A 55420-nucleotide genomic window follows, 5' to 3' on the forward strand; every position below is an offset into this window, starting at 1 on the left:
CGACGACCGCGCAGACGGTCTGAGGATCATTCCGCGACCGCGAAACCCGTTGACAGGATGCGATCATCCGTCGCAGATGGGCGCTGCTACGGTTCCGGCGAAGGTCGGATGAAAAGGGAATGCCGGTGCGCTCCGTCAGGGGCAAATCCGCAGCTGCCCCCGCAACTGTAAGCGGCGAGCGATGGTCCATCACGCCACTGGAGCGATCCGGGAAGGCGGACCCGAGCCCTGACCCGCCAGCCAGGAGACCTGCCGCAGCGATCACCCATTTCCGGTGCGGGGCGCGCCAGGGAAGCGGTCGATCCGCAGAGGTGACAGTCACCGTTCTGCGGCCCCGCCGCAGGACATTTCTGTTTGCCGCAGGCCCCGGCCTGCCACGCGAAAGGTCCGACCGGATGCGTCGTTCACTGTCCCTGCTGGCGCTTGGCGCCGTCTTTCCCGCCTTGCCTGTCCTGGCCGAGCCTCAGCCGTTCCTCTTGGACGAGATCGTCCTGTCGGGCGGCCTGACGCCGGTTCCCGCCGACGGCTATGCCCGCGCCCATAGCGTGATTACCCGCGACGAGATCGAGGCGCGCGGCCTTGCCAGCGTCGAGGATGCCCTGCGCGCGCTGCCCGGCGTTTCGGTCAGCACCAGCGGCGGCAGCCTGTCGCAGGTCCGCATCCGGGGTGGCGAGGCCAATCACACGCTGGTCCTCATCGACGGGATCGAGGCGTCGGGCGGGACGGATTCTCATATCTTCTCGCGGCTTGGCACGGAGGACATCGAAAGGATCGAGGTTCTGCGCGGGCCGCAATCGGTGATCTACGGCTCGAACGCCTCGGGCGGAGTCATCAACATCATCACCCGCCGGGCGGAACCCGGTCGCGGTCATGGCGGCAGCGTCGAGGTCGGCAACGGTGCCGCCGGTTCGGCCTGGGTCACGCAGCGCGGTGATCGCGGCGGGCTGGCCCTGAGCCTTGCGGCGCGCAACGACCGGGGGTTCGATCAGTCGGGCGATGGCGGCGGCAAGGACGGGCTGGACACGCGCACGGCTACGATCTCGGGCGATATCGCAGCGACCGAGACGCTGCGCGTCGGCGCGATCCTGCGGCGCGAGCGGCTGCGCTATGATTACGACGCCGAGAACCCCGACTGGGCCGCGACCGATGCCGACAGCTACATCGTCGATGCGCCGCTTTTCGGCCGCCGCGACGGTCTGCGCGGCGCGCTCTGGGCCGAGCACGAGGGTTTCGACGGCCGCCTGACGCAGCGCCTGCAATGGCAGCAGAGCCGCGACCGGACCAGCGAGAATGACGGCCCGCAAAGGCGCGGCGAGACGCGGACGTTGAAATACCGCGCCTCGGTTGGGCTGGACGGGCGCGTATCGGACGCGCGCCACCTGCTGAACCTTCTGGCCGAGCGTCAGCGCGACACGAACTCCATGGCGCCCGACCAGCGGCGTCAGATGAACTCGGTCGCCTTGGAATACCGCGCCACCCTTGACGGGCTGGATGTCCAGGCCGGGCTGCGCCATGACGACAACCGCGCTTTTGGCGATTTCACCAGCTGGAGCATCGCGGCCTCGTGGCAGGTGCCGGACATGCCGCTGCGGCTGCGCGGCTCGGCGGGGACGGGTCTGGTTAACCCTTCCTTCACCGAGCTTTTCGGCGGTTTCGGCACGATCGGCAATCCCGACCTGCGACCCGAGCAGAATCGCGGCGTCGATCTGGGCGTCGAATGGCAATTGCCGCAGGGGCTGGTCGGGCTGACATGGTTCCGCGAAAGCCTCGAGGACGAGATCGAGTTCTTCCGCACCCCATCGGGCGATTTCTCGTATCGCAACCAGTCGGGCCGCAGCCCGCGCGAGGGGGTCGAAATTGCCGCGCGGCTTGACGCCACCGAAACGCTCAGCCTTGGCGCCAGCTACACCTATCTGGACGCGAAGAACCCCGATGGCAGCGTCGAGGTCCGCCGCCCCCGCCACGAGGCCGGGCTAAGCGCGACGCTGTCGGTGCTGGACGGGCGCGGGCAGGTCTCGGGCGATCTGCGCCACGTCTCGGGCCTGTCGGACACGCAGTTCTGGGGCAGTTTCGAGACGCGCGAACTGCCCGCCTATACCGTCGTGAACCTTGCGGCGGGCTATGACCTGACCCCGAATGTCCGGGCGACGGCGCGGGTCGTGAACCTGTTCGACCGCTCTTATTCCGAGGTCTGGGGCTATGCGAGCCAGGGCCGCAGCGCGCATATCGGCTTGCAGGCTCGCTGGTGAGGGGCGGACCTGCCCTGGCGCTGGCCCTGCTGGCGATGACGGGACCGGCCTTGGCCGATCCCGCGCCGCAGGCCGCGCCTTTGCGGGTCCTGTCGATGAACCTCTGCACCGATCAGCTGGCGATGCTGGTCGCGGCGCCGGGGCAGCTGGTCTCGGTCAGTCACATGGCGCGCGATCCGCTGGTCTCGGCCATGGTGGCCGAGGCCGGGGCGCTGCCCGTGAACCACGGCCAAGCCGAGGATATCCTGCGCTACCGGCCCGATCTGGTTCTGGCCAGCGTCTACAGCGCGCCGGTGACGCTGGACATGCTGCGCCGGCTGGGCATCCCGGTCGCGGTCTTTCCGCCCGAGAACGACATGGAGGGTATCCGCGACAACCTGCGCCTGATGGGCGAGGTTTTGGGCCGCGAGGCCGAGGCCGGGGCGATCATCGACCGGTTCGACGCGGATCTGGCGGCGCTGGCAGCCGTGCCGCCTTCGGGGCGGCGGGCGGCGCTATATGCGGCGAACGGCTACACCTTGGGCCGGGGCAGTCTGGCCGATGCGATCCTGTCGGCGGCGGGCCTGTCGAATGTCGCGGCGGAACTGGGCCTTGCGCAGGGGGGCGTCCTGCCGCTGGAACGGCTGGTCATGGCCCGGCCCGACCTGATCGTGACCAGCCAGCCCTATCCGGGCGGCTCGCGCGCCGAAGAGATCCTGAGCCACCCCGCCCTGCGCGCCCTGACGGCCGAGGCGGGCGCCGAGGCCGTGTCGGACAGCGACTGGGTCTGCGGGACGCCCCATGTCCTGCGCGCGGTCGCGCGGCTGGCGGGGGGCGCGTCATGAGGCTGACGCTGGCCCTTGCGGCGCTGGTTCTGGCGCTGGCACTGGCATCGTTGCTGGTCGGGGCGGTCTGGCATCCGCCGGGTGCCGCGCTGGCCGCGCTTTTCGGGCGCGGCGATCCGCTGCTGGTTCTGGTCATGCAGGAATTGCGCCTGCCGCGTGCGATCCTGGGCGCGGCCGTGGGCGCGGCGCTTGGGCTGGCGGGGGCGGCGATGCAGGGCTTTCTGCGAAACCCCTTGGCCGAGCCGGGGCTGATCGGCACATCGTCCATGGCCTCGCTTGGGGCGGTGCTGGCGATCCAGACGGGGATGGCGGCGACGCTGCCCTTGGCGCTGCCGGGCGCGGCGCTGGCGGGGGCGGGCCTGTCGGTCGCGCTGGTTCTGGCGATGGCCGGGCCGCGCGGCGGCGCGCTGGCGCTGATCCTGGCGGGGATCGCGGTCTCGGCGCTGGCCGGGGCGCTGACCTCGCTGGTGCTGAACCTGTCGCCCAACCCTTTTGCGGCGAACGAGATCGTCTTCTGGATGATGGGTTCGCTGGCCGACCGCTCGATGCTGCATGTGCAGATCGCGCTGCCGGTGATGGCGGCGGGGGCGCTGATCCTGTGGCCCCTGGGTCGGGGCCTCAGGGCCTTGTCGCTTGGCGAGGATGCGGCGGCCAGCATGGGCGTCAGCCTGCCGCGCCTGCGGCTGAGGCTGGCGCTTGGCACGGCTGCGCTGGTGGGCGGGGCCACGGCGGTGGCGGGCGCGATCGGCTTTGTCGGGCTGGTCGTGCCGCATCTCTTGCGCCGCGCGGTGGGCGGCGATCCGGGACGGCTGATGGCGGCCTCGGCGCTTGGCGGGGCGGCGATGGTGCTGGCCGCCGACATCGCGGTGCGCCTGATCCTGCCCGAACGCGACCTGAAGCTGGGTGTCCTGACCGCGCTGATCGGCGCGCCGTTCTTCCTGCACCTGATCTTGCGGCTGAGAAGGCAGATGCCATGAGCCTGATGACGCTGTCCGGCCTGTCGGTCTTTCGCGGCCTCTGCCCGGTTCTGGACGGGATCGACCTGTCGGTGGGGCCGGGCGAGTTCGTGGGCCTCTTGGGCCCGAACGGGGCGGGCAAGACGACGCTGCTGCGTGCGGCGATGGGGCTGTTGCCCGCGCGGGGCGTGGCTTCGCTGGCAGAGCTTGGGCCGGTGGCACGGGCGCGGCGCGCCGCCTACCTGCCGCAGGGGCGCGAGATCGCCTGGCCGATGCCCGTGGGCGCGGTGGTGGCGCTTGGCCGGATCGCGCATGGCGAGGGCGCATCCCCTCAGGACCGCGCCGCGACCGAGGCCGCGATGGCCGCGCTTGGCCTGACCGCCATGCGCGACCGGGACGCGACGGCCCTGTCGGGGGGCGAGCAGGCGCGTGTGCTGATCGCGCGCGCCCTGGCGCAGGAAACGCCGCTGCTGATCGCGGACGAGCCGATCGCGGGGCTTGATCCGGCGGCGGCGATCCGGGTGATGGCGCTTTTTGCCTCGCTTGCGCGGCAGGGGCGCGGGGTGGTCGCGGCCTTGCACGATCTGGGGCTGGCCGCGCGGCATTGCTCGCGGCTGGTGGTGCTGCATCAGGGCCGGATCGCCGCCGACGGCCCCCCGGCCGAGGTTCTGGCGCCCGACCTGCTGGCTCGCGTCTTCGGCATCCGCGCGCATCTGGCCGAGGGGCCGGAGGGGCCGTTCCTTCAGGTGTTGGGCTGTCTGGACGCCTAGCGCCGCCAGGGCGCCATGCGCCGCCAGACCCCGTCGCGCAGGATCAGCCCGTGATGGGCGGCCGCCCCCAGATGCAGGGCCAGCACCGCCAGCAGCATCACCCCCGAGGCCCAATGCACAAGGCTGGCCCATTCCGCCAGCGCGTCCGAACGCGGCACGATCCGCCCCGCGCCGGACAGGCCCAGGATCTCGATGGGAAAGCCGCCCGCCCGGACGCGGATCACGCCCGAAAGCGGCATCACGATCATCAGCGCATAAAGCAGCCCGTGCGAGAGGCCCGCCGCCCGGACCTGCCAGCGCGGCATCGAGGCGGGCAGGGGCGGGGCCTCGTGCCGCAGCCTGACCCAGACGCGCAGCGCGATCAGCGGGATCAGAGCCGTGCCCAGGTTCTTGTGCAGAAGGAACAGCGTGTCGCGGGTGTCGCGCGGGATGCCCTCCTGGATCATCAGGATGCCCGCCGGGATCATCACGAGGATCGGCAGCGCCACCGACCAATGCAGCCAGATGGCCGGGCGGCTGTAGCGTTCGGATGCGTCAGGGTGCGACATGATGACCTCCTGTCCGTCCAGCATAGCGCAAAAGCGTGATCCGGCGAAGCGCGCGCTTGACGCGGGCAGGCGGGCGGCGTTCGATGCCCCATGCGCGACCTGCCCCTGACCGAACCCGCCCGATTTCCCGAAGCCCGTCCGTCCCTTGGGGCCCCGGACCTGCTGCGCGCGGGGGCCGTGGGGCTGGTCGTGATGCTGGCCGCATTGCCGGTCCTGTCGGTGGGTCCGGGCGGGCTGGCGGTCGCCGTGTTGGCCTATGGCGCGGGTTTCGCGCGCATGGCGCAGGTCATGCGGCGCACCTATCCGCATGACCGGGTCGGCGCGTGCAATCTGGTCACGCTGTCGCGCGCGGCCCTTGTCGCGGCGCTGCTGGGCGCGGTGGCGGGCGGTCAGTCGGCGGGCTGGGCCGTTGCCATCGTGGCGGGCATCGGGCTGGCGCTGGACGGGATCGACGGCTGGCTGGCGCGGCGGGCGGGCCTTGTCTCGGATTTCGGGGCGCGCTTCGATCTGGAGGTCGATGCCGCGCTGGCGCTTGTCCTGGCGCTGCATGTCCTGTCGGGCACCGCCGTCGGCGCCGAGGTGCTGGTGCTGGGCTCGCTGCGTTACGTCTTTGTCGCGGCGGGCTGGGTCGCGCCATGGCTGCGGGGCGATCTGCCCTTCAGCCAGCGCAGGCGGGTAATCTGCGTGGTGCAGATCGCGGCGCTGATCCTTCTGGTGACGCCTCTGGCGGGCGACGATCTGGCGATCTGGACTGCACGTCTGGCCAGCGCCGCGCTGGTCTGGTCCTTCGCGGTCGATGTGGCCCATTTGTGGCGGGTGCGGGCATGAGGGCCGCGCATCTGGTCCGGGTCGGGCTGGCGGCCCTGCTGCTGTGGCTGCCGCTGGCCATGCCGCTGAGGCCCGGCCCGGCCTTGGGCCAATGGTTCCCGCTGGCGCCGGAATGGCCCCTGCTGCTTTTGCTGCTGGCGCTGGCCGGGCGCTGGCTGCGCCTGCCGGTCGTCGTGCTGCTGCTGGCGCTGGCCGCGCACAAGCTGGCCGATATCGCGATGCATTCGGCGCTGGCGCGGGGCTTCAACCTGCGCGCCGACCTGCCGCTGATCGAGGCGGGTCTGCGGCTGCTGGCGGGTTCGGTCGGGCTTGTGGCCAGCGTGGCGCTGGCTGTGCTGTCTGTGCTGGCGCTGGCGGGGCTTGCGGCGCTGCTGTGGTGGGCGGCGGGCCTCTGGTCGCGGATCGGCGGGGGCTGGCGGCTGCGCGGCGCGCTGGCCGCGCTGTCGCTTGCGGCGCTGGTCCCGCTCCAGACGGGCGCTGTCCGGGCGGAAAGCGCGCTCTACGCCCAAGGCCGGGTCGCGCTGTTCATCAACACGCAGCGCGAGCTGACCCGCTTTGCTGCCAAGGCCGCAAGCGATCCCTTTCAGGGCGCGACGGGCCTGCTGGAACGGATCGACCGCGACGTGCTGCTGATCTTCGTCGAAAGCTATGGCCGCACCAGTTTCGACACGCCCCTCTACGCCGAGACGCATCTGCCGCTGCTTGAGCAGGCTCAGACGCGGCTGGCCGAGGCCGGGCTCTCCATGCGGTCGGGTTTCGTCGCGGCGCCGACGCGGGGTGGGCAAAGCTGGCTGTCGCATGGCACCCTGTCCAAGGGGCTGTGGGTCGCGGACCAGACCCGCTATCGCGCCGCCATCGCCAGCGGGCGGCAGAGCCTGTTCCACCATGCCGCGCGGGCGGGGTTCCGCACCGCTGCCGTGATGCCAGCGATCACGCTGCCCTGGCCCGAATCCAGCCGCATGGGCTTCGAGACCGTGCTGGAAGCCGCAGATCTGAACTATCACGGCCTGCCCTTCAACTGGGTGACGATGCCCGACCAGTTCACCATGACCGCGCTGGACCGGATGCTGCGTGACGGCAGCGACGAGCGGCGGCTTTTCGCGCAGATCGCGCTGATCTCGTCCCATGCGCCCTGGGTGCCGGTGCCGCGGATGATTGACTGGAACAATGTGGGCGACGGAAGCGTATTCAACGATATGGCGCAAGAGGGCGACCCACCTTCGGTCGTCTGGCGTGACCGCGACCGGGTGCGTGATCAGTATCGTCAGGCCGTGTCATATTCGCTGGAGGTCGTGATGGATTATGCCCTGCGCCATGCCGAGGACCCGCCGCTGATGCTGGTGATCGGCGACCATCAGGCCGCCCCGCGCATCGCGCTGGACGAACGCCCCGATGTCGCCCTGCACGTCATCGGCCCCGAGGCGCTGGTGGCCGAGACCGCCGATTGGGGCCTGACCCCCGGCCTGATCCCGCCGCCAGAGGCAGAGGCCTTTCCGATGGACCGGCTGCGCGACATGATCCTTGGCAGCTTCGGCGGCAGGCCGCGTTCATGACCCTTTCGGCCGTCCTGCGGCTGCTGGCCAGCCTGGCCATTCTGGGGCTGGTCTGGTGGCAGATCGACGCGCCCGACGCGGCGGCGCGGCTGGCCGAGGCGCATCCGGGCTGGCTGCTGGCGGGGCTGGCGGCGCTTTGGGCGCAGACGCTGCTGTCGGCCTGGCGCTGGCGGCTGGTGGGGCGTGCGCTTGGCGTGGTGATCGCGCCGGCCCGGGCGCTGTCGGAATATTTCCTGGCGCAGTTGGTCAACCAGACGCTGCCCGGCGGCGTCCTGGGCGATCTGTCGCGCGCCTGGCGCAGCGCCGAGGGCGTGGGCATCGCGCGGGCGGGCGGCGCGGTTCTGGTGGAACGCGTGCTGGGGCAGGTCGCGCTGATGGCGCTGCTGGTGGCGGGGCTGGTCTGGGCGGCCCGCGTGCCGGGCCAGATCCGGGTCCCGGCCGAGGTGCTGATCCCGGCGGGGCTGGTTCTGGGCCTGCTGATCGCGGGTCTGGGCGTCGTGCTGCTGCTGCCGCGTCTGGCGCAGGCAAGCCGGGCGCTGCTGCCTGCGGGCGTGATGCTGCCGCAACTGGCGCTGAGCCTCGGCGCGGCGGCACTGAACCTGCTGGCCTTCGATTTCGCCGCCCGCGCGACCGGCACGACCCTGCCGCCCGCCGCCATCGCGGTTCTGGTGCCGCTGATCCTGCTGACCATGCTGGTGCCGGTGACCGTCAGCGGCTGGGGCCTGCGCGAAGGCGCGGCGGCGGCGCTGTTTCCGCTGGCGGGGGCCAGCGACGCGGCAGGGCTGGCGGCCAGCACGGCCTTTGGGCTGATCTTCCTGATCTCGACCCTGATCGGGACGGGGGCCTGTCTGGCCCACGCCGCGGTGACGGGGCGGGCGCCAACCGTCCGCCCCGCCCTGCGCCCGTCTCGCGCCCGCCCGGAACAGAGGTGATCCAATGAGCCTGACCCGCGCCGCCTTTGCCCTGCCGGGCGACATCACCACGGTGACGGGGGGCTATCTCTACGACCGCCGCCTGTTCGAGGTGCTGGAGGGGCTGGGCCATGCAATGCGGCTTGTGCCTCTGTCGCCGCAATTCCCCTTTCCCGATGAGGCGGCGATGGCGGAAAGCCTTGCCGCGCTGGCCGAACTGCCCGGCGATTGCCCGGTCATCGTGGACGGTCTGGCCTATGGCGCGATGGCGACCGAGGGGCTGGCGCGGGTCAGCGCGCCCATCGTGGCTTTGGTCCATCACCCGCTGGCGCTGGAAAGCGGGCTGCCCGCCGATCAGGCCGCGCATCTTGAGGCGACCGAGCGCGCCAATCTGGCGCTTGCCCGGCATGTGCTGGTCCCCAGCCCCCATACAAGCCGCATCCTGATCGAGCGTTACGACGTGCCGCCTGAAAAGATCAGCATTGCCCGGCCCGGGATCAACCCGGTGCGGGTCGCGCCCGCGCCGACCGATCCGCCGCTGATCCTGTCGGTGGGCATCCTGCATCCGCGCAAGGGCCACGACATCCTGATCGCGGCCTTGGGCGATCTGGGCGATCTGAACTGGCGCGCCGTGATCGCCGGAACCCCGTGGGAGGCCGGACATGCCGATGCGCTGGCCCGCCAGATCGCCGCCAGCCCGGTCGGCGCGCGGATCACGCTGGCGGGCGCCGTGTCGGATGCCCGGCTCGAGGCGCTTTACGCCGAGGCCAGCCTTTTCGCGCTGGCCACCCGATACGAGGGGCACGGGCTGGTCTTTGACGAGGCGATCTTGCGCGGCCTGCCGATCCTGTCCTGCCGGACCGGCGCGGTGCCGGATACGGTGCCGCATGATGCGGGGCTTCTGGTCGCGCCCGACGATGCTGCGGCCTTTGCCGGGGCGCTGCGGCTGATGCTGACCGACCACGCGCGGCGCGAGGGCGCGGCGCTGGCCGCGCGGCGGGCGGCGGCCTTGCTGCCCGACTGGCCCGCGACGGCGCGGGTTGCCTCGGGCGTGTTGCAGGGGCTGATCTAGCCCTCGTCCGAGGGGCGGTTGCGCAGCCTGAGCCGCGCGATGGCGTCCTGCTCGTCGGCCTTGCGCTGTGCTTCCAGTGCGTCGGCCACGCAATCCAGATGCGCTTCAAGCGTGCGGCGGGCCAGCGGGCCGTCGCGCGCCTGAAGCGCGGCGTTGATCGCTTCGTGCTGGTCAAGCATGCGGTCGCGCAGATCGCCGCGCGCAAAGATGCGGGGGCGGTTGAAAAGCATCCCCTGCCGCAGCAGGTCCTGCATGGCGCGCATCATGTGCAGAGCGATGATGTTGTGGCTGGCCTCGACGATGGCCATGTGGAAATCGGCATCCAGCGCGGCCTCGGCCTCGGGATCGGCGATGGCATGGGCGTGGCGCATGTCGGTGACGATCCGGTCCAGCAGGTCCAGATCGGCCTGCCCGGCCTCGATCGCGGCGCGTTCGGCGGCAAGTCCCTCCAGATCCTTGCGAAAGCGCAGGAAGTCGCCCGCAGCGCGGGGATGGCGGGCGATCAGCCGCACCAGCGCGGGGGAAAAGGCGCTGCCCAGAACCTCGGCCACGAAGATGCCCGCATTGGGGCGCGAGACCAAGAGCCCATCGGCCTGCATCGCCGCCAGCGCCTCGCGCAGCGAGGGGCGGCTGACGCCCATCCGCGCGGCCAGATCGCGTTCGCCCGGCAGGCGCTGGCCCGGGCGCAGCACGCCTTGCAGGATCAGCCACTCGATCTGGCGTGTCACCTCTTGCGACAGTTTCGCGGCGTCGATTTTCTCAAAGGGCATGAAGTTCGGCTTTTCGGGGGGATGCGGGCGCCCGACCAGATTAGGCGAGGGGGCGCCGGAATGCAAAAGGGGCCGGACAGGCCGGCCCCCTTTTTCGTCAAGGTGATCCGCGATCACTGGGTCGGGCGGATCAGGATCTCGACGCGGCGGTTCTGCGCGCGCCCGGCCTCGGTCGCGTTCGAGGCGACGGGCTGGGTATCGGCCACGCCCACCGCGCTGAGGCGGTTCTGGGCGACGCCCGCGGCGGCCAGGATGCCCGCCACCGATTGCGCGCGGCGCTGCGACAGGTCGCGGTTGATCGCCTGCGTGCCGGTGCTGTCGGTATGGCCCACGACCTCGACCCGGCTGTTGGGATACTGGTTCAGGTTGCGCGCGACGGCATAGAGGTCCTGCTGCGCGGGGCCCGAGACGGCCGCCGAGCCGGTCGAGAACAGGATGCCGTCGGGCATCACGACCTGCAGATACGAGCCGTGGTTGACGACGCGGATGTTCGGATTGGTCAGCGATTGTTGCAGCGCCTGGGCCTGGCGGTCGAGCATGTTGCCCGCGACCGCGCCCAAGGCGGCCCCGACGATGGCGCCGCGCGCCGCGTCGCGGCTGCGGCCGCTGCCGTCATCGTCACGGGTGCCGGCAAGCACCGCACCGACGGCGGCGCCGGCCAGCGCGCCCTGCTGGGTGCGGCTCATGCCGCCGCCGTTCATGGCCGGGTCGGCGCAGGCGGTCAGGACCAGAAGCCCCGAGGCGGCGAGAATGGTTGTGGCGCGGAGTTTCATGCGGCTCCCTCTCCTTGTGATGGGCTGTGCCGGATCGGCATGGCCGTCAGATCCTGTGCTGGCGGTCCGATTCCGGTCCACGGCAGCAACGCGCGTCACGCTGTCGCAGTTCCCGCCGGAAGGGAAGCGCAAGTTTCGGTGAAGGCGCTGGAATGACGTCACAAACAGGCGATGAGCGCGGGCGCTTGCATCGCGCCGCCCATGAGGCCAGAAGGGGGTGGTCATGGCCCGTTTGTCCCGCATCCCCCCGGCGCTGCCCTTTGCCGCCCAGGTCGCGATCTTTTCGCGGCTGCAGGCGGCCAACCCCGCGCCCGAGACCGAACTGGAATTCGTGAACCCCTTCACGCTGGTCGTGGCGGTGGCCCTGTCCGCGCAGGCGACCGATGTGGGCGTGAACCGCGCCACGCGGGGCCTGTTCGCGGTGGCCGACACGCCCGAGAAGATGCTGGCTTTGGGCGTCGAGGGCGTGACCGAGCACATCAAGACGATCGGTCTCTATCGCCAGAAGGCGAAGAACGTCATCGCGCTGTCGCGCATCCTGGTCGAGGATTATGGCGGCGAGGTTCCCGACAGCCGCGCCGCCCTGACCAGTCTGCCGGGCGTCGGGCGCAAGACCGCCAATGTGGTCCTGTCCTGCGCCTTTGGCCATCCGGCGCAGGCGGTGGACACGCATATCTTCCGCGTCGGCAACCGCACCCGCATCGCACCGGGCCGCGACGTGGACGAGGTCGAGCGCGCCATCGAGGACCATGTTCCCGCCCGTTTCCAGACCCATGCCCATCACTGGCTGATCCTGCATGGCCGCTATGTCTGCCAGGCGCGCAGGCCGCGCTGCGGCATCTGCCCGATCGCCGATCTCTGCCCCTATGAGGAAAAGACCTAATGACCCGCCCCTCTGACAAGACCCCCTATGTGATCGGGATCGGCAATGCCGTGATGGACATCATCGCCCCCACCGAAGAGGCGCGGCTGGCGGATCTGGGCATCACCAAGGGCATCATGCAGCTGGTCGAGCGCGAGCGGTCGGAATTCCTGATGGCGGCGCAGGCCGATGACCGGTCCGCCCGGCGCGCGGATGCGCGGATGGTGGCGGGCGGCAGCGTGGCGAACACGCTGGCCGGGATCGGGGGCCTCGGTCTGCGGACCGCCTTTATCGGGCTGGTCGCGGATGACGAGATCGGGCGGCTTTACGCCAGCCAGACCGAGGCGGCGGGAACGCGCTTCGTCAACCCGCCTGTCGCGGGGTCGGATCTGCCCAGCTCGCGCACGATCATCTTTGTCACGCCCGATGGCGAGCGGTCGATGAACACCTATCTGGGCATCTCGGCCGAACTTGGCCCCGAGGATGTGGACCCTGCGGTCTTCGACGGCGCGGGCTGGCTGTTTCTCGAAGGCTATCTGTTCGACAAGGACAAGGGCAAGGCCGCGTTCATGAAGGCCGCCGAATGCTGTCATGCGGCGGGCGGTCAGGCCGGGATCGCGCTGTCGGACCCGTTCTGCGTGGACCGCCACCGCGACGATTTCCGCAAGCTGGTCGCGGGGCCGATGGATTACGTGATCGGCAATGTCCATGAATGGCAGTCGCTGTATCAGGTCGAGGATCTGGACGAGGCGCTGCGGCTGGCCGTGGCCGATTGCCGGACTGTGATCTGCACGCGCTCGGGCGACGACGCGATCCTGATTCGCGAGGGCGAGCGCGTGAACGTGCCGGTCCAGCGCGTGGTGCCGGTGGATGCGACCGGGGCGGGCGACCAGTTCGCGGCGGGTCTGATCTATGGGCTGGCCAGCGGGCGTCCTCTGGCTGCGGCGGGTCGGATGGGCTGCATCGCGGCATCCGAGGTGATCGGCCATGTCGGGCCGCGGCCCGAAGCCGACATCATGGCGCGGTTCCGGGCCGAAGGGCTGGTCTGAGGTCATCGGGCGGGGGATTGCGTCCCGCGACGGCGGGGGGCCAGCCCCCCGCACCCCCCGGGATATTTCGGTGAAGAAGAAGGGGCGGCGGGAAGGCGCCGTTTCGCGCGGGCCTGCGGCGTTGCGCGGCGCGGGGGCGGCGTGTATCAGGGCGGAAATTGCGAGCAGTTGAAGGACATGCGGATGCGCAGGGTTGTTGTCACGGGATTGGGGATGGTCACGCCTCTGGCCTCTGGGGTCGAGGCAAGCTGGGAGCGCCTGCTGGCCTGCCAATCGGGCGCCGGGCCGATCACGCGGTTCGACCCCAAGGACGTGGCGACGAAATATGCCTGCGAGATCCCCCTGGGCGACGGGACGGACGGCACCTTCAATCCCGATGACTGGATGGAGCCGAAGGACCGGCGCAAGGTCGATGATTTCATCCTCTATGGCATGGCGGCGGCGCAGCAGGCGGTCGAGGATGCCGGCTGGATGCCCGAGGACGAAGAGGGCCGGCTGCGGACCGGCGTGATGATCGGTTCCGGGATCGGGGGCTTGTCGTCCATCGCCGAGACCGCCGTTCTGATCAAGGAGCGTGGGCCGAAGCGCGTGTCGCCCTTCTTCATTCCGGGGGCGCTGATCAACCTGATCTCGGGTCAGGTCTCGATCCGCTACGGGTTCAAGGGGCCGAACCATGCGGTCGTCACCGCCTGTTCGACAGGCGCCCATGCCATCGGGGACGCGTCGCGGATGATCCGCTATGGCGATGCCGACGTGATGATCGCGGGCGGCGCGGAAAGCCCGATCAGCGAGATCGGCATCGCGGGCTTCAACGCCTGCAAGGCGCTGTCCGCCAAGCGCGCCGATGACCCGCAGGCCGCGAGCCGCCCGTATGACGCCGATCGCGACGGGTTCGTGATGGGCGAGGGTGCGGGCGTCGTCGTGCTGGAGGAATACGAACACGCCCGCGCGCGCGGCGCGAAGATCTATGCCGAGGTGTTGGGCTATGGCCTGTCGGGCGACGCCTATCACATCACCGCGCCCTCCGAGGATGGCGATGGCGGCTATCGCGCGATGGAGGCGGCGCTGCGTAGCGCGGGCCTGACGCCGGACCGGATCGACTATATCAACGCGCATGGCACCAGCACCATGGCGGACACGATCGAACTGGGCGCGGTCGAGCGGCTGATGGGCGATGCGGCTTCGGGGGCGGTGATGTCGTCCACCAAGTCGAGCATCGGGCATCTTCTGGGCGCCGCAGGCGCGGTCGAGGCGATCTTTTGCGTGCTGGCGATCCGCGACCAGATCTGTCCGCCGACGATCAACCTGGAAAACCCGGCCGTCACGCCGAAGCTGGACCTGGCCGCCAATGCCGCCGTGCGCCGCAAGGTTGACGTGGCCCTTTCCAACAGCTTCGGCTTCGGCGGCACGAATGCCAGCCTGATCCTGGGGCGCGTGGCCGAATGATCTGGCGCAACCTTGCCTCGAACATGCTGACGCTGCTGCTGGTTGTGCTGGTGGCGGCGGCGGCGGCGGTGGCCTGGGCCAAGCGCGAGTTCAGCGGGCCGGGCGTCAGCGAGGTCGCGCAATGCGTCGAGATCGCTCCGGGCGCCAGTCTGGGCGCGGTCAGTGAGCGGCTGGCGGCGCAGGGGGCGATCTCGAACGCTTATGTGTTCCGGGCGGGGGCGGATTACCTGGGCAAGGCCGGGGACCTGAAATTCGGCAGCTTTCTGGTGCCACCGCGCGCCAGCATGGAGGAGATCGTCGGTGTGATCACCGCTGGCGGGCCTTCGACCTGCGGGACCGAGATTTTGCTGCGCGTGGGTGTGCGCGAGACCGTGATGCTGTTGCGCGAGACCAATCCCGAGACCGGTGCCTATGAAGAGGTCGCGCGTTTCAACCCGGCTGCGGGCGAGCGTCCCGAGGCGATCGCCGAGGCCGAACAGCGCGGCGATATCCGCCTGTCGCTGGTCGTGGTCGAGGGGGTCACGAGCTGGCAGGTGGTCGAGGGTCTGCGCGCCGCGAGTTTCCTGACCGGCGAAGTGGCGGATGTTCCCGCCGAAGGATCTCTGGCGCCTGACACCTATCTGCTGTCGCAGGGGGGTGATCGCGGCACGATCCTGGCCGAGATGGCCCGGCGGCAGGAGGCGATCCTGGCCGCCGAATGGGAGAACCGGGCCGAGGGCCTGCCCTATGCCAATCCGCAGGAGGCGCTGATCATGGCCTCGATCGTGGAAAAGGAGACCTCGGTCGCGGCCGAGCGGCCTCAGGTGGCCAGCGTCTTCGTGAACCGGCTTCGGCAGGGGATGCGGTTGCAGACCGATCCCACGGTGATCTACGGCGTGACCGAGGGGCGCGGTATTCTGGATCGCGGCATCCGCCGGTCGGAGCTGGATGCGCGCACGCCCTGGAACACCTATCAGATCGACGGGCTGCCGCCGACGCCGATTGCCAACCCGGGCCGCGCCGCGATCCGGGCGACGCTGAACCCCGACACGACGGAATATCTGTTCTTCGTGGCCGACGGGACCGGCGGGCACGCCTTCAGCCGGACCTTGGCCGAGCACAACGCCGCCGTCGCCCGCTGGCGCGAGATCGAGCGACAGCGCGGCCTGCCCGCCGACAGTCCGGTCCAGACCAGCAATTAGCACGCGCGGGATTTGACATTGAGAGGCCCCCGGACCAGTCTTCTGGTGCGGGGGCCTTTTCATTGCGGCGCGGCACGGGGCCGCGACGGGCCTTGCCGGAGGATGCTGCCATGAAGATGTCGGATATGTTTGCGATGCTGGCCGAGAATGCCCGGACCTTCGAGGAGCGGATGAACGCCCTGCAGGACGAGATGTCGAAGAACAGCGAGAACGCGATGGACCATGCCCGTCAGTGGCAGGCCAGCGCGATGCAGCGTCAGGAAGAGGTCAACCGTCAGATCCGCGAGCATATGGAGAATGCCAACGAGCAAGTGCGCGAGCAGTGGCAGAAGATGCAATCCGGCTGGGAGGCGCAATACGAGAAGATGCGCGCCCAGGGCGAAGAGATGCGCGCCGCCGCGATGAAGATGGCGGGCGGCAAGGACGGGCAGGGCATGGCCGACTGGGCCGAGGCCTATGCCGCGCAGATGGTGGGCTTTGCCCAGAAGGTGCAGGCCGAGGCCGCCGAAGCGATCGCCAAGGCCACAGAAGCGCGCAGCAAGAAGGGCTGACCGCGGCGGTGCAAGGGCGATTCCGCGCTCGTGTTGCGCGGTTTCGCCCTGCGTGCGCTGGGGGTGTTGCGCCGGTCAAACCGTTGTTATCATGGGTTAAACAGGTCTGAACGTCTCGCCCTAAGGTTTAACGATTGACTCACCGAACGGCCTGAAGTAGAACTTACACATGCTGGGAGAAATGGGCAGGCGGCCGGGGGGCGACCCCTTGGGCCGCTTTTTCATTTCGAGGCTCGTGCGGACAGGACACGAGGCGGGACAGTTGCATGAACGATATGGAATGGGGCGGCGCGGGGGAACCCGTGGGACCTTTCATGGCTGCAGGGCAGTCCGAGGCCGGGCCGGCCGACGATCTGCGCGCAGCAGGGGCGCCAGTGGACGAGGACGAGATCGCCGTCGCCCAGTGGTTGTTCTGGGATTACGTCAAGGATCTGCGCCAGCATCAGGCCGAGCTTGTCTCGGCCAAGGCAGGCGAGATCGATCCGGCCCGGCTGAAAAAGGCGGTGGATGCGGCGCGCACGGTTCGTGACGCGATCCAGCTTCTGATGGTGGAAAGGAACAAGGTTGACAAACTTCGCAAGGAGATCGCGGGCGGGGTCGCAGGAGGCTGCCTTGACCTTGACGCCGCACGAGACGAGATCGGGCGCCGCCTGGCTTGCCTCCGCCGAGCCGGAGCAGGTTGAGGAATTTCTGGGCGGGCTGTCGGACAATGCGCTGATGGCGCTGCCCTGGCTGTTCGAGTTCTGGGCCCTGCCGCACCAGTTGCCCCCAGAGGGTGACTGGAAGTCATGGGTCATCATGGGCGGGCGCGGCGCGGGCAAGACCCGCGCCGGTTCGGAATGGGTGCGGCGGATGGTCGAGGGGCCGTCCGCCGCGGCGCCGGGGCAATGCCACCGCGTCGCGCTGGTGGGCGAGACATTCGATCAGGTGCGCGAGGTGATGATTTTTGGCGAGTCGGGCATCCTGGCCTGTTCGCCCCCCGACCGCCGCCCCGTCTGGGAGGCCGGGCGCAAGCGTCTGGTCTGGGCCAATGGCGCGACGGCGACCTGCTATTCGGCGCATGAGCCCGAGGCGCTGCGGGGGCCTCAGTTCGATGCTGCCTGGGTGGACGAGCTGGCCAAGTGGAAGAAGGCCGAGGATGTCTGGGACATGCTGCAATTCGCGCTGCGTCTGGGCGAGCATCCGCAGCAGGTCATCACCACCACGCCGCGCAATGTGGGCGTGCTGAAGCGGATCCTGGGCAATGCCTCGACCGTGGTGACGCATGCGCCGACCGACGCCAACCGCGCCTATCTGGCCGAGAGTTTCCTGGCCGAGGTCGAGGCGCGCTATGGCGGCACCCGGCTGGGCCGGCAGGAGCTGGAGGGCGTTCTGCTGGATGATGTCGAGGGCGCGCTGTGGACGACCGCCATGCTGGAAGCCGCCCGTCAGGACGAGGCGCCGCAACTGGACCGGATCGTCGTGGCCGTCGATCCGGCCGTGACCGGGGGCGCGAACAGCGACGAATGCGGGATCGTGGTGGCGGGCGTCGAGATGCGCGGCGAGCCGCGTGACTGGCGGGCCTGGGTGCTGGAGGATGCGAGCGTCCGCGGCGGCCCGACCGACTGGGCACGCGCCGCCATCGCCGCGATGGAGCGTCACGGCGCCGAGCGTCTGGTGGCCGAGGTCAATCAGGGTGGCGATTTGGTCGAAAGCGTGATCCGGCAGATCGATCCTCTGGTACCGTTCCGGGCACTGCGCGCCTCGCGCGGGAAGGGCCTGCGGGCCGAGCCGGTGGCGGCGCTGTACGAGCAGGGTCGTATCCGCCATCTGCGCGCGGGCAATCTGGGCGCGCTGGAGGACCAGATGTGCCAGATGACGGTGCGCGGTTACGAGGGCCGGGGCAGTCCCGACCGGCTGGATGCGCTGGTCTGGGCGGTGCATGAGCTGATGATCGAGCCTGCCGCCAGTTGGCGCAGGCCGCAGATGCGCCGGCTGTAGCGTCGCGCCCGGTGGAGGGCGCCGGGGGCTCTGCCCCCGGACCCCCGGGATATTTGGATGAAGAAGAAGGGCCGGGCCGTTTTGGGCGCCGGCCCTTTCCTTTGGCCGCATGAAGGAGGCGAGGATGGCGTTTCGATTGTTTTCCCGGGAGGCCAGGGGCGCGCCCGTTCCCGAGAGGAAGGCCAGCGCGACGGGCCGGGTCGTGGCTTTGGCCAGCGGTTCAGGGCGTGCGGTCTGGTCGGCGCGCGACACGGGCAGTTTGACGCGCGGCGGCTTCGTCGGCAATCCGATCGGCTTTCGCAGCGTCAAGCTGATCGCGGAGGCTGCGGCGGCGGTGCCTTTGGTCTGCGAGGATCACGAGCGGCGCTATGATGCGCATCCAGTGCTGGACCTGTTGCGGCGTCCCAATCCTGGGCAGGGCCGTGCCGAGCTGTTCGAGGCGCTGTTCGGGCAGATGCTGCTGTCGGGCAACGGCTATCTGGAGGCGGTGGGGCTGGGCGCTGAGGGCTTGCCCGAGGAGCTGCATGTGCTGCGCGCGGACCGGATGAGCGTGGTGCCTGGCGAGGATGGCTGGCCGGTCGCCTATGAATATGCCGTGGGCGGGCGCAAGCACCGGTTCGACATGGCGGGCAGCCCCGATCCGATCTGTCACATCAAGAGCTTTCATCCGCAGGACGACCATTACGGGTTGTCGCCCCTTCAGGCGGCGGCGGTGGCGCTGGATGTGCATAACAGCGCCAGCGCCTGGTCGAAGGCGCTTCTGGACAATGCCGCCCGGCCCAGTGGCGCGATCGTCTACAAGGGGCTGGACGGGCAGGGGACGCTGAGCCCCGAGCAATATGACCGGCTGGTGGGCGAGATCGAGATGAACCATCAGGGCGCGCGCAATGCGGGCCGTCCGATGCTGCTGGAGGGGGGGCTGGACTGGAAGCCGATGGGGTTCAGCCCCTCGGACATGGAGTTCCACGAGACCAAGCTGTCGGCGGCGCGCGAGATCGCGTTGGCCTTTGGCGTGCCGCCGATGCTGTTGGGCATTCCGGGGGATGCGACCTATGCCAATTACGCCGAGGCGAACCGCGCATTCTACCGGCTGACGGTGCTGCCCTTGGCGACGCGGGTCGCGGCCTCGGTCGCGTGGTGGCTGTCCGAGCATCTGGGCGCCGAGATCGAGCTGCGTCCGGACCCCGATCAGGTCCCCGCCTTGGCCGAGGACCGCAACCAGCAATGGGCGCGCGTGGCTGCCGCGACTTTCCTGACCGATGCCGAGAAGCGCGCGCTGCTGGGTCTGCCGCCGCTGGAGGGGGCGTGAGGGATGGAGGGGTCTCGGTTCGTCAGGGACGGGGCTTGGCATGACCAGCGCTTCGAGGCGCAGGAGCGGATCATGGCGCTGCAATTCGGTGCCGTCGAGAAGCGCCTGGAGCGGATCGAGGCGCTGATCGAGGGTTTGGAGCGGCGGCTGTGGATGACGGTTTACGGCGTCGTCGCCGTGATCCTGACACAGGCCGTCCAGGGGATACTGGATTATGTGCCGAAAGGAGGCTGAGGAATGGTTCCGGGGCTTGAGGTGAAATTCGCGGGCGGGGCGCCGGTCCTGTCCGAGGGTCACGTGATCGAGGGCTATGGCAGCCTGTTCGGGCTGACCGATCAGGGGGGTGACGCGGTGATGCCGGGCGCCTTTACGGCCTCGTTGAAGCGGCTGGCCGGTCGGGGCGACAAGGTGCGGATGCTGTGGCAGCACGATCCGTCCAAGCCCATCGGCGTTTGGGACGAGATCCGCGAGGATGCCAAGGGCCTGTGGGTGCGGGGCCGTCTGCTGCCCGAGGTCGCGCAGGCCCGCGAGGCGGTCGCGCTGATCGAGGCGGGCGCGATCGAGGGCCTGTCCATCGGTTATCGCACGCTGCGCGCCACCCGCGACGAAAAGGGCCGCCGGATGCTGGCCGAGGTCGAGTTGTGGGAGGTGTCGCTGGTGACCTTCCCGATGCTGCCCGAGGCGAAGCTGGGCCGCAAGGAGGCCGACGAGGTTTCCGAATTCGCCGCCATGCTGACCGAGGCCGCCCGCGCGCTGCGCGGGGCCTGAGGATTTCGGGGTCGCGCGTCATGCGCGGCCCTTGCAGGTTCGGGCCGTCCCCAGAGGCGGCCCGTCAACAGGGGCGCCCCGTGCGGGGCCGGTCCCGATCATCCGCGATGAGGAGAAGACCATGACCGAGACAAAGGCCGCGGGCGGCACCGACATGCCCGCCGACCTGAAGGGGGCCATGACCGGGTTCGTCAGCGAACTCAGGGCTTTCCGTGACGATATCCAATCCCAGCTCAAAGCACAGGACGAGCGCATGACCATGATCGACCGCAAGACCGCCCTTCGCAGCCGCGCCCCTCTTTCGACCTCGGCCGTGACCGAGGCGCCGCATCAGAAGGCGTTCAACGCCTATCTGCGCAGCGGCGATGATGACGGCCTGCGCGGTCTGGTCATCGAGGAGAAGAACCTGACCGTCGCCAGTGATGGCGGTTTCCTGGCGGCGCCTCAGGTCGCCGAGACGGTGCAGGCGGTGCTGCGCTCCAGCAGCTCGCTGCGGCAGATGGCCAATGTCGTCACCATCGAGAGCGCCGTCTACGAGGCGCTGGTCGAGAAGGGCGAGATGGGCGCGGGCTGGGCCACCGAGACGGCGGCGCCCGGCACGGCCTCGGCCAGCATCGAGCGCATCTCGATCCCGCTGCACGAATTGTCGGCGGTGCCGCGTGCCAGCCAGCGCCTGCTGGATGACGCGGCCTTTGATGTCGAGGGCTGGCTAGCCGAGCGCATCGCCGACCGTTTCGCCCGCGCCGAGGCCGCGGCCTTCGTGAACGGCGACGGGGTGGACAAGCCGCGCGGCATCCTGCGCTACACGACCGCGCCCGTCGCCACCGCGACCGACATGCAGGTGGGCTTTGTCAATTCGGGCGCGCTGGGCGGCTTTGCGGCGACGAACCCCGCCGATTGCCTGATCGACCTGGTCTATGCGCTGGGTGCGGCCTATCGCGCCAATGCGGCCTTCATGATGAATTCGAAGACCGCCGCCGCCATCCGCAAGATGAAGGATGCCGATGGCCGCTTCCTGTGGACCGACGCGCTGTCGGTCGGGCAGGTGCCGCAGCTGCTGGGCTATCCGGTGCTGATCAGCGAGGACATGCCCGACATGGCGCCGAACGCCTTTGCCATCGCCTTCGGCGATTTCCGCGCTGCCTACACCATCGTCGAGCGCCCCGACCTGCGCGTGCTGCGCGATCCGTTCAGCGCCAAGCCGCATGTGCTGTTCTATGCCACCAAGCGCGTCGGCGGCGGCGTGACCGATTTCCGCGCCCTGCGTCTGCTGCGGTTCGCCTGATCCTTCCGGGGATCGGGTGACGGGCGGGGGGCGCGCTTGGGGCTGGCCGTTCCGGCTTTGCAACTGTCCGCGCGCGCTGATGGCTGGCGTGCGGGCGCGCCCTCTGCCCGAGAGAACCGAGGCGGGGCCCCTGGGTGGGGCCTCGTCCTGAGCAACGATGCGGACGGCAGGACGGGAGGTTCGCGATATGATGCTGATAGAGGAAACCGGGGTGCCGGCCGGGGCCTTGCCCGTCGCGGTGCTTCGGTCCCATTTGCGGCTTGGGACGGGTTTCGACATGCCCGAGGACGCCGCCGAGACCGCCGCCTTGCAGGGCTTCCTGCGCGCGGCCATCGCCACGATCGAGGCGCGGACGGGCAAGGTGCTGCTGCGGCGGCGCTTTGTGATGCGGCTGGATGATTGGCGCGACAGGCTGGGGCAGTCGCTGCCCCTGGCGCCGGTTCTGGCGGTCGAGCGGATTACCATCGAGGATGGCGCGGGGACCGAGACCGAGCTGCCCCCTGAAAGCTGGCGTCTGGTGCCGGACAGCCAGCGGCCGATGATCCTGCCCGCAGGCGTGGTTCTGCCTCATGTGCCGCGTCGGGGCAGCCTGTCTGTCACCTTCGAGGCCGGTTTCGGTGAAGCCTGGGACGAGGTGCCTTCGGATCTGGCCCATGCGGTGATCATGCTGGCCGCCCGCTATTACGAGGTGCGCCATGACGAGGCCGCCCGGCAGGCGTTGCCCTTTGGGGTCAGCGCGCTGATCGAGAAATGGCGCGCGGTCCGCACGCTGGCCGGGCGCGGCAGCCGGGAGTGGCGCTGATGAATGTGCCGCGGCTGAATGTGGAACTGGCGCTGGAGGACGGCGCGCGCGTCCCCGACGGGATGGGCGGGCATCGGCTGGTCTGGCGCGAGCTCGGGCGGCTCTGGGCTGCGCTCGAGGCGCGGTCTGGGCGCGAGAAGGGCACCGGCGCGGGTCTGGTCAGCGTGGTGCAGTGGCGCATCACGGTGCGGGGTGCGCCGGGCGGTGATCCGCGCAGGCCGCGGCCCGGCCAGCGGTTCCGGCTGGGTGCGCGGCTGTTCCGCATCGAGGCGGTGGCCGAGGCCGATGGCATGGGCCGTCATCTGGACTGCTTTGCCCGAGAGGAGGACAGCCAATGAGCTATGGCGCAAGCGCGGCCCTTCAGGCTGCGGTCTATCAGCATCTGCGCGCCGATGCGGCGCTGGCCGATCTGGTGGGCGATGCGATCTTTGACGCGATGCCGGTCGCGTCGCCCGCCGGGGTCTATGTGACGCTTGGTCCCGAGGATGTGCGCGAGGCGGGTGACGCCACCGCGCCTGGCGCGCGGCACGATTTCGTCGTTTCGGTCCTGTCGGGACAGGAGGGCGGGGCGGGGTTTGCCGCGCTGAAGGCGGCGGCGGCGCGGGTTTCGGACCTGCTGGATCAGGCGCAATTGGCGCTGGACCGGGGCCAGTTGGCCGGAATGTGGTTCCTGCGCGCCGTTGCGCGCCGGGTGGATAATGGCGCGGCGCGGCAGGTCGATCTGACCTTTCGCGCGCGCGTCGATTTGGGCTGAGGAGCAAGACCATGTCAGTGAAGAACGGGCGCGACCTGCTGATCAAGATGGACATGACGGGCGACGGCGCCTTCGAGACGGTGGCGGGTCTGCGCGCCACGCGGCTGTCCTTCAACGCCGAGACGGTGGATGTCACCAGCCTGGAAAGCGAGGGCGGCTGGCGCGAGTTGCTGGCGGGGGCAGGCGTGCGCAGCGCCTCGATCTCGGGGTCGGGGGTGTTTCGCGACGCGGCCACCGACGGCCGCGCGCGGCAGGCCTTTTTCGACGGCGAGGCGCCGCGCTGCCAGGTGGTGATCCCCGATTTCGGCCGCATCGAGGGGCGGTTCCAGATCACCTCTCTGGAATATGCGGGCCGCCATAACGGCGAGGCGACCTATGAGGTTGCGCTGGCCTCGGCGGGTGCGCTGACCTTCGTGGCGATCTGATGGCGAACCCTCTGCGCGGTGAGGTCGATCTGATGATCGACGGCCAGCCCCGGCTGGCGCGCCTGACCCTGGGCGCGCTGGCCGAGCTGGAGGGCGCCCTGGCCGCGGGCAGCCTGCTGGAACTGGCCGAGCGGTTCGAGACCGGGCGCGTCTCGGGGCGGGACGTGATGGCGGTGTTGGTCGCGGGCCTGCGCGGCGCGGGCTGGACGGGCCGGGCCGAGGATCTGATGGCCGCCGATATTCAGGGCGGCCCTCTGGCTGCGGCGCGGGCTGCGGCGCAACTGCTGGCGCTGGCCTTTCGGGGGCCGGAATGAATGACGGCGCGGGGCGGATGGATTGGGCGGGGATGATGCGGGCGGGTCTGCGCGATCTGCGGCTGCATCCCGATGCCTTTTGGGCGCTGACCCCGGCGGAGCTTGCGCTGATGCTGGGGCTCGAGGCCGCCGCCCCGCCCATGTCGCGCGACCGCCTGGCCGAGCTTGCGCGGCTTTATCCCGACGATCCGGCCCCGGCGCCGGGCGTCCCTGACACCAATTCCCAGGAGGACAGCGATGCCGATGGATGAGGCACAAGGCGCCGGGATCGGCGGCCTGAACGAAGATCTGGCGCAGAGCGCCCGGATGGCTGCGGCCTTCGAGGGGGAATTGTCGCGTCTGCGGCAGTCGATGCTGTTCACCTCGCGCGAGATGGGCAGCCTGACCTCGGGGTTGGAGGGCGGGCTCAGGCGCGCCTTCGACGGGCTGGTCTTTGACGGCGCGCGCCTGTCGGACGCGCTGAAGGGCGTCGGCCGCGCGCTGGCCGACAGCGTCTATTCGATCGCCATGAAGCCAGTGCAGCAGGCCTTGGCCGGGGGCATGGCCAATATGCTGGGCGCGGCCCTGCCGGGCGCGATCACGCCCTTTGCCAATGGCGGCGTGTTCCAGCAGGGCCGCGTCTCGGGCGGGGGCGAGGTGATCGGCGGGCCGGTGACATTTCCGATGCGCGGTGGCCTTGGCCTGATGGGTGAGGCCGGACCCGAGGCGATCATGCCGCTGCGGCGGGGCGCCGACGGGCGGCTTGGGGTCGCCGCCGATGGCGGGGGTGCACAGCCGGTTCATGTGACCTTCAACATCCAGACGCCCGATGTCGCGGGCTTCCAACGCAGCCAGTCGCAGATCGCGGCGCAGATGTCGCGGCTTATGGCCCAGGGCCAACGCAACAGTTGAGGGAGCGAAGCATGGCTTTCCATGAGGTGAGATTTCCCGCCAACCTGTCTTTTGGCGCGGTGGGTGGCCCCGAGCGGCGGACCGAGATCGTGTCTCTGGCCAGCGGCTATGAAGAGCGCAACACGCCTTGGGCGCATGCGCGGCGTCGTTATGATGCCGGGATGGGCCTGCGGTCGCTGGATGATCTGGCGGAGGTCGTGGCCTTCTTCGAGGCGCGGTCCGGGCAGTTGCACGGCTTTCGCTGGAAGGACTGGTCGGATTACAAAAGCTGCCTGCCCTCGGCCGCGCCCGCCTTTGGCGATCAGGTGATCGCCAAGGGTGACGGCCAGACGCGCAGCTTTCCACTGGTCAAGGCCTATGTCTCGGGCGCCGAGCGCTATCTGCGGCCGATCACCAAGCCCGTCGCAGGCAGCGTGCGTGCGGGCATCGCGGGCGACGAGATGTTTCCCGGCACGAATTACACGGTCGATCACCTGCGCGGCATCATCACCTTCAACGAGCCGCCCGAGGTCGGCGCCGATGTCACGGCGGGCTATGAATTCGACGTGCCCGTGCGCTTTGACACGGACCGGATCGCGGTCTCGGTCTCGTCCTTCCAAGCGGGGCAGGTTCCCGACATTCCGGTGATCGAGGTGCGGGTATGAGTGCGCAGACCCTTGCCCGCGCCTGGTCGATCCGTCGCGCTGACGGGATGGTCCTGGGCTTCACCGATCACGACCGCCGCCTGCAATTCGGCGGTGTGACCTTCCGGCCCGATCACGGGCTGACGGCACGGGCGATCAGTCAGGCGACCGGGCTTGCCGTCGATAACAGCGAGGCTGTGGGCGCCCTGAGCGACGATGCCATTACCGAGATCGATCTGCTGTCGGGCCGGTGGGACGGTGCCAGCCTGCGTATGTGGGAGGTGGATTGGCGCGATGTCAGCAAGCGGCGGCTGGTCTTTCGTGGCTCGCTTGGCGAAGTGTCGCGCGCCAATGGCGCGTTCCGGGCGGAACTGCGCGGCCTGGCCGAGCCGCTGAACCAAGCGCAGGGCCGGATCTATCATCCGCGCTGCACCGCCGAACTGGGCGACGCGGCCTGCAAGATGCGGCTGGATGCGCCCGCCTGGACGGTCGAACTGGCGGTTCAGGGGCTGGAGGATGCGCGGGTCTTCTCGATGTCCGGCTTTCCGGCCTATGACGCGAGCTGGTTCGAGGGCGGCACGCTGGAGGTGCTGGACGGGTCGGCCAAGGGTCTGCGCGGGCGGATCAAGAACGATACAGCCCGCCCGGGTCAAAGCCGCGAGATCGAGCTTTGGTCCGGGCTTGCCATTCCCCCCGCGACGGGGGATCGCATCAGGCTGGTCGCCGGTTGCGACAAGGCCGCCCGGACCTGCCGCTTGAAATTCGCCAATCTGCTGAACTTCCGCGGCTTTCCGCATCTGCCCCCCGAGGATTGGTTGCTGGCGCCTCAGGTCGGGGGCCGCAATGGATGAGCCGCGCGAGGTCGCCATCGCGCGCGAATGGCTGGGTACGCCCTATGTCCATCAGGCCAGCACGCGCGGGGCGGGCGCCGATTGCCTGGGCCTGATCCGCGGCATCTGGCGCGAGATCCAAGGGGCCGAGCCGGAAACCCCGCCCCCCTACAGCGGCGACTGGGCGGAATGCGGCGGTGCCGAGGTTCTGTGGCAGGCCGCCTTGCGGCATCTGCGGCCGGTTCCGGCCCAGGCCTGCCTTGCCGCGGGGCAGGTGCTGCTGTTCCGCATGCGCGAGGGCGCGATCGCCAAGCATCTTGGGCTCGTCTCGGATGCCGAAGGGACGCGCTTCATCCATGCCTACACGTCTCATGGTGTCATCGAAAGCCCGCTGACGCGGCCCTGGGCGGGCCGGATCGTGGCGCGGTTCCGCTTTCCCTGACACATCCTGTTTGCGAAGGAAGAAAACATGGCCACGATTGTCCTGTCTGCCGTTGGCGCATCGCTTGGGGCGGGTTTTGGCGGCACGGTGCTGGGCCTGTCGGGCGCGGTGCTGGGTCGCGCGGCGGGCGCGCTGGCGGGCCGGGTGATCGACCAGCAATTGCTGGGAGGCGGTGCCCGCGCGGTCGAAACCGGGCGCATCGACCGGCTGCGCATCCAGACGGCGGGCGAGGGCATGCCCATCCCGCGCGTCTGGGGGCAGATGCGGATGCCGGGCCATGTGATCTGGGCCTCGCCTCTGACCGAGGTCACGCGCAGCCAGTCGGTGCGCGGCGGCAAGGGCGCGCCCCGGACGCAAGTCACCGAAATCAGCTATCGCCTGTCGGTCGCGCTGGCGCTCTGCGAGGGGCGTATCCTCAGTGTCGGGCGCGTCTGGGCCGATGGCGAGGAGATCGCGCAATCTGACCTGAACATGCGCGTCTATCGCGGCGGCGAAGGCCAGATGCCCGACCCCGCCATCGCCGCGATCGAGGGCGACGCGGCACCCGCCTATCGCGGCACGGCCTATGTGGTGCTTGAGGATCTGAACCTCGAACGGTGGGGCAACCGGATGCCGCAACTGAGCTTCGAGGTGACATGCCCGGCCCGCGACGGCACCGGTGTCTCGCGCGATGTGCAGGCGGTGGCGCTGATCCCCGGCACGGGCGAGTATTCGCTGGCCACCACCCCCGTCACGACCGAGGTCGAGCCGGGCGAGGCGCGCAGCTTCAACGTCAACACCCCGATGGGCGGGACGGATTTCCGCGCCTCGCTGGATGTGCTGGGGCGGGAATTGCCCAATGTGGGGTCGGTCTCGCTGATCGTGTCGTGGTTCGGCAGCGACCTGCGGATCGGCGAATGCCGGGTCGAGCCCAAGGTCGAATTCGCCAGCGATGACGGCACCGAGATGCCCTGGCGCGCGGGCGGCATCGACCGTTCGCAGGCGCGCGAGGTCACGCGCGTCATGGACCGGCCGATTTACGGCGGCACCCCCTCGGACCAGTCGGTGATCGAGGCGATGCGCGCGCTGACCGCCTCGGGTCGCAAGGCGATCTTTTATCCGTTCATCCTGATGGAGCAGATCGCGGGCAACGGCTTGCCGGATCCTTACGGCGCCAGCGAACAGCCGGTCATGCCCTGGCGCGGGCGCATCACGACACGCGTCGCGCCCGGTCGGCCAGGCACAACCGATCTGACCGCTTCGGCCACGGCCGAAGTCGCGGCGTTCTTCGGCGCCGCACAGCCGGGCGATTTTACCCGCGAGGGCGATCTTGTCCGTTATGCCGGCCCGGACGAGTGGTCCTATCGCCGCTTCATCCTGCATTACGCGCATGTCTGCGCGGCCGCAGGCGGGGTGGATGCCTTCCTGATCGGCAGCGAGATGGTCGCGATGACCCAGATCCGGGGGCCGGGCAACAGCTATCCGGCGGTCGCCGCCCTGCGTCAGCTTGCCGCCGATGTGCGCGGCATCCTGGGGCCGGGCGTCAAGATCGGCTACGCCAGCGACTGGTCGGAATATTTCGGCCACCATCCCGGCAACGGAGAGCTGTTCTTTCACCTCGATCCTTTGTGGTCGGACCCCAATATCGACTTCATCGGCATCGACAACTACATGCCGCTGTCGGACTGGCGCGAGGGTGACACCCATCTGGACGCGCATTGGGGGCGCATCGACAATATCGACTATCTCAGGGCGAATGTCGCCGGCGGCGAGGGCTACGACTGGTTCTATGCCAGCGAGGCCGACCGCGACGCGCAGATCCGCACGCCGATCACCGACGGCTTCTATGACGAGGCCTGGGTCTGGCGTTACAAGGACCTGAAAAGCTGGTGGCAGAACCTGCATTACGACCGCCCGGGTGGCGTCCGCAACCGGCAGGCCACGGGTTGGGTGCCGGGCTCGAAACCGTTCTGGTTCACCGAATTCGGCTGCGCGGCCCTGGACAAGGCGACGAACCAGCCCAACAAGTTCCTGGATGCGATGAGTTCGGAAAGCCAGCTGCCCTGGTACTCGAACGGCACCCGAAACGACGCGATCCAGGCCGCCTATATCGAGGCGGTGATGGGCTTCTGGAACGATCCGGCGAACAACCCCCGCATGGCGGATGGCCGCTTCATGGTCGAGCCGGCCCGTGCGCATGTCTGGGCCTGGGATGCACGACCCTATCCCGCTTTTCCCGGGCGGCGCGACCTGTGGTCGGATGGTCCGGCCTGGGATCGTGGCCATTGGCTGAACGGTCGGGCAGGGGCGGTGACGCTGCGTGCGGTCGTGGGCGATCTGTGCCGGGCGGCGGGGGTGGCGGCCTGGGACGTATCCGGTCTGTCGGGCGTGGTGCGGGGCTATGCGCTCGCCGGGCAGGAAAGCGGGCGCGCGGCCTTGCAGCCTCTGATGCTGTCCCATGGTTTCGACGCGGTCGAACGTGACGGCGTCCTGACCTTCGTGATGCGCGACGGGCTGGCCAAGACGCGGCTGGGGCCTGACGACCTGGTAGTCGCTGGCGATCTTTCGGGGTTCGAGCCGACCCGCGCGCCCGAGGCCGCGATTGCAGGCCGCGTCCGGCTGAGCCATGTCGAGGCGGGCGCCGATTACGCCGTCGCCGCCGCCGAGGCCGTGGGCGTCGGCTCAGCCCGTCGCTCGGTCGCCGAAACCGAGTTCCAGATGGTTCTGACGCGCCCCGAGGGCCGCGCCATCGCGGATCGCTGGCTGGCCGAGGCCGAGGTCGCGCGCGACACGGCCCGCTTCGCGCTGCCGCCCTCGCGTGCGGATCTGGCGCCGGGCGATGTGGTGATCGTCGAGCGTCCCGGCCTGCCCGACAGCCGCTGGCGCATCGACCGGGCAGAGCGGGCGGGCGTCATCACGCTGGAGACCGTTCGCGTCGATCCGGGCCTCTACCGTCCGGCGATCAGCCATCAGGAACAGGGCGGCATCCGGCGCTATCAGCCGCCCATGCCAGTGCGCCCGGTCTTTCTGGACCTGCCGCTGCTGCGCGGAAACGAGGTGCCTCATGCGCCTTGGCTGGCCGTCTCGGCGCATCCTTGGCCGGGGACGGTCGCGGCCTGGGTCTCGGACGATCCGGATGGCGGCTTCGACAGCAGCCTGCTGCTGGATCGCCGCTCGCTGATCGGGCGCACGCTGACGCCGCTGGAGCGTGCAAGGCCGGGTGTGCTGGATCGTGGGCCGGGGCTGCGGCTGCGGCTGGCCAACGACCCAATCGCCTCGGTCACGATGCGGGCGCTGCTGTCGGGGGCGAATGCGCTGGCGATCGGCGATGGCAGCCTCGAACGGTGGGAGGTGATGCAATTCGCCCGCGCGGAACTGGTCGCCCCCCATATCTGGGAGATCAGCCTGCGCCTGCGGGGACAGGCCGGGACCGACGCGATGATGCCGGATGTCTGGCCTGTGGGCAGCACGGTGGTGGTGCTGGATGGTGGGCCGCGTCAGGTCGATCTGCCGCCCTCGGCCCGCGGGCAGGAGCGGTTCTGGAGGATCGGTCCCGCGCTCAGATCGCCCGACGATCCCAGCTATCGCAGCCGCAGCACCGTGGCGCGGGGGATCGGGCTCAGGCCCTATGCGCCCTGCCATCTGCGGCTTGAGGGGCGCAGCCTGTCCTGGGTCCGGCGCAGCCGCATCGAGGGGGATGGCTGGGACGGCCCCGACATCCCGCTTGGCGAGGAACAGGAACGCTACCTCTGCCAGGTCGTCCAGAACGGCCAGACGCGCCTCGACGTGACGGTCGGCGCCCCGCAGCATGACCTGCCGCCGGCGCTCATGACCGAATTGATGCAAGCTGGAGCCTTCACGGTGCGCGTCGCGCAATTGTCGCAGACCTTCGGGCGCGGCCTCTTTGTCAGGAGAGATTTCAATGTCCAGTGAAACCGCCCGCCTTCAGATGCCCCTGCTGCAACCCGCGCAGGCGCAGAAGCATGTCACCGTGAACGAGGCGCTGATGCGGCTGGACGCCAGCGTCAATCTCGTGATCCAGAGCGTCTCGCAGGTCATCCCGCCTCTGGCGGTGCTGGACGGGCAATGCTGGGGTGTTCCCGCCCAGGCCGAGGGCGCATGGGCCGGGCAGGGCGGCCGACTGGCCATCGGATCGAATGGCGGTTGGGTGTTCCTGCCGCCGCGCGCTGGAATGCGGGCCTTCGTGGCGGATCGCGGCCTGCCCGCAATCCACGACGGGACGGACTGGGCCATCGGTGCGCTGAGCCTCGGGGTCAGCGGCGCGGGGATGATGGCCGGCATGGTCGAGGAGGAGGTCACGATCACCGAAGGTAGCCAGATCACCACGCCGCTTTTCATCCCCTCGGGCGCAATGGTGATCGGTGCAGTGGCGCGCGTCACCGAGGTGCTGACCGGAACGCTGGCGACGTGGCGGATGGGCACGACCGGGGCCACGAACCGCTTTGGTCAGGGTCTGGGCAAGGCCGAGGGATCTTTTGCACGCGGTATCCTTGGCGCGCCGATGACCTATTACGCACCTGAACCGCTGCTGTTGACGGCCGAGGGCGGCAATTTCGCGGGCGGACGCATCCGCCTGTCGGTCCATTGGTGGGAATTGCGCCTGCCGCGATAGGCCCCGTCCTTGGCCCGCCGGCTTTTCCTGCCCTGCAAGATGCGCTAGTCAGGAAGGGAACATGATCGGGTGGGCCAAGGATGACCATGCACTCTGCCACGAAAGAGCCCCTGTCGGCCGACCGGGACGCGATCTGGTCGCAATTGCGGCAAGAGGCGCGGATGGCGGTCTCGGACGAGCCGCTTTTGGGTTCGCTGATCCATGCGGGGCTGTTGCACCATCAAAGCTTCGAGGCCGCGCTGGCCTATCGCTTTTCGCTCAAGCTCGCCTCGGGTGAGATGTCGGAACAGATCCTGCGCGAGATCGCCGATGCGGCCTATGCCAACGCGCCCGAGCTGGGCGATGCGGCGCGGGCCGACCTGATGGCGGTCTATGACCGTGACCCGGCCACGCACCGTCTGTTGCAGCCGGTTCTGTTCTTCAAGGGGTTCCAGGCGTTGCAAGCCTATCGCATGGCTCATTGGCTGTGGCTGCAGGGCCGCCGCGATCTGGCCTATTTCGTGCAGATGCGTTGTTCGGAATGCTTTGGGGTCGACATCCATCCCGCCGCCCGCATCGGGACCGGGGTGATGATCGACCATGCCCATTCCATCGTCATCGGCGAGACGGCCTGCGTGGGCAATGATGTCTCGATGCTGCATTCGGTGACGCTTGGCGGCACCGGCAAGGAGGATGGCGACCGTCATCCCAAGATCGGGGACGGCGTGCTGATCGGTGCCGGGGCCAAGGTTCTCGGCAATATCCGCGTCGGTCGCCATTCGCGCATCGCGGCCGGTTCGGTCGTGCTGCACGAGGTCCCGCCCTGCAAGACCGTCGCGGGGGTTCCCGCGCGCGTGATCGGGGATGCGGGCTGCCCCGAGCCGTCGCACAGCATGAACCAGCTTTTGGGCGCCGATGATTGCCGCTAGAGCCAGTCGGCCACGCCGCTGCCGGTGAGTTCGCTGACCGTCATGCCCTCGGCCTGTAACCGCTGGTCGAGGTCATGCGCGATGCGTGGGATCAGCGCGAGACCCTGATAGATCATCGCGGAATAGATCTGCACCGCGCTTGCGCCAGCGCGCAGCTTTTGCCACGCATCCTCGGCGCTGGAGATGCCGCCGACGCCGATGATCGGCAGGCGCCCTTGCGTATCGCGGTAAAGCTGCGCGACAACGCGGGTCGAGCGTTGGAAGAGCGGCCGCCCCGAAAGACCGCCCGCCTGCGCCACGTGAGGCCCGCTGATCCCGTCGCGCGACAACGTCGTGTTCGTCGCGATGATCCCGTCGAGGCCCAGATCGCAGGCAACGGCCGCTATCTCGGTGATCTCGGCGGGGGACAGGTCAGGGGCGATCTTGACCAGGACCGGCGGACGGCGCGACAGGCTGTTGCGCGCCTCGATCACGCCTTGCAACAGGGCGGACAGGGCCTGGGCGCCCTGAAGGTCGCGCAGTTTTTCGGTATTCGGGGACGATACGTTCACGGTCAGGAAATCGGCGTGTTCGCCCGCCATGCGGACGACCTGCGCGAAATCGGCGGCACGGTCGGCGCTGTCCTTGTTCGCGCCGATGTTCAGGCCCACGGGAATGCCAGTCGGGCGGGCTGAAAGACGGGTCGCGATCGCCTTTGCGCCTTCGTTGTTGAAGCCGAAACGGTTGATGATCGCGTGATCGCCGGACAGCCGGAACAGGCGCGGTTTTGGATTGCCGGGCTGAGGGCGGGGTGTCGCGGCACCCACTTCGACAAACCCGAAGCCTGCGCGCATCAGCGGGACGACCACACGGGCGTTCTTGTCATAGCCCGCCGCCAGACCCACCGGGTTCGGCAGGTCCAGCCCGGCCAGACGCAGCCGCAGCCGCTCGGACGTGACCGGGGCGCCGTTCAGCGGCGCCAGTCCCGAAGCCAGCGCCTTGATCGACAGGTCATGTGCCCGTTCCGGGTCCAGGCGGTGCAGAAGGGCCAGGCCAGCACGCTCGATCAGCGACATTCAGGATTCTCCGATCTTGTGCTGCCCATCGGGGCCGCGCGTCAGGGGGCGCCACGCCGCGACATCGTCCATCGTCAGCGCCCGGTAGAGGTGAGGAAACAGATCGCCCCCGCGCGAGGGCTCCCATTTCAGGGCGTCGCCGAGTGTGGCGGCGTCGCAGCTGACCAGTACAAGGTCGTCCTCGCCCGCGAAATGGCGGGACAGCGTGCCCGCCAATTGGGCAGAGGTCGAGAAATGGATGTAGCCGTCGGCCAGATCGACGGGCGCGCCCTCGGTCCGGTTCTCGGCCTGAAACTGGCGCCATTCCGTGGCGCGAAGGACCTTGTGGATCATCATGGCCGCATTTGCCTTGTGCCGGGGCCTTGGGTCAAGCCCCGGCAAGCGCGGCGGGAATTGTCTATGGAATTGACCCGGCCCCGTTGCTGGGCCAACCTTCACGGCATCGTCAATGTGCCCGAAGGGAACAGCCCATGATCCGATTGCTTGCCGCCGCCTCTGCCCTGGCCCTGATGGCCGGGACAGCACAGGCCGAGACGGTCCTGCACATCCTGCACACCAATGACCTGCACAGTCGGATCGAGCCGATCGGCGCGACCGACAGCACCTGCGGCGCCGAGGCGCGTGAGGCGGGCGAATGCTTCGGCGGTGTCGCCCGGATCGCCGCCAAGGTCGCGGCGCTCCGCGCCGAGATCGAGGCAGCGGGCGAGAAGGTCATCCTGCTGGACGCGGGCGACCAGTATCAGGGGTCGCTGTTCTACACGACCTATAAGGGCGCCGATGTGGTCGAGTTCATGAACGCCATCGGCTATGATGCGATGGCGGTCGGCAATCACGAATTCGACGACGGTCCCGAAGGTCTGGACGTGCTGCTGTCTGGCGCGGATTTCCCGGTGATCTCGGGCAATATCGACGTATCGCAATCGAACCTTCTGGCCGGGCGCGTGCCGCCGCATGCGGTGCTGGATCTGGACGGGACGCGGATCGGTCTGGTTTCGGCCCTTGCGATGGATACGCCCGAGACCTCGTCCCCTGGCCCGAACGTGATCTTCCGCGACGACATCGACAGCCTCAAGGCCGGGGTCGAGGCGCTGTCCGCCGAGGGCGTGACGAAGATCATCGCGCTGACCCATTCCGGCTATCTGCGCGATCTCGTTTATGCGGCCGAAGTGACGGGTGTGGATGCGGTGGTGGGCGGGCATTCCCATACCCTGCTGGGCGACATTGAGGGCGCAACCGCGCCCTATCCGACCATGGTCGCGGGCTCCGAAGGGGCTGAGGTCCCGGTCGTTCAGGCCTATGCTTACGGCAAGTATCTTGGCCATCTGCGCCTGACCTTCGACGATGAGGGCAATGTGACCTCGGCCGAGGGGCAGCCGATCCTGCTGGACAATTCGATCCCCGAGGACGAGACCATCGCCGCCCGCGTGGCCGAAATGAGCGCGCCCATCGACGAATTGCGCGCAACCGTCGTGGCCCGCAGTCTGGCCCCCATCGACGGCACGCGCGAGACCTGCCGCGCGAAGGAATGCGAGATGGGCAATCTGGTCGCGGATGCGATGCTTGATCGTGCCAGCGGACAGGGCGTCACCATCGCCATCCAGAACGGCGGCGGCCTGCGCGCCTCGATCGACGAGGGCGAGGTGACGATGGGCGAGATCTACACCGTCCTGCCGTTCCAGAACACGCTGGCGACCTTTGAAATGGACGGCGCCGACATCGTCGCGGCCCTAGAGAACGGCGCCAGCCGGATCGAGGAGGGCGCAGGCCGCTTCGCCCAGGTTGCCGGGTTGAAATACACCATCGACCCCGCCGCCGAACCCGGCCAGCGCGTCAGCGATGTGATGGTGCGCGGGGGCGATGACTGGGTGCCTATCGACCCGGCGGCAAGCTACGGCGTGGCCACGAACAACTACATGCGCGGCGGCGGCGACGGCTTCGACGTCTTTGCCGAGAAGGGCCGCAACGCCTATGATTTCGGCCCTGACCTGGCCGAGGTCGTGGCCGCATATCTGGCTGCCGCCGAAGACGGCTATCAGCCGGTTCTGGACGGGCGCATCACGCTGCGCTGATCCAGCTTCCGACAAGAGCGCGGGCCAGATGCCGATTGGCTTGGCCCGCCCGATGCGCTAACCGGGCGGAATGAGAAAGGGTTATCTTATCGCGCTGCCCGGCCAGCGTATTGGTCTGTTGGGCGGGTCCTTCGATCCCGCTCATGAAGGCCATCTGGGCATCAGTCGCGCGGCCCTGTCGCGCCTGTCTCTGGATCGGGTGTGGTGGCTGGTTTCGCCCGGCAACCCCTTGAAGAAGAACGGCCCCGCGCCTCTGACCGAGCGGCTGGAGGATGCGCGGCGGCTGATCCGCGATCCCCGCATCCTTGTCACCGACATCGAGGCCAGGCTGCGTGTCCGCAAGACCGCCGACACGATCGCGGCCCTGAGACGCCTTTATCCGGGCGTTCATTTCGTCTGGCTGATGGGGTCCGACAATCTGGCGCAATTCCATCTGTGGGACCGCTGGCGCGACATCGCCAGCGCCGTGCCCTTTGCGGTTCTGGCACGCCCGGGCTCGCGCCTGTCGTCCCGGAACGCCCCCGCTGCACGCGCGCTGATGGCCGCGCGCCTGCCCGAGGCACGGGCGGCCGAACTGCCGCTGCGCCGCGCCCCCGCCTGGACTCTGCTGGACCTGCCGCTGTCGCCCCTGTCCTCGACTGCCCTCAGGCACGCCCGCCATGCGGATTGATCGTCGCACCCTGCTGACGGGACTGACGGGCGCCCTCGTGACGCCCCGGATTGCCCTGGCCGATCTGACCTCGCGCCCGCCGCGGCGCCCGCTTGCCGATCCGCGCGCGCTTCTGGCCCGTGCGGGTCTGCCCGGTCTGGCGGGTTTCGGGCTGATCCGGCCGGGCCAGCCCACCCCGCCGCAGCATCTGGCGCAAGCCACGACCCCCATCGCCCCGGCCAGCACCGTCAAGGCGCTGACCGCGATGTATGCGCTGGACCGGCTGGGCGCGGCGCATCGCTTCCGCACCCGGCTGATCCTGTCGGGCGACATGCTGATTTTGGCGGGCGGAGGCGATCCGACTCTGTCCACCGACGATCTGGGGCGGCTGGCGGCCGATCTGGCCGCGCTTGGGCGCCCCATGCCCGCGCGTTTCGCGGTCTGGGACGGTGCGCTGCCCATGCTGTCCCAGATCACGCCGGAACAGGCCGTGCATCTGCCCTACAACCCCTCGATCTCGGGGATGATGCTGAACTTCAACCGCGTTCATCTGGGCTGGAGCCGCGTCGGCGTCGATTACCAGATCGGGCTCGAGGCGCGGGGCGCCGCGCTGTCGCCGCAGGCCCATACGATCAGTGCCCGACCAGCGGATCAGCGCGATCTGTTCACCTATCGCGAGGATGGCGCGCACGAGTTCTGGACCGTCTCACGCACAGCACTTGGCCGTCAGGGCAGCCGCTGGCTGCCGGTGCGGCTGCCTGCGCTTTATGCGGGCGACGTGTTCCAGACGCTGGCCCGCGCGCGGGGTCTCGCGCTGCCCGCGCCCGAGGTGATCACCCATCTGCCGCAAGGCGACACGCTGGCCCAGCATGACAGCGCCCCGCTGGAGACGCTGATCCGCGACATGCTGCGCTACTCCACCAATATCACCGCCGAGGCGCTTGGGCTTCACGCCAGCGGCGCCGCGGATCTGGCGCAATCGGGCGCGCGGATGCTGGACTGGCTCACCGTCGGGGATGAGGGGTTGGGGCAGGGGATGCAGCTTGCCGATCACTCGGGCCTGTCTGGCGCCAGCCGCGTCAGCGCGCTGTCGCTGGCACGCATCCTGGCGGGGCCGGGGGCCGAGATCGGCCTGCCCGACCTGCTGCGCCGGAACCCGCTGCAACAAGAGGCCCCCGACCTCGAGGTTGCGGCCAAGACAGGCACGCTGAACTTCGTGTCGAACCTCGCGGGCTATGTGCAGGGCCCGTCGGGCACGCGCGGCGCCTTTGCGATCCTCTGCATCGACCCGGCCCGCCGGGCCGCCGCCGTGGGCCAGGAACAGCCCGTGGGCGTGCAGGCCTGGACGCGGCAGGCGCGCGCCCTTCAGGCCGGGCTTCTGTCGGCCTTTGCCGCCGACCTGGGCTGACGCCTACAGGGTCAGGTGCCGCACCCGCGACGACAATTCGATCGCGGCTGCATGCAGGCGCGAAATCTCCAGCTGATCGCGGATCTCGGCCAGCATCGCGATCTCGTTCTCGTAAAGCCGCCCGTCCGCCGCGCCGACATCGCAGGCCAGCGCATAGGCAGTCTCGTAGAGCTTCGGCGGCAGCCCCTCGCGGATCAGGCCGAACAGCGCGTCCAGCCCGTCCTCTTCCTCGAACAGCGTCATCACCGTCTGGCTTACCGCGCGGATGCGGTCGTCGTCATATTGCGCGAAGACCGGCGCGTGATCGACCATCCGCTGGATGGCGACCAGTTCGGATGTCCGCATCCTGCTGTCCGAGGCCGAGACGGCAACCATGACCGCGACCAGCGCATCACAGGGCGACAGAGAGGGCAGGTCGGTCGTCATCATCTTCTCCTGGCGGTTCAGGCGCAGATTATTGACGATCAAGCAGGCTTTCAATAAGGCGTCGAGGGCTTGAGACAGGAGAAAAGCCCATGACCACCCTGCGCGACGCCGCGATGCAATCGAAGGCCTGGCCGTTCGAAGAGGCGCGCCGGGTGCTCAAACGCTACGAAAAGGCCCCGCCCGCCAAGGGCCATGTCCTGTTCGAGACCGGCTACGGCCCCTCGGGCCTGCCCCATATCGGCACCTTCGGAGAGGTCGCGCGCACCTCGATGATCCGCCGCGCCTTCGAGATCATCAGCGACATCCCGACGCGCCTCGTCTGCTTCTCGGACGACATGGACGGGATGCGCAAGGTGCCCGACAACGTGCCCCAGCAGGACATGCTGCGCGAACATCTGCAAAAGCCGCTGACCTCGGTGCCGGACCCGTTCGGCCAGTATGACAGCTTCGGCCACCACAACAACGCGATGCTGCGGCGCTTCCTCGACACGTTCGGCTTTGAATACGAATTCGTCAGCGCGACCGATTACTACAAGTCGGGCCAGTTCGACGCAACGCTTCTGCGCGCCGCCGAACGCTATGACGCGATCATGGAGGTGATGCTGGCCTCCCTGCGCGAGGAACGCCAGCAGACCTATTCCTGCTTCCTGCCCATCAGCCCGACCACGGGCCGCGTCCTTTATGTGCCGATCAAGCATGTGGACGCCAAGGCCGGCACGATCACCTTCGACGAGGACGGGCGCGAGCTGACGCTTCCCGTCACCGGCGGCAACGTCAAGCTGCAATGGAAGCCCGATTTCGGCGCCCGTTGGGCCGCGCTGGATGTCGATTTCGAGATGTATGGCAAGGACCACTCGACCAATACCCCGATCTATGACGCCATCTGCGAGATCCTCGGCGGCCGCAAGCCCGAGCATTTCACCTACGAGCTGTTCCTCGACCAGCACGGCCAGAAGATCAGCAAATCCAAGGGCAACGGCCTGTCGATCGACGAATGGCTGACCTATGCGGCGACTGAAAGCCTCAGCTATTTCATGTATCTGAAGCCCAAGACCGCCAAGCGGATGCATTTCGACGTGATCCCCAAGGCGGTGGACGAATACCACCAGCAATTGCGCGCCTATCCCGACCAGACGCCCGACCAGCAGGCCGCGAACCCGGTCTGGCACATCCATGGCGGCGATGTGCCGGCATCCGACATGGTCGTGTCCTTCCAGATGCTTCTGAACCTCGCCTCGGTTGCGGGTGATACGGGCAAGGACGGGCTGTGGGGCTTCATCCGCCGCTACGCCCCCGAGGCCAGTCCCGAAACCCATCCCGGCCTCGACCAGGCGGCGGGCTTCGCGCTGCGCTACTTCCAGGACTTCGTCGCCCCCACGCGCCAGTTCCGCGCCCCCACCGAGACCGAGCGCAAGGCCATCGAGGATCTCGCCGCCCGCCTCGCCGCATGGGACCAGCCCGCCGATCCCGAGGCGCTGCAATCCATGGTCTTCGCCGTGGGCAAGGATCACGGCTTCGAGCCGCTGCGCGACTGGTTCGCCGCCCTCTATCAGGTGCTGCTGGGCGCCGATCAGGGCCCGCGCTTCGGTGGCTTCGTGGCGCTCTACGGCATCGAGGAGACCCGCGCCCTGATCGCGCGCGCGCTGGCGGGCGAACTGGCGGCCTGACCGCCCCTTTGCCTTGGTGAAAATATCCTCGGGGGGAATCGCGCGCCAGCGCGATGGGGGGCGGAAAGCCCCCCTCCTCCGGTCCCGCCAAGGTGCCACCGTTGCGCAGGGTCGCGCTGCAACGCGCGCCCCCTTCAGCCCCCGTTAACCTTTCATCAACTATTTCCTTACCGGAACGCAGGCCCGCCAGATGCAGGTCCGCCGCCACCGGACAAGGGAGACAGCCGATGAACATCGCAATCACGAACGGGCTCTTGCTGATGCCGCCCGCCTTTCGCGCGGGCCTTGCCGCCTGGTCGCGCGGCAACGGGACGCCCGGCAGCCCGACCTGGGCCACCGCGGACAATGCCGCGATCGTGCCGGCTGACCAGGATTTCGGCGCCTGTCTCGAAGTGCTCAAGCAGCAGACCACGACCAGCATCCGTTTCATGGGCGAGACGCCGATGATCCCCGGCGTCTATCTGCGCATCTCGGCGCGGATCAAGGCGGTGGCGGGCGCTCTGGCCAGCGCACGCATCGGCGCCTTTGCGGGCGACGGCCAGCGCAATGCCGTGACCGGCCTCACGCTGACGGGCCCGACCGTGGCGCTGCAATCCTATGGCGAGGTGGTCGAGGTCTCGGCCATTGTCGGCGTGGGTTCACGCAGCGGCGTGGACATGAGCTGGGGCACGCGCCCCGTCTATGGTCATTTCGGCCTCGACCTTGTCGGGGCCAATGGCGGCGCCTTCCGGATCGAGAGCGTCCGGATCGAGGACATCACCTCGGCCTTCGTCCCTTCGCTGCTCGATTGGGTTGATGTCCGCGACTTCGGCGCGGTGGGCGACGGCGTGACCAATGACCGCGCGGCCTTCATCGCGGCGGATAATGCGGCGGGTGGCGGCTCGATCCTGGTCCCCGACGGCAATTTCCTCATCTCGGGCGATCTGTCGATCAACAGCCCGATCCGCTTCAAGGGGCGCCTCGTCACCCCGCCCGAAACCCGCATCGCGCTTCTGCAAAGCTTTGATTTCCCGACCTATGCCGATGCCTTCAAGGACGAGACGCTCGGCATGAAAAAGGCGCTGCAGGCGCTTCTGGGCTTCACCGACCACATCTCGCTGGACCTGCGCGGCCGCCGTGTTGATCTGGACGAGCCGCTGATCATGGCCGATATCGCGCCCGCGCTCGAGGCGTTCTCGAACCGGCGGGTGATTCAGAACGGCTCGATCCAGGCCAAGCCGGGACCGGCGTGGACGACCGGGCGCTGGACCAGTGTGGCGACCTATGCCCCCACGAACCCCTTGACGCTGACCAATGTGGCGAACGTCGCCGCCATCGAAATCGGCAGCCGCGTCATCGGCAATGGCGTCGGGCGCGAGGTCTATGTCCGCGCCAAGAACGTCTCGGCGCGCACCATCACCTTGTCGCAGCCCCTGTTCGGCGGTGCGGCGACGCGCACCTACAGCTTTGAGCGCTACCGCTACCTGTTCGACTTTTCGGGACTGCGCGAACTCAGCCGGCTGAACTTCGTCAATGTCGATTTCGGCTGCGACCGGATCTCCAGCGGCGTCCTGTTGTCTCCGGGCGGTGAGATGATCCAGTTCACGGGCTGCTACTTCACCCGCCCGCTGGACCGGGGGATCACCTCGATCGGGCGCGGCTGCCAGGATCTGCTGGTGGATAATTGCCAGTTCCTGTCGAACGACATGGACCTGCCCGCCCAGCAGCGCACCACCGTGGCGATCAACGTCAACGCCAATGACATCAAGATCCGCAACAACCGCTTCGTCCGCTTCGCGCATTTCCTGGTGGCCAATGGCGGCGGTCATATCATCAGCGGCAATCACTGGTTCCAGGGCGACGGCTCGGGCGAGGGGCTGCGCTTTGCCGGTCTGGTCCTGACCCAGCCCAACGTCCAGACCACGGTCAGCGGCAATTACATCGACAACGCCTCGATCGAGTGGACGAACGAACACAGCGCGGTGCCGAACTTCACCGGGCAGGAATTCAGCTTCGGCGGCCTCACGCTGACCGGCAACACGTTCCTCTGTTCGAACACGGTGCCATGGTTCACCTGGCTGGTCGTGAAGCCCTACGGGACAGGCCATTTCATCCAGGGGCTGAACGTGGTGGGCAACGTCTTCAAGGCGCTGTTCGGCAATATCGAGCGCATCGACCGGGTGGACACCTCAATCGCCGACCTGAACTACGGCGCGATGCGGAACGTGCAATTCGAGGCGAACACCTTCAACGGGGTGAACACCTATGTGGCCAATCCCCTGATGATTCAGTATAATCAGAACAGCGTCAGCAATAACTGGACCCTGCCGGCCATCAATGGGCTGCCCTTCCAGGGCTGGGCGCGTTCGGTTCAGTCCGTGATCAACGAGACCGCGCTGATCAACGGCACCGGTCAGAGGGTGGATGCCGCACCTCATGTCCAGGTCGAGATCGGCTCGACCCGGCGCCAGATCCGGCTGAGCTGGGCGCAGCAGGTGCGCGGGCGGGTCTGCATCTATGCACGGATGGACCGTCCGCAATAGAGCCCGCCGCATGATGCGTTGACAAGCCGCGCGCCCCTTTCGATGCTGCACGCGTCGCGCATGGGGGACAGGATGCGCTATCGGCCCGCATTTCTTGATCTTTCGCCCGGCCTGAAGGACCTTCAGGCCGGGCTGACCGTTGCCATCGTGGCGCTACCCCTGTCGCTGGCCATTGCCATCGCCAGCGGCGTGCCGCCCGACCGGGGGCTTGTCACCGCCATTGTCGGCGGCTTTCTGGTCAGCGCGCTTGGTGGCACGCGCCACCAGATCGGAGGACCGGCGGGCGCCTTCATCGTGCTGGTCTCGGCCTGCGTCTCGGCCATCGGGATCGAGGGGCTGATCCTGGCGACCTGCCTCTCGGGGATCATGCTGGCGGTGCTTGGCGCGCTGAGGCTTGGCGGCGCGATCCGCTTCGTGCCCTATCCGGTGATTCTGGGCTTCACGGCGGGGATCGCGGTCATCATCGCGGCCAGCCAGCTGGGCGATCTGCTGGGCATCCGGGGCGCGGGGCATGGCGGGCTGCCGCAGATGCTGGCGGGCCTTTGGGCCGCGCGAGCGCAGTTCCAGCCGGGCGCGCTGGCGCTGGCGGTGCTGACGGTCGGCACGATCTGGGCCGCGCAGCGTTTCGTGCCCCGGCTGCCGTCGCTGCTGATGGGCGTGGGCGCCGCGACCCTGGCCGCGCAATTCATCCCGGCCGAGACCATCCTCGACCGCTTCGGCGTTCTGCCCGCGGGCCTGCCGCTGCCGCAACTGCCGCAGATCACCCTTGATGCCGTCATGGCCGCCTTGCCCTTTGCCATCGGCTTCGCGCTGCTGGGCGCCATCGAATCGCTGCTGTCGGCGATGGTGGCCGATCAGATGTCGGGCAGTCGGATGCGGCCCAATGACGAATTGCTGGGGCAGGGGCTGGCCAATTTCGGGGCGGGGCTGTTCGGCGGCTTCTGCACGACCGGCACCATCGCCCGCACCGCGACCAATGTGAAGGCGGGCAGTCGCGGCCCCTTGTCAGGCATGATCCATGCGGGGTTGCTTCTGGTCTTTCTTATCTTCGCAGGGCCGCTGATGGGGGCGATCCCGCTGGCGGGGCTGGCGGGTTTGCTGATGGTCGTCAGCTGGAAGATGATCGAATGGCACGCGATCCGCGCCCTTCTCCGCATCGACCGGGCCGAGGCCGGCGTGGCGGGCCTGACCTTCCTGACGGTCATCCTGGGCGATCTGGTCACCGGGATCATCACGGGAACGGCGCTGTCGGGGCTGCTGTTCATCGCGCGCATGGCGCAGGACGGCGATGCCAGCCCGGTGCCGCAACCGCCCGATCAGGCCCGCGAGGGCGAGATGATCCTGCGCCTGTCGGGGCCGCTTTTCTTCGCCTCGGTCGCCCGGATCGAGCGGGTTCTGGACCGCATCCCGGAACAGCCGCGCCTGCTGATGCTGGACCTGTCCGGCGTCAGCCTGTTCGACCAGAGCGGCGCGCAGATGCTGGCCGAATTGTCGCGCAGGGTCGCCCGACGCGGGGGCCATGTGGCCGCGATCGGGGTGCTGCCGCAGCTGCGCGGCCTTCTGCCGCCCGACCTGCCCCATGCGGAGGACCTGACCGAGGCTCGACGCCTCGCGCGGTTGTGAACAATTTACCAAAGCCAGCGCTTTTCGGTCAATTTATTTACAAAAAAATCGTTAAAAGAAAAGGGCTTAACTTTAAGACCTGTTTGTGATTAACATATCCCTCGATAGCGGCTGGCGCGGCGTGCTGATCTTGGATCGCACCGCACCGGCCCGTGGCAGCGCTATGAGGAGGGGATGTCATGAGCTCTGAAATCGTGTCGAAACACGCAATTCCGCAGGGGTTCGACGATGCCCATGTCGGCCCGGCGGATTATGCCCGTCTCTATGCCGAATCGATCAACGACCCCGAGGCGTTCTGGGGCCGCGAGGGCAAGCGGCTGGACTGGATGACCCCCTATACCAAGGTGAAGAACACCGATTTCACCCTGGGTCAGGTCAGCATCAAGTGGTTCGAGGACGGCGTGCTGAACGCCAGCGTGAACTGCATCGACCGCCATCTGGCCAACCGCGCCGACCAGACCGCGATCATCTTCGAGCCCGATGATCCCAAGACGCCCGCCCAGCACATCACCTATGCCCAGCTGTCCGAAAGCGTGAACCGCTTCGCCAATGTCCTGCTGAGCCAGGGCGTGATGCGCGGCGACCGCGTGGTGATCTATCTGCCGATGATCCCCGAGGCCGCCTATGCGATGCTGGCCTGCGCGCGGATCGGCGCGATCCATTCCATCGTCTTCGCGGGCTTCTCGCCCGACGCGCTGGCCAACCGCATCAACGATTGCGGCGCCAAGGTCGTGATCACCGCCGACACCGCGCCGCGCGGTGGCCGCCGCACCGCGCTGAAGTCGAACACCGACGCGGCGCTGCTGCATTGCTCGGACAAGGTGCGCTGCCTCGTCGTCAAGCACACGGGCGACCAGACCACCTGGGTCGAGGGCCGCGACATCGACGTCAAGGAACAGATGAAGCATGTCAGCCCCGACTGCCCGCCGCGGCCGATGGGGGCCGAGGATCCGCTGTTCATCCTCTACACCTCGGGTTCGACCGGCAAGCCGAAGGGCGTCGTCCACACCACCGGCGGTTATCTCTGCTATGCCGCGATGACCCATCAGATGGTCTTCGACTACAAGGAAGGCGATGTCTTCTGGTGCACCGCCGATGTGGGCTGGGTCACGGGTCACAGCTACATCATCTACGGCCCGCTTGCGAATGGCGCGACCACGCTGATGTTCGAGGGCGTGCCCACCTGGCCTGATGCCGGCCGCTTCTGGGAGGTCTGCGCCAAGCACAAGGTCACGCAGTTCTACACCGCCCCCACCGCGATCCGTTCGCTGATGGCCAAGGGGACCGAGCCGGTCGAGGCGCATGACCTCTCCAGCCTGCGGATTCTCGGCACGGTCGGCGAGCCGATCAACCCCGAGGCCTGGAACTGGTACAACGACAATGTCGGCAAGGGCCGCTGCCCGATCGTGGACACCTGGTGGCAGACCGAGACCGGCGGCCACCTGATCACGCCCTTGCCCGGCGCGGTGGAAACCAAGCCCGGCTCGGCCACCCTGCCGTTCTTCGGCGTCAAGCCGGTCGTGCTGGACCCGTCCACCGCCGAGGTGCAGGACGGCAACGGGGTCGAGGGTGTGCTCTGCATCGGCGACAGCTGGCCCGGCCAGATGCGCACGCTCTGGGGCGATCATGCCCGCTTCGAAGAGGCTTATTTCCAGCAATATCCGGGCTATTACTTCACCGGGGACGGCTGCCGCCGCGACGAGGACGGCTATTACTGGATCACCGGCCGGGTCGATGACGTGATCAACGTCTCGGGTCACCGGATGGGCACCGCCGAGGTCGAAAGCGCCCTCGTCGCGCATGAAAAGGTCGCCGAGGCCGCCGTGGTCGGCTATCCGCATGCCGTCAAGGGGCAGGGCATCTACGCCTATGTCACCCTGATGAACGGCGTCGAGCCGACCGAGGAACTGCGCGCCGAGCTTGAGAAATGGGTCCGCACCGAAATCGGCCCCATCGCCAAGCCGGACCTGATCCAATGGGCGCCCGGCATGCCCAAGACCCGCTCGGGCAAGATCATGCGCCGCATCCTGCGCAAGATCGCCGAGAACGATTACGGCTCGCTTGGCGACATCTCGACGCTGGCCGAGCCCGAGGTCGTCGACGACCTCATCGCTAACCGCATGAATCGCGGCTGACATAAAGGGCCGGGCGCGACCAGCGCCCGGCCCGTCGCGCGACGGGCCACCGCCAGCCCATCGCGCGGGACTGCCAGAGCGGACAAGCAACATGTCTGAACAGGGGAGGGACCGAAGGACATGAGTGACAGAACATCTTCAAATGCCTATTGGCAGGCGAACCTCAGGATCATCTATATCTGCATCGCCATCTGGGCCGTCGTGTCCTATGGCTTCGCGATCCTGCTTCGCCCCCTGCTGGCCTCGATCCCGATCGGTGGCACCGATCTGGGGTTCTGGTTCGCGCAGCAGGGATCGATCCTCATCTATATCGTGCTGATCTTCTGGTACACGGCACGGATGAACAAGCTCGACGCCGAGCACGGCGTGGACGAGTGAGGGACCAAGGCACATGACTCAGTTCACTCTCAACCTCATCGTGATCGGCATGAGCTTCGCGCTCTATATCGGGATCGCGATCTGGGCCCGCGCGGGCTCCACCGCCGAGTTCTACGCCGCCAACCGCGGCGTCGGCCCCGTCACCAATGGCATGGCCACCGCGGCCGACTGGATGTCGGCGGCCTCGTTCATCTCGATGGCCGGTCTGATCGCCTTCACGGGCTATGACAACTCGACCTTCCTGATGGGCTGGACCGGCGGCTACGTTCTGCTGGCGCTGCTTCTGGCGCCCTATCTGCGGAAATTCGGCAAGTTCACCGTGCCGGAATTCATCGGCGACCGCTTCTATTCGTCCAGCGCCCGCATCATCGGCGTGATCTGTCTGCTGATCATCTCGATCACCTATGTGATCGGCCAGATGACCGGCGTGGCCGTGACCTTCGCGCGCTACCTGGAAGTGTCGAACTCGACCGGTCTGTGGATCGGCGCGGCGCTGGTCTTCATGTATGCGGTTCTCGGCGGCATGAAGGGCATCACCTACACGCAGGTGGCGCAGTACATCGTGCTGATCACCGCCTACACGATCCCCGCGATCTTCATCTCGCTGTCGCTGACCGGCAACTTCCTGCCGCCGCTTGGCCTGTTCAGCACGCATGACGCTTCGGGGATGGCCTTCCTGGCCAAGCTGGACCAGCTGGTCACCGATCTGGGCTTCCGCAGCTATACCGGGCACCACCGTTCGACCCTCGACATGGTGCTGTTCACGCTGGCGCTGATGATCGGCACCGCGGGCCTGCCGCATGTCATCATCCGCTTCTTCACCGTGCCGAAAGTGTCCGACGCCCGCAAATCCGCAGGCTGGGCGCTGGTCTTCATCGCGCTGCTCTACACCGTCGCTCCGGCGGTCGGCTCGATGGCCCGCTTCAACCTGACCTCGACCATGTGGCCGGGCGCCACCTCGGGCGAGACCTTCAGCCAGCCGGCCGTCTCGCTCGATGCGATCGCGACCTCGCCCGAACTGCAATGGATGCGGAACTGGCAGGTCACGGGTCTTCTGAACTGGGAAGACAAGAACGGCGACGGCATGATCCAGTACTACAACGAAGCCGGTGCCGCCAATGAACCCCTCGCCTCGGTCATCGCCGAGCAGGGCCTGGTCGGCAACGAACTGACCACCGTCAACAACGACATCATGGTTCTGGCCAACCCGGAAATCGCCAACCTGCCGGGCTGGGTCGTCGCCATCGTGGCGGCGGGCGGTCTGGCTGCGGCGCTGTCGACGGCGGCGGGTCTGCTGCTGGCGATCTCGGGCGCGGTGTCGCATGACCTGATCAAGGGCACGCTTGCCCCGAACATCAGCGAAAAGACCGAGCTTCTGGTGGCCCGCATCTCGATGGCCTTCTCGATCCTGGTCGCGACGCTGTTGGGTCTGAACCCGCCGGGCTTTGCGGCGCAGACGGTGGCGCTGGCCTTCGGTCTGGCGGCCAGCTCGATCTTCCCGGTCCTGATGATGGGCATCTTCGTGAAGCGCATCAACAAGCACGGCGCGATCTGGGGCATGATCGCGGGCATGGCGACGACGATCGTCTACATCTTCGTCTACAAGGGCTGGTTCTTCATCGCCGGCACCAACATGCTGCCCGACACCCCCGACGCCTGGCTGTTCGGCATCTCGCCGGCCTCCTTCGGTGTGATCGGCGCGCTGATCAACTTCATCGTCGCCTTCCTCGTCTCGAACATGACCGAGGAAACCCCGGCCGAAGTGCAGGAACTGGTCGAATCGATCCGTATCCCGCGCGGCGCCGGTGCGGCGGTCTCGCACTGATCCCGACATCGCCGCGTCCCTTCGGGGGCGCGGCATCCCGCACTCTGTCAGCAGGTGACCCGGCCGATGCCCGATATCGCAGATTTCATCGCCACGGTTCACCCCTATGACGCCCTGCCTCGGGACGAGCTGGCGCGTGTCGCCGGTTCCTTCAGCCGCAGGGATTTCACGGCCGGAACCGTGATCTACCAGCATGGCGAGCCCCTTTCGGGCCTGTATCTGATCCGGCACGGCAAGGTCTCGGTGACGGATCGCAACGGCGACAGCGTCTCGCAGCTGGGGCCGCGCAATTCCTTCGGAGAACGCGGCCTTCTGCGCGACGGCGTGGCCGTGACCAGTGCCACCGCCGAGACAGACTGCACCGTGCTGCTGCTGCCCCGGGCCGAATTGCGGCGCCTGATCGCGGAACACCGGGCGGTGGCGCGGTTCTTTGACCGCGGGCGTGGCGCGGTCGATCGCGGCGCCGAGGTGGCGACGCTGAAGGTGGGCGAGCTGATGTCCGCCCGCGCCCTGTCCTGCACCCCCGACACACCGATCATCGAGGCCGCCCGGCTGATGCGCGACGCCCATGCCTCGAGCCTCGGGATCTGCGAGGGGGGGCGTCTGGTCGGGCTGGTCACGATCCGCGACATGTCGAACCGCGTGGTCGCCGAAGGCCGCGACATGCGCCATCCTGTCCGCGAGGTGATGACCGAGGGGCCTGTGACCCTGGCGCCGACCGCGCTTGGCTATGACGTGCTGAACATCATGCTGGAGCGCCGCATCAGCCACCTGCCCGTGGTCGAGGATGGCCGCTTTCTGGGCATGATCAGCCAGACCGACCTGACGCGGGTGCAGGCGATCTCGGCGGCGGCGCTGATCCGCGAGGTGGCGGGTGCCGAGGCGGTCAGCCAGATGGCCCGCGTGACGGCCCGCATTCCCGAATTGCTGCTGCAACTGGTCAACGCCCATCAGCGCCACGAGATCATCACCCGGATGATCACCGACATCGCCGACGCGGTGACGCGCCGCCTGATCGCGCTGGCCGAGGCGCGGCTGGGGCCCGCGCCCGCCGCCTGGTGCTGGGCGGCCTGCGGCAGTCAGGGGCGGCAGGAACAGACCGGCGTCAGCGACCAGGACAATTGCCTGATTCTCGCGCCGGGCGCCGATCCCGCCCATCCGTGGTTTCGTGACATGGCCCGCATGGTCAGCGAGGGTCTGGATGCCTGCGGCTACATGTTCTGCCCCGGCGACATGATGGCGACCAATCCGCGCTGGTGTCAGCCGCTGGAGGTCTGGCAGGGCTATTTCAGCGACTGGATCGCCCATCCCTCGCCCGAGGCGCAGATGCTGTCCTCGGTCATGTTCGACCTGCGCGCGATTGCGGGCACCGAGACGCTGCTGTCTGAATTGCAGGCGGGCACGCTGGACATGGCGGCGCGCAATTCGATCTTTGTCGCGCATATGGTGTCGAACTCGCTCAAGCACCGGCCGCCGCTCGGGCTGATCGGGGGCTTTGCGACGATCCGCTCGGGCGAGCATCGCCACCATATCGACATGAAGCATAACGGCGTCGTGCCGGTCGCCGATCTGGCGCGGGTCTATGCGCTGCAGGGGCGGATCGCCGCCGTGAACACCCGCGCCCGGCTGGAGGATGCCGAAACGCGCGGCATCGTATCCGCCTCGGGGGGGCGGGATCTTGTCGCAGCCTATGACATGATCCAGACCGTCAGGCTGGAGAACCAGGCGCAATTGATCAAGGCCGGGCGCAAGCCCGACAATTACCTGTCGCCCGCGGATCTTCCGGACTTTCAGCGCAGCCATCTGCGCGACGCCTTCGTGGTGGTCCGGTCGATGCAGTCGGCGGTGGGACACGGAAAGGGAATGCTGGGATGACCGGGATCGGGGCTGATATTCTGGGCGTGATCGCCGTGGGCATCGGGATGGCGGCGGTGCTTTATGCGGGGCTTCACGCCGCCCGCAAGGCCGGGCTGAAGCCCGCGCCCTGGCTGATGCCCGCCGGGATCGGCGCTGCGATGGTGCTGTATTCGGTCTGGAACGATTACGCCTGGCTGCCGCGCGCGGTGGATCGCCTGCCCGCCGGAACGCATGTGCTGATGGTCGGCGAGGCGACCCAGATCTGGGCGCCCTGGACCTATCTGGTGCCGGTCGGCGTGCGGTTTGCCGCCCTCGACCCTTCGACCGTGACCGAGGGCGAGGATGGCCAGCGCCGCGCCCAGATCATGCTGTTCGAGCGTCGCGGCCAGACCGTGATCGTGCCGCAGGAATTCGATTGCGCGGGTGGTCTGATCCGCCCTGCGCGCGGCGACTGGGCGCCTGCGCCCGGCGACGATCCGGCATTTGCCGCGGTCTGCGGCGGTCAGGGGGGGTGATGGCCGATATTCTGGTGATCGAAGACGAGGACAACATCGCCGTGGCGCTGGACTTCCTGCTGACGCGGGACGGCCACAGCCATGCGCGGATGGCGACCGGGGCGGGCGCGGTAGCACGCATCCGCGAAACCCATCCCGACCTGGTGCTGCTGGACGTGATGCTGCCCGACGTGTCCGGCTATCAGATCGTGCAGGATGTCCGCGCCGATCCGGCGCTGGCCGATGTGCGGGTGCTGATGATGACGGCGCGCGGCTCGGTCGTCGAGCGGCGCAAGGGCATGGCGCTTGGCGCCGACGGCTTCATCGCCAAACCCTTCGAACTGGCCGAGCTGCGGTCCGAGATGGCGCGGCTGCTCGACAAGCCATGCTAGGCGGTCTGTCGCTGCGGCTGCGGGTCCTGTTGATGTTCGCGGGGCTTGCAGCGGGGGCCATGGCGCTGCTGGCGGCGGCGCTGTGGCTGGCCTATGCGCGGATGGCGGCGCAGGGCGTGGCGCAGGCGCAGATGCTGGACGGGCTGATCCAGGGGGGTCTGGTCGCGGGCTTCGGGATGCTGGGGGGCATCACCGGGCTGTGGTATCTCTTTGACCGCAACATGGCCCGCCCGATCGAGACGCTGGCAGGGGGGTTGCGGACCGGGCAGGCACCCGATCTGGCCGAGGCGCGCTATCTGGCCGATCTGGGCCCCGCCGCACGCGAGGCCGCAATGGCGCGGGCGGCCTCGGCCGAGGCACTGGCCGAGGCGATCCAGGACCACGCCGCCGATCTGGCGCGGGAAAAGGCGGCGCTGGAATCCATCCTCGCCGATTTCGGCGCGGGCGCGGTCATCACCGACCGTCAGGGGAGGGTGCTGTTCTACAACGCCTCGGCCGCGCGGCTTTTGCCGGGGCTGGCGCTGGATCGGCCGCTGGACCGCCATCTGCGCCGCGGCGCGCTGGATGCGGCCGAGGCGCGGCTGGGTTCGGGCGCGGCGGCGACCGACCTCATCTGCCTGACCGCCGAGGGGTCTCGCCTGTCGGGCCGGATGCGCCGGGTCGATGACGGCACATTGCTGATCCTGCGCGACCGCCCGGCCGAGCGCCCCGCGCCGCGCGGCACGCTGGAGACGCTGCGCCGCCATGCCGCCACGCTGGTGCCGATGCTGGACGCGCTGGACGGGCCGATCCCGCCCGAACTGGCCCGTGCAATCCGGGACGAGGGGCAGGGGCTGGCCCTTGCCACCCGCCAGCTGTCCGACATTCTGGCGGGCGATGCACCGGGCGGCGTCGCCGGGCTGGACGAGCTGGGGTCCGGCATCGCGCTCATGCCCGATCTGCCGCGCCTGCGCTTTCAGGCCGAGGCGGGGCCGGTCAACGCGCTTCTGCGTGACCTCGACGCGCGGCTGCGCGGAATGGGCCTCACGCCCAGCCTTGGCGTGCAACCCGCCGAGGCCGGAGAGGCGGGGCTGATCCTTGAATGGCAGGGCGCGCCCCTTGGCATGGACATGCTGGAAGGCTGGCTGGCCGAGGCGCCCGATCAGGGCCAGCCCGACCTGTCGGGGGCCGAGATCCTGGCCAGTCACGGCACCGGCATCTGGCCCGAAAGCGACAAGGGCTTGGCACGGCTGGTCCTGCCCTTGCGGTTGGCGGTCTGGCGTGACGAAGGTTCGGGCGTGACCTATGATTTCGCGCTGGCGACGCGTGGCGTGGCCTCCAGCAGACTTGCCGACCTGACCTGCGTGGTCTTCGACACCGAAACCACCGGGCTGACCGACAATGACCGCATCGTGCAGATCGCGGGGCTGCGGATCGCGCGCGGCCGCCTGACCGGCGAGCGGTTCGAGACGCTGGTTCATCCGGGCCGGCCGATTCCGCCCGCCTCGACCGCGATCCACGGCATCACCGACGAGATGGTCGCCGACGCCCCCGACATGAGCGCCGCGCTGACCGCGTTCCACCACTTCGCCGAAGGCGCGGTGCTGATCGCGCATAACGCGCCCTTCGACATGGGCTTCCTGCGCCGGGCCGCGCCCGAGACGGGGGCGCATTTCGACAATCGCGTGCTGGATACGGTGCTGCTGTCGGCGATGGTCTGGGGGCAATCGGCGACGCATTCGCTGGACGCGCTGACCGAACGGCTGGGCATCACCATCCCGCCCGAGGATCGCCACACCGCGATGGGCGACACGATCGCCACGGCCGAAGCCTTCCTGCGCCTGATCCCCGCGCTGGAGGCCAAGGGGATCGAGCGTTTCGAAGAGGCCGTGGCCGAGGCGCGCCGCCATCGCCGCCTGATCGGGGATGCCAACCATCCGGCATCGGTTGGGGCGACTGCCTGAAGGTCAGGCCGTCTGCTGCGGCAGCGCCTGATGCATGGCGCGGAAATTCTCCCACGCCTCGTTCAGGCGGCGGGTGCGGGCCTCGGCCAGCCGGATCGCCTCGGGCGGCAGGCCGCGCGCGATGGCGCGGTCGGGATGGGCCTCGATGATGAGCTGGCGCCAACGCTTGCGCGCCTCGGGCAGGGGTGTGTCGATGGCGATGCCCAGAACCTCGCAGGGGGGGCAACCGGCCTGCGGGTCGTGGCGGGCGCGGATCTCGGCCAGACGCTGCGCGGGAATGGCGAAGATGCGCGCGACCTCGTCCAGAAAGACGATCTCGGCCTGATGCAGCGCGCCATCGGCGACGGCGATGATGAACAGGCCTTCGATCACATCCTCAAGCACGGGATCGCCGGGTGCGAACATCGCGGCCATCTTGCGCGCCCAGGCGTCGAAGCCCGCCACATCCTGCCGCGCCAGATCAAAGACGCGGGCGGCGTTCTTTTCCTCGGAGCGCGGGATGATGAAGACGCGCCGGAAGGCCGCGACCTCGGACCGCGCGACGGTGCCGTCGGCCTTGGCCAGCTTGGCGCCAAGCGCGATCACCGCGATGGTGAACGCGACCGAGCGTTCACGCGGCGTCGCGGGACGGCTGGTCCAGAGAAACGCGACCACGCGATCCGCGATCCGCTGCCAGAAGCTGCGGGGCGCGGGAAGATCGGGGCAGGGACCATTGCAGGTCAGAGGGTTGTCGCAACATTCCATGCGTCGATGTTAGCGCCCCTTGCCGCGCAGCGATAGGGGCGCAATGTCGCCGCGCCGGCCCCTGCGTCAAGTCGCCGGGAACAGGTCCTTGCCCATCAGCACAAGGTCATGGAACTGCCCGAATTTCCAGCCCGCCGCCGGGATGCGGCCCCATTCGCGGTAGCCCGCCGCCGCGTGAAAGGCCAGCGAGCCCGCATTCGAGCCGGTGATGCCCCCGATCATCAGGCGGTGGCCCGCCGCGCGGGCGTGATCCTCGACCGCAGTCAGCAGGGTGCGGCCGAGGCCCTTGCCGCGCGCCTCGGGGGCCAGATGGATCGTGTGCTCCATGCTGCGCGCATAGCCCGCGCCGCCCCGGAACTGGCCATAGGTGGCGAAACCGATGACCCGCCCGGCATCCTCGGCCAGAAGAAAGGCGTGACCGGTGCTGGCGCGGTCGGCGATGATCGCGGCGATCTCGGCCTCGCTGCGTTCGGTCGGCCAGAAGGTGATCGCGGTGTCGCGGATGATCGGGTTCCAGATCGCCCCGACCGCGCCTGCGTCATCGGGGCGGGCGGCGCGCAGCATCATCCGCGATGGGCGCCTTCGGCCAGGGCCGCGACGAAGCCGAGGATTTCGGGCACGGGCCGCCCCTCGCCGATCTGCTTGACGATGGCGCTGCCCACGACGCAGCCATCGGCCACCGAGGCGATGGCCTGCGCCGCATCCGGCGTCGAGATGCCGAAGCCCACGACCACGGGCAGCCCGGCGGCGGCGCGGATGCGGGCGACCTCGGGGGCGACCTCGGCGGCATTGGCGGCCGGTCCGCCGGTGATGCCCGTGACGCTGACGTAATAGACGAAGCCCGATGTGTTGCGGACGACGGCAGGCAGGCGGCGGTCATCGGTCGTGGGCGTCGCCAGCCGGATGAAGTTCAGCCCCGCGCGCGATGCGGGCAGGCACAGTTCGTCATCCTCTTCGGGGGGCAGGTCCACGACGATGAGGCCGTCGATCCCGGCCTCGACCGCCTCGGCCAGAAAGCCCTCGACCCCGCCGGGGCGGGCATAGATCGGGTTGTAATAGCCCATCAGCACGATGGGCGTCGTGTCGTCGTCCTTGCGGAAGGCGCGCACCATGTCCAGCGTGCGCGAGACGCTGCCGCCCGCCGCCAGCGCCCGCTGACCCGCCGCCTGGATCGTGGGACCGTCGGCCATCGGATCGGTGAAGGGCATACCCAGTTCGATGATATCCACACCCGCGCCGGGCAGGCCGCGCATGATCTCGAGCGCCGTGTCCTGATCGGGGTCGGTCGCCATCATGTAGGCGACGAACGCTTTTTTCCCCTGCGCTTTCAACGTCTCGAAACGCGTGTCGATTCTGGTCATCACCGCCCCCGTCTGGCCTTTGCGCCAGCACTAGCCGCCTTGGCCGCGCAGCGCAATGCGCGCAGGCTGGACTTGCCTGCGCGGGCCGCGTAACAGACCCGCGGATTTCAGGCTTTGGAAAAGGGGCGCGCAGATGGGCTTTCGCATGGGGATCGTCGGGCTGCCGAATGTGGGCAAGTCCACTTTGTTCAACGCGCTGACGCGCACCGCCGCCGCGCAGGCCGCGAACTTCCCCTTTTGCACCATCGAGCCCAATGTGGGCGAGGTCGCCGTCCCCGATCCGCGTCTGGACAAGCTGGCCGCCATCGCCGCCAGCAAGCAGATCATCCCGACGCGCATCACCTTTGTCGATATCGCGGGCCTGGTGAAGGGCGCCAGCAAGGGCGAGGGGCTGGGCAACCAGTTCCTGGCCAATATCCGCGAGGTTGACGCCATCGCCCATGTGCTGCGCTGCTTCGAGGATGGCGACATCACCCATGTCGAGGGTCGCGTGGACGCGCTGGCCGATGCCGAGGTGATCGAGACCGAGCTGATGATCGCCGACATGGAATCGATCGAGCGCCGTCTGGCGAACCTCGCGCGCAAA

General features: G+C 68.6%; 55 protein-coding genes and 1 riboswitch (1 of these 56 cut by a window edge). Of the genes, 46 read left to right on the forward strand and 9 right to left on the reverse strand.

All coding sequences use genetic code 11. The features are described from left to right. The first annotated feature begins 72 nt into the window (after positions 1–72). A riboswitch (cobalamin riboswitch) is annotated at positions 73–271 on the forward strand. 124 nt (positions 272–395) lie between these two features. Genes ACTZWU_RS14135 through ACTZWU_RS14150 form a run of 4 tightly spaced genes read left to right on the forward strand, consistent with a single transcriptional unit; the run spans position 396 to position 4799 of the window. Then, a complete protein-coding gene (locus tag ACTZWU_RS14135; protein ID WP_444738003.1) occupies positions 396–2249 on the forward strand; it encodes a TonB-dependent receptor plug domain-containing protein in 1854 nt (617 codons plus the stop codon). Beyond that, on the forward strand, positions 2246–3073 hold the full coding sequence (locus ACTZWU_RS14140) for an ABC transporter substrate-binding protein (RefSeq protein WP_444738004.1): 828 nt from the start codon (positions 2246–2248) through the stop codon (positions 3071–3073). The genes ACTZWU_RS14135 and ACTZWU_RS14140 overlap by 4 nt, the downstream gene beginning before the upstream one ends. Next, entirely contained in the window at positions 3070–4050 is a 981-nt protein-coding gene (locus ACTZWU_RS14145) for a FecCD family ABC transporter permease (RefSeq protein ID WP_444738005.1), read from the forward strand. Before ACTZWU_RS14140 ends, ACTZWU_RS14145 begins: the two co-directional genes overlap by 4 nt. Further along, complete coding sequence (locus ACTZWU_RS14150) at positions 4047–4799, forward strand: ABC transporter ATP-binding protein (RefSeq protein WP_444738006.1); 753 nt, start codon at positions 4047–4049, stop codon at positions 4797–4799. The genes ACTZWU_RS14145 and ACTZWU_RS14150 overlap by 4 nt, the downstream gene beginning before the upstream one ends. Here ACTZWU_RS14150 and ACTZWU_RS14155 read toward each other — a convergent pair. Beyond that, positions 4796–5347: a cytochrome b gene (locus tag ACTZWU_RS14155; RefSeq protein WP_444738007.1), complete on the reverse strand. Its 552-nt coding sequence runs from the start codon at positions 5345–5347 to the stop codon at positions 4796–4798. The genes ACTZWU_RS14150 and ACTZWU_RS14155 overlap by 4 nt on opposite strands. A gap of 90 nt (positions 5348–5437) precedes the next feature. On the opposite strand from ACTZWU_RS14155, the gene ACTZWU_RS14160 reads away from it, so the two are divergent. The 4 genes from ACTZWU_RS14160 to ACTZWU_RS14175 are packed head-to-tail and all read left to right on the forward strand — an operon-like array spanning position 5438 to position 9711. After that, entirely contained in the window at positions 5438–6175 is a 738-nt protein-coding gene (locus ACTZWU_RS14160) for a CDP-alcohol phosphatidyltransferase family protein (RefSeq protein WP_444738008.1), read from the forward strand. Then, on the forward strand, positions 6172–7728 hold the full coding sequence (locus tag ACTZWU_RS14165) for a sulfatase-like hydrolase/transferase (RefSeq protein ID WP_444738009.1): 1557 nt from the start codon (positions 6172–6174) through the stop codon (positions 7726–7728). Before ACTZWU_RS14160 ends, ACTZWU_RS14165 begins: the two co-directional genes overlap by 4 nt. Continuing rightward, complete coding sequence (locus ACTZWU_RS14170) at positions 7725–8660, forward strand: lysylphosphatidylglycerol synthase transmembrane domain-containing protein (protein ID WP_444738010.1); 936 nt, start codon at positions 7725–7727, stop codon at positions 8658–8660. Before ACTZWU_RS14165 ends, ACTZWU_RS14170 begins: the two co-directional genes overlap by 4 nt. 4 nt (positions 8661–8664) lie before the next feature. After that, a complete protein-coding gene (locus ACTZWU_RS14175; protein ID WP_444738011.1) occupies positions 8665–9711 on the forward strand; it encodes a glycosyltransferase family 4 protein in 1047 nt (348 codons plus the stop codon). Here ACTZWU_RS14175 and ACTZWU_RS14180 read toward each other — a convergent pair. Then, positions 9708–10481: a FadR/GntR family transcriptional regulator gene (locus ACTZWU_RS14180; RefSeq protein ID WP_444738012.1), complete on the reverse strand. Its 774-nt coding sequence runs from the start codon at positions 10479–10481 to the stop codon at positions 9708–9710. The genes ACTZWU_RS14175 and ACTZWU_RS14180 overlap by 4 nt on opposite strands. A gap of 113 nt (positions 10482–10594) precedes the next feature. Continuing rightward, positions 10595–11254 carry an OmpA family protein gene (locus ACTZWU_RS14185; RefSeq protein ID WP_444738013.1) on the reverse strand — a complete coding sequence of 220 codons (660 nt, stop codon included), beginning with the start codon at positions 11252–11254 and terminating at the stop codon, positions 10595–10597. 223 nt (positions 11255–11477) lie between these two features. Between ACTZWU_RS14185 and nth the strand changes: the two genes are divergently transcribed. From nth to cysE, 24 genes are all read left to right on the forward strand, one after another. Further along, positions 11478–12137 (forward strand): endonuclease III, encoded by a 660-nt coding sequence (gene nth / locus ACTZWU_RS14190; protein WP_444738014.1) that lies wholly within the window; start codon positions 11478–11480, stop codon positions 12135–12137. Continuing rightward, positions 12137–13165: an adenosine kinase gene (locus ACTZWU_RS14195; RefSeq protein ID WP_444738015.1), complete on the forward strand. Its 1029-nt coding sequence runs from the start codon at positions 12137–12139 to the stop codon at positions 13163–13165. The genes nth and ACTZWU_RS14195 overlap by 1 nt, the downstream gene beginning before the upstream one ends. Positions 13166–13348: 183 nt before the next feature. Continuing rightward, a complete protein-coding gene (fabF, locus tag ACTZWU_RS14200) occupies positions 13349–14611 on the forward strand; it encodes a beta-ketoacyl-ACP synthase II (RefSeq protein WP_444738016.1) in 1263 nt (420 codons plus the stop codon). Next, positions 14608–15792, forward strand: a complete 1185-nt coding sequence (gene mltG, locus ACTZWU_RS14205; RefSeq protein ID WP_444738017.1) for an endolytic transglycosylase MltG — start codon at positions 14608–14610, stop codon at positions 15790–15792. Before fabF ends, mltG begins: the two co-directional genes overlap by 4 nt. Before the next feature lie 110 nt (positions 15793–15902). Beyond that, the gene (locus ACTZWU_RS14210) at positions 15903–16343 is read left to right on the forward strand and encodes a hypothetical protein (RefSeq protein ID WP_444738018.1); all 441 of its coding nucleotides are present in this window, start codon (positions 15903–15905) and stop codon (positions 16341–16343) included. A gap of 266 nt (positions 16344–16609) precedes the next feature. Then, positions 16610–17026 carry a permease gene (locus ACTZWU_RS14215; protein WP_444738019.1) on the forward strand — a complete coding sequence of 139 codons (417 nt, stop codon included), beginning with the start codon at positions 16610–16612 and terminating at the stop codon, positions 17024–17026. After that, complete coding sequence (locus ACTZWU_RS14220) at positions 16956–18323, forward strand: DNA-packaging protein (protein WP_444738020.1); 1368 nt, start codon at positions 16956–16958, stop codon at positions 18321–18323. The genes ACTZWU_RS14215 and ACTZWU_RS14220 overlap by 71 nt, the downstream gene beginning before the upstream one ends. A 124-nt stretch (positions 18324–18447) precedes the next feature. Continuing rightward, the gene (locus ACTZWU_RS14225; RefSeq protein ID WP_444738021.1) at positions 18448–19632 is read left to right on the forward strand and encodes a phage portal protein; all 1185 of its coding nucleotides are present in this window, start codon (positions 18448–18450) and stop codon (positions 19630–19632) included. A gap of 3 nt (positions 19633–19635) precedes the next feature. Then, a complete protein-coding gene (locus ACTZWU_RS14230; protein WP_304615404.1) occupies positions 19636–19866 on the forward strand; it encodes a GTA head formation protein, RCAP_rcc01685 family in 231 nt (76 codons plus the stop codon). A gap of 3 nt (positions 19867–19869) precedes the next feature. After that, positions 19870–20400: an HK97 family phage prohead protease gene (locus tag ACTZWU_RS14235; RefSeq protein WP_444738022.1), complete on the forward strand. Its 531-nt coding sequence runs from the start codon at positions 19870–19872 to the stop codon at positions 20398–20400. A 121-nt stretch (positions 20401–20521) separates the two neighbouring features. Further along, a complete protein-coding gene (locus tag ACTZWU_RS14240; RefSeq protein WP_444738023.1) occupies positions 20522–21685 on the forward strand; it encodes a phage major capsid protein in 1164 nt (387 codons plus the stop codon). A 187-nt stretch (positions 21686–21872) separates the two neighbouring features. Next, entirely contained in the window at positions 21873–22487 is a 615-nt protein-coding gene (locus ACTZWU_RS14245; protein ID WP_444738024.1) for a head-tail connector protein, read from the forward strand. Continuing rightward, entirely contained in the window at positions 22487–22825 is a 339-nt protein-coding gene (locus tag ACTZWU_RS14250) for a head-tail adaptor protein (RefSeq protein ID WP_444738025.1), read from the forward strand. Before ACTZWU_RS14245 ends, ACTZWU_RS14250 begins: the two co-directional genes overlap by 1 nt. Beyond that, positions 22822–23241, forward strand: coding sequence for a DUF3168 domain-containing protein (locus ACTZWU_RS14255; RefSeq protein ID WP_444738026.1), 420 nt, complete (start codon positions 22822–22824; stop codon positions 23239–23241). The genes ACTZWU_RS14250 and ACTZWU_RS14255 overlap by 4 nt, the downstream gene beginning before the upstream one ends. Positions 23242–23252: 11 nt before the next feature. Further along, positions 23253–23666: a phage major tail protein, TP901-1 family gene (locus ACTZWU_RS14260; protein WP_304615410.1), complete on the forward strand. Its 414-nt coding sequence runs from the start codon at positions 23253–23255 to the stop codon at positions 23664–23666. Further along, positions 23666–23980, forward strand: a complete 315-nt coding sequence (locus tag ACTZWU_RS14265; protein ID WP_444738027.1) for a gene transfer agent family protein — start codon at positions 23666–23668, stop codon at positions 23978–23980. The genes ACTZWU_RS14260 and ACTZWU_RS14265 overlap by 1 nt, the downstream gene beginning before the upstream one ends. Continuing rightward, positions 23977–24231 (forward strand): rcc01693 family protein, encoded by a 255-nt coding sequence (locus tag ACTZWU_RS14270; protein ID WP_444738028.1) that lies wholly within the window; start codon positions 23977–23979, stop codon positions 24229–24231. The genes ACTZWU_RS14265 and ACTZWU_RS14270 overlap by 4 nt, the downstream gene beginning before the upstream one ends. Then, positions 24224–24871: a phage tail tape measure protein gene (locus tag ACTZWU_RS14275; RefSeq protein ID WP_444738029.1), complete on the forward strand. Its 648-nt coding sequence runs from the start codon at positions 24224–24226 to the stop codon at positions 24869–24871. The genes ACTZWU_RS14270 and ACTZWU_RS14275 overlap by 8 nt, the downstream gene beginning before the upstream one ends. 11 nt (positions 24872–24882) lie before the next feature. Next, complete coding sequence (locus tag ACTZWU_RS14280; protein ID WP_444738030.1) at positions 24883–25515, forward strand: phage distal tail protein, Rcc01695 family; 633 nt, start codon at positions 24883–24885, stop codon at positions 25513–25515. After that, the gene (locus tag ACTZWU_RS14285) at positions 25512–26345 is read left to right on the forward strand and encodes a DUF2163 domain-containing protein (RefSeq protein ID WP_444738031.1); all 834 of its coding nucleotides are present in this window, start codon (positions 25512–25514) and stop codon (positions 26343–26345) included. Before ACTZWU_RS14280 ends, ACTZWU_RS14285 begins: the two co-directional genes overlap by 4 nt. Further along, positions 26338–26766: an NlpC/P60 family protein gene (locus tag ACTZWU_RS14290; protein ID WP_444738032.1), complete on the forward strand. Its 429-nt coding sequence runs from the start codon at positions 26338–26340 to the stop codon at positions 26764–26766. Before ACTZWU_RS14285 ends, ACTZWU_RS14290 begins: the two co-directional genes overlap by 8 nt. A 27-nt stretch (positions 26767–26793) precedes the next feature. After that, positions 26794–30678, forward strand: coding sequence for a baseplate multidomain protein megatron (locus tag ACTZWU_RS14295; RefSeq protein WP_444738033.1), 3885 nt, complete (start codon positions 26794–26796; stop codon positions 30676–30678). Beyond that, the gene (locus tag ACTZWU_RS14300; protein ID WP_444738034.1) at positions 30668–31378 is read left to right on the forward strand and encodes a DUF2793 domain-containing protein; all 711 of its coding nucleotides are present in this window, start codon (positions 30668–30670) and stop codon (positions 31376–31378) included. Before ACTZWU_RS14295 ends, ACTZWU_RS14300 begins: the two co-directional genes overlap by 11 nt. A gap of 86 nt (positions 31379–31464) precedes the next feature. Beyond that, a complete protein-coding gene (gene cysE, locus ACTZWU_RS14305; protein WP_444738035.1) occupies positions 31465–32286 on the forward strand; it encodes a serine O-acetyltransferase in 822 nt (273 codons plus the stop codon). Here the strand turns inward: cysE and ACTZWU_RS14310 are convergent. Beyond that, a complete protein-coding gene (locus tag ACTZWU_RS14310; RefSeq protein ID WP_444738036.1) occupies positions 32283–33341 on the reverse strand; it encodes a quinone-dependent dihydroorotate dehydrogenase in 1059 nt (352 codons plus the stop codon). The genes cysE and ACTZWU_RS14310 overlap by 4 nt on opposite strands. Further along, positions 33342–33674 carry a DUF952 domain-containing protein gene (locus ACTZWU_RS14315; RefSeq protein ID WP_444738037.1) on the reverse strand — a complete coding sequence of 111 codons (333 nt, stop codon included), beginning with the start codon at positions 33672–33674 and terminating at the stop codon, positions 33342–33344. It lies immediately after the preceding gene. 137 nt (positions 33675–33811) lie between these two features. Between ACTZWU_RS14315 and ACTZWU_RS14320 the strand changes: the two genes are divergently transcribed. From ACTZWU_RS14320 to dacB, 3 genes are all read left to right on the forward strand, one after another. Continuing rightward, positions 33812–35410: a bifunctional metallophosphatase/5'-nucleotidase gene (locus ACTZWU_RS14320; RefSeq protein ID WP_444738038.1), complete on the forward strand. Its 1599-nt coding sequence runs from the start codon at positions 33812–33814 to the stop codon at positions 35408–35410. 70 nt (positions 35411–35480) lie between these two features. After that, the gene (locus ACTZWU_RS14325; RefSeq protein ID WP_444738039.1) at positions 35481–36080 is read left to right on the forward strand and encodes a nicotinate-nucleotide adenylyltransferase; all 600 of its coding nucleotides are present in this window, start codon (positions 35481–35483) and stop codon (positions 36078–36080) included. Beyond that, entirely contained in the window at positions 36070–37467 is a 1398-nt protein-coding gene (dacB, locus tag ACTZWU_RS14330) for a D-alanyl-D-alanine carboxypeptidase/D-alanyl-D-alanine endopeptidase (protein ID WP_444738040.1), read from the forward strand. The genes ACTZWU_RS14325 and dacB overlap by 11 nt, the downstream gene beginning before the upstream one ends. Before the next feature lie 3 nt (positions 37468–37470). Here the strand turns inward: dacB and ACTZWU_RS14335 are convergent, their stop codons facing one another. After that, positions 37471–37893: a tellurite resistance TerB family protein gene (locus tag ACTZWU_RS14335; protein WP_444738080.1), complete on the reverse strand. Its 423-nt coding sequence runs from the start codon at positions 37891–37893 to the stop codon at positions 37471–37473. An 89-nt stretch (positions 37894–37982) separates the two neighbouring features. Between ACTZWU_RS14335 and ACTZWU_RS14340 the strand changes: the two genes are divergently transcribed. From ACTZWU_RS14340 to ACTZWU_RS14385, 10 genes are all read left to right on the forward strand, one after another. Then, positions 37983–39560: a lysine--tRNA ligase gene (locus tag ACTZWU_RS14340; protein ID WP_444738041.1), complete on the forward strand. Its 1578-nt coding sequence runs from the start codon at positions 37983–37985 to the stop codon at positions 39558–39560. A 227-nt stretch (positions 39561–39787) separates the two neighbouring features. Beyond that, positions 39788–42082: a glycosyl hydrolase family 28-related protein gene (locus tag ACTZWU_RS14345; RefSeq protein WP_444738042.1), complete on the forward strand. Its 2295-nt coding sequence runs from the start codon at positions 39788–39790 to the stop codon at positions 42080–42082. 72 nt (positions 42083–42154) lie between these two features. After that, complete coding sequence (locus ACTZWU_RS14350; RefSeq protein ID WP_444738043.1) at positions 42155–43705, forward strand: SulP family inorganic anion transporter; 1551 nt, start codon at positions 42155–42157, stop codon at positions 43703–43705. A gap of 179 nt (positions 43706–43884) precedes the next feature. Continuing rightward, complete coding sequence (gene acs, locus ACTZWU_RS14355; RefSeq protein ID WP_444738044.1) at positions 43885–45840, forward strand: acetate--CoA ligase; 1956 nt, start codon at positions 43885–43887, stop codon at positions 45838–45840. A 120-nt stretch (positions 45841–45960) separates the two neighbouring features. After that, a complete protein-coding gene (locus ACTZWU_RS14360) occupies positions 45961–46218 on the forward strand; it encodes a DUF4212 domain-containing protein (protein ID WP_444738045.1) in 258 nt (85 codons plus the stop codon). Between the two features lie 13 nt (positions 46219–46231). Beyond that, on the forward strand, positions 46232–48043 hold the full coding sequence (locus ACTZWU_RS14365) for a sodium:solute symporter family protein (RefSeq protein ID WP_444738046.1): 1812 nt from the start codon (positions 46232–46234) through the stop codon (positions 48041–48043). 66 nt (positions 48044–48109) lie between these two features. Continuing rightward, a complete protein-coding gene (locus ACTZWU_RS14370) occupies positions 48110–49918 on the forward strand; it encodes a DUF294 nucleotidyltransferase-like domain-containing protein (RefSeq protein WP_444738047.1) in 1809 nt (602 codons plus the stop codon). Then, positions 49915–50415 (forward strand): hypothetical protein, encoded by a 501-nt coding sequence (locus ACTZWU_RS14375; RefSeq protein WP_444738048.1) that lies wholly within the window; start codon positions 49915–49917, stop codon positions 50413–50415. The genes ACTZWU_RS14370 and ACTZWU_RS14375 overlap by 4 nt, the downstream gene beginning before the upstream one ends. Continuing rightward, positions 50415–50786: a response regulator transcription factor gene (locus tag ACTZWU_RS14380; RefSeq protein ID WP_444738049.1), complete on the forward strand. Its 372-nt coding sequence runs from the start codon at positions 50415–50417 to the stop codon at positions 50784–50786. The genes ACTZWU_RS14375 and ACTZWU_RS14380 overlap by 1 nt, the downstream gene beginning before the upstream one ends. Then, positions 50780–52729 carry an exonuclease domain-containing protein gene (locus ACTZWU_RS14385; protein WP_444738050.1) on the forward strand — a complete coding sequence of 650 codons (1950 nt, stop codon included), beginning with the start codon at positions 50780–50782 and terminating at the stop codon, positions 52727–52729. The genes ACTZWU_RS14380 and ACTZWU_RS14385 overlap by 7 nt, the downstream gene beginning before the upstream one ends. A 3-nt stretch (positions 52730–52732) precedes the next feature. Here the strand turns inward: ACTZWU_RS14385 and ACTZWU_RS14390 are convergent, their stop codons facing one another. From ACTZWU_RS14390 to trpA, 3 genes are all read right to left on the reverse strand, one after another. After that, on the reverse strand, positions 52733–53473 hold the full coding sequence (locus ACTZWU_RS14390) for a TerB family tellurite resistance protein (protein ID WP_444738051.1): 741 nt from the start codon (positions 53471–53473) through the stop codon (positions 52733–52735). Between the two features lie 66 nt (positions 53474–53539). Next, positions 53540–54040: a GNAT family N-acetyltransferase gene (locus ACTZWU_RS14395; protein ID WP_444738052.1), complete on the reverse strand. Its 501-nt coding sequence runs from the start codon at positions 54038–54040 to the stop codon at positions 53540–53542. After that, entirely contained in the window at positions 54037–54834 is a 798-nt protein-coding gene (gene trpA, locus ACTZWU_RS14400) for a tryptophan synthase subunit alpha (RefSeq protein ID WP_444738053.1), read from the reverse strand. The genes ACTZWU_RS14395 and trpA overlap by 4 nt, the downstream gene beginning before the upstream one ends. Positions 54835–54967: 133 nt before the next feature. Here trpA and ychF point away from each other — a divergent pair, with 133 nt between their 5' ends. Beyond that, positions 54968–55420: the beginning of a redox-regulated ATPase YchF gene (ychF, locus tag ACTZWU_RS14405; protein ID WP_444738054.1), read on the forward strand. 645 nt of this gene lie beyond the right edge of the window; the window shows 453 of its 1098 coding nt (coding positions 1–453); the start codon lies at positions 54968–54970; its stop codon lies off the right edge, out of view.

Origin of the sequence: Paracoccus sp. NSM, assembly GCF_052379855.1 — a bacterium.
Lineage (GTDB): Bacteria > Pseudomonadota > Alphaproteobacteria > Rhodobacterales > Rhodobacteraceae > Paracoccus.

Bases quoted from the DNA above. Each gene is read 5' to 3' on its own strand.
- ACTZWU_RS14135 (WP_444738003.1), top strand. From the start codon at position 396: ATGCGTCGTTCACTGTCCCTGCTGGCGCTTGGCGCCGTCTTTCCCGCC.
- ACTZWU_RS14145 (WP_444738005.1), top strand. From the start codon at position 3,070: ATGAGGCTGACGCTGGCCCTTGCGGCGCTGGTTCTGGCGCTGGCACTG.
- ACTZWU_RS14150 (WP_444738006.1), top strand. From the start codon at position 4,047: ATGAGCCTGATGACGCTGTCCGGCCTGTCGGTCTTTCGCGGCCTCTGC.
- ACTZWU_RS14155 (WP_444738007.1), bottom strand. From the start codon at position 5,347: ATGTCGCACCCTGACGCATCCGAACGCTACAGCCGCCCGGCCATCTGG.
- ACTZWU_RS14160 (WP_444738008.1), top strand. From the start codon at position 5,438: ATGCGCGACCTGCCCCTGACCGAACCCGCCCGATTTCCCGAAGCCCGT.
- ACTZWU_RS14165 (WP_444738009.1), top strand. From the start codon at position 6,172: ATGAGGGCCGCGCATCTGGTCCGGGTCGGGCTGGCGGCCCTGCTGCTG.
- ACTZWU_RS14170 (WP_444738010.1), top strand. From the start codon at position 7,725: ATGACCCTTTCGGCCGTCCTGCGGCTGCTGGCCAGCCTGGCCATTCTG.
- ACTZWU_RS14175 (WP_444738011.1), top strand. From the start codon at position 8,665: ATGAGCCTGACCCGCGCCGCCTTTGCCCTGCCGGGCGACATCACCACG.
- ACTZWU_RS14180 (WP_444738012.1), bottom strand. From the start codon at position 10,481: ATGCCCTTTGAGAAAATCGACGCCGCGAAACTGTCGCAAGAGGTGACA.
- ACTZWU_RS14185 (WP_444738013.1), bottom strand. From the start codon at position 11,254: ATGAAACTCCGCGCCACAACCATTCTCGCCGCCTCGGGGCTTCTGGTC.
- nth (WP_444738014.1), top strand. From the start codon at position 11,478: ATGGCCCGTTTGTCCCGCATCCCCCCGGCGCTGCCCTTTGCCGCCCAG.
- ACTZWU_RS14195 (WP_444738015.1), top strand. From the start codon at position 12,137: ATGACCCGCCCCTCTGACAAGACCCCCTATGTGATCGGGATCGGCAAT.
- fabF (WP_444738016.1), top strand. From the start codon at position 13,349: ATGCGCAGGGTTGTTGTCACGGGATTGGGGATGGTCACGCCTCTGGCC.
- mltG (WP_444738017.1), top strand. From the start codon at position 14,608: ATGATCTGGCGCAACCTTGCCTCGAACATGCTGACGCTGCTGCTGGTT.
- ACTZWU_RS14210 (WP_444738018.1), top strand. From the start codon at position 15,903: ATGAAGATGTCGGATATGTTTGCGATGCTGGCCGAGAATGCCCGGACC.
- ACTZWU_RS14215 (WP_444738019.1), top strand. From the start codon at position 16,610: ATGAACGATATGGAATGGGGCGGCGCGGGGGAACCCGTGGGACCTTTC.
- ACTZWU_RS14225 (WP_444738021.1), top strand. From the start codon at position 18,448: ATGGCGTTTCGATTGTTTTCCCGGGAGGCCAGGGGCGCGCCCGTTCCC.
- ACTZWU_RS14230 (WP_304615404.1), top strand. From the start codon at position 19,636: ATGGAGGGGTCTCGGTTCGTCAGGGACGGGGCTTGGCATGACCAGCGC.
- ACTZWU_RS14235 (WP_444738022.1), top strand. From the start codon at position 19,870: ATGGTTCCGGGGCTTGAGGTGAAATTCGCGGGCGGGGCGCCGGTCCTG.
- ACTZWU_RS14240 (WP_444738023.1), top strand. From the start codon at position 20,522: ATGACCGAGACAAAGGCCGCGGGCGGCACCGACATGCCCGCCGACCTG.
- ACTZWU_RS14245 (WP_444738024.1), top strand. From the start codon at position 21,873: ATGATGCTGATAGAGGAAACCGGGGTGCCGGCCGGGGCCTTGCCCGTC.
- ACTZWU_RS14250 (WP_444738025.1), top strand. From the start codon at position 22,487: ATGAATGTGCCGCGGCTGAATGTGGAACTGGCGCTGGAGGACGGCGCG.
- ACTZWU_RS14255 (WP_444738026.1), top strand. From the start codon at position 22,822: ATGAGCTATGGCGCAAGCGCGGCCCTTCAGGCTGCGGTCTATCAGCAT.
- ACTZWU_RS14260 (WP_304615410.1), top strand. From the start codon at position 23,253: ATGTCAGTGAAGAACGGGCGCGACCTGCTGATCAAGATGGACATGACG.
- ACTZWU_RS14265 (WP_444738027.1), top strand. From the start codon at position 23,666: ATGGCGAACCCTCTGCGCGGTGAGGTCGATCTGATGATCGACGGCCAG.
- ACTZWU_RS14270 (WP_444738028.1), top strand. From the start codon at position 23,977: ATGAATGACGGCGCGGGGCGGATGGATTGGGCGGGGATGATGCGGGCG.
- ACTZWU_RS14275 (WP_444738029.1), top strand. From the start codon at position 24,224: ATGGATGAGGCACAAGGCGCCGGGATCGGCGGCCTGAACGAAGATCTG.
- ACTZWU_RS14280 (WP_444738030.1), top strand. From the start codon at position 24,883: ATGGCTTTCCATGAGGTGAGATTTCCCGCCAACCTGTCTTTTGGCGCG.
- ACTZWU_RS14285 (WP_444738031.1), top strand. From the start codon at position 25,512: ATGAGTGCGCAGACCCTTGCCCGCGCCTGGTCGATCCGTCGCGCTGAC.
- ACTZWU_RS14290 (WP_444738032.1), top strand. From the start codon at position 26,338: ATGGATGAGCCGCGCGAGGTCGCCATCGCGCGCGAATGGCTGGGTACG.
- ACTZWU_RS14295 (WP_444738033.1), top strand. From the start codon at position 26,794: ATGGCCACGATTGTCCTGTCTGCCGTTGGCGCATCGCTTGGGGCGGGT.
- ACTZWU_RS14300 (WP_444738034.1), top strand. From the start codon at position 30,668: ATGTCCAGTGAAACCGCCCGCCTTCAGATGCCCCTGCTGCAACCCGCG.
- cysE (WP_444738035.1), top strand. From the start codon at position 31,465: ATGCACTCTGCCACGAAAGAGCCCCTGTCGGCCGACCGGGACGCGATC.
- ACTZWU_RS14310 (WP_444738036.1), bottom strand. From the start codon at position 33,341: ATGTCGCTGATCGAGCGTGCTGGCCTGGCCCTTCTGCACCGCCTGGAC.
- ACTZWU_RS14315 (WP_444738037.1), bottom strand. From the start codon at position 33,674: ATGATCCACAAGGTCCTTCGCGCCACGGAATGGCGCCAGTTTCAGGCC.
- ACTZWU_RS14320 (WP_444738038.1), top strand. From the start codon at position 33,812: ATGATCCGATTGCTTGCCGCCGCCTCTGCCCTGGCCCTGATGGCCGGG.
- ACTZWU_RS14325 (WP_444738039.1), top strand. From the start codon at position 35,481: ATGAGAAAGGGTTATCTTATCGCGCTGCCCGGCCAGCGTATTGGTCTG.
- dacB (WP_444738040.1), top strand. From the start codon at position 36,070: ATGCGGATTGATCGTCGCACCCTGCTGACGGGACTGACGGGCGCCCTC.
- ACTZWU_RS14335 (WP_444738080.1), bottom strand. From the start codon at position 37,893: ATGACGACCGACCTGCCCTCTCTGTCGCCCTGTGATGCGCTGGTCGCG.
- ACTZWU_RS14340 (WP_444738041.1), top strand. From the start codon at position 37,983: ATGACCACCCTGCGCGACGCCGCGATGCAATCGAAGGCCTGGCCGTTC.
- ACTZWU_RS14345 (WP_444738042.1), top strand. From the start codon at position 39,788: ATGAACATCGCAATCACGAACGGGCTCTTGCTGATGCCGCCCGCCTTT.
- ACTZWU_RS14350 (WP_444738043.1), top strand. From the start codon at position 42,155: ATGCGCTATCGGCCCGCATTTCTTGATCTTTCGCCCGGCCTGAAGGAC.
- acs (WP_444738044.1), top strand. From the start codon at position 43,885: ATGAGCTCTGAAATCGTGTCGAAACACGCAATTCCGCAGGGGTTCGAC.
- ACTZWU_RS14360 (WP_444738045.1), top strand. From the start codon at position 45,961: ATGAGTGACAGAACATCTTCAAATGCCTATTGGCAGGCGAACCTCAGG.
- ACTZWU_RS14365 (WP_444738046.1), top strand. From the start codon at position 46,232: ATGACTCAGTTCACTCTCAACCTCATCGTGATCGGCATGAGCTTCGCG.
- ACTZWU_RS14370 (WP_444738047.1), top strand. From the start codon at position 48,110: ATGCCCGATATCGCAGATTTCATCGCCACGGTTCACCCCTATGACGCC.
- ACTZWU_RS14375 (WP_444738048.1), top strand. From the start codon at position 49,915: ATGACCGGGATCGGGGCTGATATTCTGGGCGTGATCGCCGTGGGCATC.
- ACTZWU_RS14380 (WP_444738049.1), top strand. From the start codon at position 50,415: ATGGCCGATATTCTGGTGATCGAAGACGAGGACAACATCGCCGTGGCG.
- ACTZWU_RS14385 (WP_444738050.1), top strand. From the start codon at position 50,780: ATGCTAGGCGGTCTGTCGCTGCGGCTGCGGGTCCTGTTGATGTTCGCG.
- ACTZWU_RS14390 (WP_444738051.1), bottom strand. From the start codon at position 53,473: ATGGAATGTTGCGACAACCCTCTGACCTGCAATGGTCCCTGCCCCGAT.
- ACTZWU_RS14395 (WP_444738052.1), bottom strand. From the start codon at position 54,040: ATGATGCTGCGCGCCGCCCGCCCCGATGACGCAGGCGCGGTCGGGGCG.
- trpA (WP_444738053.1), bottom strand. From the start codon at position 54,834: ATGACCAGAATCGACACGCGTTTCGAGACGTTGAAAGCGCAGGGGAAA.